41 protein-coding genes (1 of these 41 running past the window's edge) are annotated in these 52,845 nt (G+C 41.0%); 25 read left to right on the top strand and 16 right to left on the bottom strand.

Annotation, left to right across the window (positions count from 1 at the left end):
* Window positions 1-51: 51 nt before the first annotated feature.
* Entirely contained in the window at window positions 52-915 is an 864-nt protein-coding gene (murI, locus tag PR683_RS17125; protein ID WP_272581919.1) for a glutamate racemase, read from the bottom strand.
* The gene (btuB, locus tag PR683_RS17120; RefSeq protein WP_211889173.1) at window positions 860-2,746 is read right to left on the bottom strand and encodes a TonB-dependent vitamin B12 receptor BtuB; all 1,887 of its coding nucleotides are present in this window, start codon (window positions 2,744-2,746) and stop codon (window positions 860-862) included. The genes murI and btuB overlap by 56 nt, the downstream gene beginning before the upstream one ends.
* 244 nt (window positions 2,747-2,990) lie before the next feature.
* Here btuB and PR683_RS20435 point away from each other — a divergent pair, with 244 nt between their 5' ends.
* Window positions 2,991-3,116, top strand: a complete 126-nt coding sequence (locus PR683_RS20435) for a hypothetical protein (RefSeq protein WP_421667221.1) — start codon at window positions 2,991-2,993, stop codon at window positions 3,114-3,116.
* A 111-nt stretch (window positions 3,117-3,227) separates the two neighbouring features.
* Window positions 3,228-4,325 (top strand): tRNA (uridine(54)-C5)-methyltransferase TrmA, encoded by a 1,098-nt coding sequence (trmA, locus tag PR683_RS17115; RefSeq protein WP_004907106.1) that lies wholly within the window; start codon window positions 3,228-3,230, stop codon window positions 4,323-4,325.
* A gap of 79 nt (window positions 4,326-4,404) precedes the next feature.
* On the opposite strand, the gene PR683_RS17110 is transcribed toward trmA, so the two are convergent.
* Entirely contained in the window at window positions 4,405-4,794 is a 390-nt protein-coding gene (locus PR683_RS17110; protein ID WP_004907104.1) for a YijD family membrane protein, read from the bottom strand.
* Between the two features lie 12 nt (window positions 4,795-4,806).
* The gene (fabR, locus tag PR683_RS17105) at window positions 4,807-5,463 is read right to left on the bottom strand and encodes an HTH-type transcriptional repressor FabR (protein WP_109912974.1); all 657 of its coding nucleotides are present in this window, start codon (window positions 5,461-5,463) and stop codon (window positions 4,807-4,809) included.
* A gap of 462 nt (window positions 5,464-5,925) precedes the next feature.
* Here fabR and sthA point away from each other — a divergent pair, with 462 nt between their 5' ends.
* The gene (gene sthA, locus PR683_RS17100) at window positions 5,926-7,323 is read left to right on the top strand and encodes a Si-specific NAD(P)(+) transhydrogenase (RefSeq protein ID WP_004907101.1); all 1,398 of its coding nucleotides are present in this window, start codon (window positions 5,926-5,928) and stop codon (window positions 7,321-7,323) included.
* A gap of 74 nt (window positions 7,324-7,397) precedes the next feature.
* Here the strand turns inward: sthA and oxyR are convergent, their stop codons facing one another.
* Window positions 7,398-8,303, bottom strand: a complete 906-nt coding sequence (gene oxyR, locus PR683_RS17095; protein WP_004907100.1) for a DNA-binding transcriptional regulator OxyR — start codon at window positions 8,301-8,303, stop codon at window positions 7,398-7,400.
* A gap of 987 nt (window positions 8,304-9,290) precedes the next feature.
* Here oxyR and PR683_RS17090 point away from each other — a divergent pair.
* Window positions 9,291-9,641 (top strand): hypothetical protein, encoded by a 351-nt coding sequence (locus PR683_RS17090; protein WP_272520866.1) that lies wholly within the window; start codon window positions 9,291-9,293, stop codon window positions 9,639-9,641.
* A gap of 63 nt (window positions 9,642-9,704) precedes the next feature.
* On the opposite strand, the gene argH is transcribed toward PR683_RS17090, so the two are convergent.
* From argH to argC, 4 genes are all read right to left on the bottom strand, one after another.
* Window positions 9,705-11,081, bottom strand: a complete 1,377-nt coding sequence (gene argH, locus PR683_RS17085) for an argininosuccinate lyase (protein ID WP_109912973.1) — start codon at window positions 11,079-11,081, stop codon at window positions 9,705-9,707.
* Window positions 11,082-11,159: 78 nt separating this feature from the next.
* Window positions 11,160-12,380: an argininosuccinate synthase gene (locus PR683_RS17080; RefSeq protein WP_004907093.1), complete on the bottom strand. Its 1,221-nt coding sequence runs from the start codon at window positions 12,378-12,380 to the stop codon at window positions 11,160-11,162.
* A gap of 44 nt (window positions 12,381-12,424) precedes the next feature.
* Window positions 12,425-13,201 (bottom strand): acetylglutamate kinase, encoded by a 777-nt coding sequence (gene argB, locus PR683_RS17075; protein WP_004907091.1) that lies wholly within the window; start codon window positions 13,199-13,201, stop codon window positions 12,425-12,427.
* A 14-nt stretch (window positions 13,202-13,215) separates the two neighbouring features.
* A complete protein-coding gene (argC, locus tag PR683_RS17070; RefSeq protein ID WP_004907086.1) occupies window positions 13,216-14,220 on the bottom strand; it encodes an N-acetyl-gamma-glutamyl-phosphate reductase in 1,005 nt (334 codons plus the stop codon).
* Between the two features lie 102 nt (window positions 14,221-14,322).
* Between argC and argE the strand changes: the two genes are divergently transcribed.
* From argE to gadC, 5 genes are all read left to right on the top strand, one after another.
* Window positions 14,323-15,477: an acetylornithine deacetylase gene (argE, locus tag PR683_RS17065; protein WP_004907083.1), complete on the top strand. Its 1,155-nt coding sequence runs from the start codon at window positions 14,323-14,325 to the stop codon at window positions 15,475-15,477.
* Between the two features lie 228 nt (window positions 15,478-15,705).
* Complete coding sequence (gene metF / locus PR683_RS17060; RefSeq protein WP_004907080.1) at window positions 15,706-16,590, top strand: methylenetetrahydrofolate reductase; 885 nt, start codon at window positions 15,706-15,708, stop codon at window positions 16,588-16,590.
* A 118-nt stretch (window positions 16,591-16,708) separates the two neighbouring features.
* On the top strand, window positions 16,709-18,121 hold the full coding sequence (locus PR683_RS17055; RefSeq protein ID WP_272581918.1) for a hypothetical protein: 1,413 nt from the start codon (window positions 16,709-16,711) through the stop codon (window positions 18,119-18,121).
* An 851-nt stretch (window positions 18,122-18,972) separates the two neighbouring features.
* Window positions 18,973-20,373, top strand: a complete 1,401-nt coding sequence (locus tag PR683_RS17050; RefSeq protein WP_004907076.1) for a glutamate decarboxylase — start codon at window positions 18,973-18,975, stop codon at window positions 20,371-20,373.
* 112 nt (window positions 20,374-20,485) lie between these two features.
* Window positions 20,486-22,036 (top strand): glutamate:gamma-aminobutyrate antiporter, encoded by a 1,551-nt coding sequence (gadC, locus tag PR683_RS17045; RefSeq protein ID WP_123382727.1) that lies wholly within the window; start codon window positions 20,486-20,488, stop codon window positions 22,034-22,036.
* 72 nt (window positions 22,037-22,108) lie between these two features.
* On the opposite strand, the gene ppc is transcribed toward gadC, so the two are convergent.
* From ppc to metB, 3 genes are all read right to left on the bottom strand, one after another.
* On the bottom strand, window positions 22,109-24,748 hold the full coding sequence (ppc, locus tag PR683_RS17040) for a phosphoenolpyruvate carboxylase (RefSeq protein WP_109912971.1): 2,640 nt from the start codon (window positions 24,746-24,748) through the stop codon (window positions 22,109-22,111).
* A gap of 403 nt (window positions 24,749-25,151) precedes the next feature.
* The gene (locus PR683_RS17035) at window positions 25,152-27,593 is read right to left on the bottom strand and encodes a bifunctional aspartate kinase/homoserine dehydrogenase II (RefSeq protein ID WP_004907068.1); all 2,442 of its coding nucleotides are present in this window, start codon (window positions 27,591-27,593) and stop codon (window positions 25,152-25,154) included.
* Window positions 27,594-27,604: 11 nt separating this feature from the next.
* Complete coding sequence (gene metB / locus PR683_RS17030) at window positions 27,605-28,765, bottom strand: cystathionine gamma-synthase (RefSeq protein WP_109912969.1); 1,161 nt, start codon at window positions 28,763-28,765, stop codon at window positions 27,605-27,607.
* Window positions 28,766-29,080: 315 nt separating this feature from the next.
* Here metB and metJ point away from each other — a divergent pair, with 315 nt between their 5' ends.
* Window positions 29,081-29,398, top strand: coding sequence for a met regulon transcriptional regulator MetJ (gene metJ / locus PR683_RS17025; RefSeq protein WP_004265315.1), 318 nt, complete (start codon window positions 29,081-29,083; stop codon window positions 29,396-29,398).
* Window positions 29,399-29,661: 263 nt separating this feature from the next.
* Here the strand turns inward: metJ and rpmE are convergent, their stop codons facing one another.
* Window positions 29,662-29,877, bottom strand: coding sequence for a 50S ribosomal protein L31 (gene rpmE, locus PR683_RS17020; RefSeq protein WP_004265313.1), 216 nt, complete (start codon window positions 29,875-29,877; stop codon window positions 29,662-29,664).
* Between the two features lie 218 nt (window positions 29,878-30,095).
* Here rpmE and priA point away from each other — a divergent pair, with 218 nt between their 5' ends.
* The 7 genes from priA to rraA all read left to right on the top strand — a co-directional run bounded on the left by priA (window position 30,096) and on the right by rraA (window position 38,343).
* Window positions 30,096-32,294: a primosomal protein N' gene (priA, locus tag PR683_RS17015; RefSeq protein WP_123382725.1), complete on the top strand. Its 2,199-nt coding sequence runs from the start codon at window positions 30,096-30,098 to the stop codon at window positions 32,292-32,294.
* Between the two features lie 342 nt (window positions 32,295-32,636).
* The gene (gene cytR / locus PR683_RS17010; RefSeq protein WP_004907050.1) at window positions 32,637-33,665 is read left to right on the top strand and encodes a DNA-binding transcriptional regulator CytR; all 1,029 of its coding nucleotides are present in this window, start codon (window positions 32,637-32,639) and stop codon (window positions 33,663-33,665) included.
* A 73-nt stretch (window positions 33,666-33,738) separates the two neighbouring features.
* Window positions 33,739-34,545: a cell division protein FtsN gene (ftsN, locus tag PR683_RS17005; protein WP_109912967.1), complete on the top strand. Its 807-nt coding sequence runs from the start codon at window positions 33,739-33,741 to the stop codon at window positions 34,543-34,545.
* A gap of 166 nt (window positions 34,546-34,711) precedes the next feature.
* Window positions 34,712-35,242: an ATP-dependent protease subunit HslV gene (hslV, locus tag PR683_RS17000; protein ID WP_004265304.1), complete on the top strand. Its 531-nt coding sequence runs from the start codon at window positions 34,712-34,714 to the stop codon at window positions 35,240-35,242.
* An 11-nt stretch (window positions 35,243-35,253) separates the two neighbouring features.
* Entirely contained in the window at window positions 35,254-36,588 is a 1,335-nt protein-coding gene (hslU, locus tag PR683_RS16995; protein WP_004265302.1) for an HslU--HslV peptidase ATPase subunit, read from the top strand.
* Between the two features lie 187 nt (window positions 36,589-36,775).
* A complete protein-coding gene (locus PR683_RS16990; protein ID WP_004907041.1) occupies window positions 36,776-37,699 on the top strand; it encodes a 1,4-dihydroxy-2-naphthoate polyprenyltransferase in 924 nt (307 codons plus the stop codon).
* A gap of 119 nt (window positions 37,700-37,818) precedes the next feature.
* Complete coding sequence (rraA, locus tag PR683_RS16985) at window positions 37,819-38,343, top strand: ribonuclease E activity regulator RraA (RefSeq protein WP_109912966.1); 525 nt, start codon at window positions 37,819-37,821, stop codon at window positions 38,341-38,343.
* 333 nt (window positions 38,344-38,676) lie between these two features.
* Here rraA and zapB read toward each other — a convergent pair whose 3' ends face one another.
* Window positions 38,677-38,916 (bottom strand): cell division protein ZapB, encoded by a 240-nt coding sequence (zapB, locus tag PR683_RS16980; protein ID WP_004265299.1) that lies wholly within the window; start codon window positions 38,914-38,916, stop codon window positions 38,677-38,679.
* A 305-nt stretch (window positions 38,917-39,221) separates the two neighbouring features.
* Between zapB and PR683_RS16975 the strand changes: the two genes are divergently transcribed.
* The 3 genes from PR683_RS16975 (at window position 39,222) to PR683_RS16965 (ending at window position 45,623) form a co-directional block, all read left to right on the top strand.
* A complete protein-coding gene (locus PR683_RS16975; protein ID WP_004265297.1) occupies window positions 39,222-40,082 on the top strand; it encodes an MIP/aquaporin family protein in 861 nt (286 codons plus the stop codon).
* Between the two features lie 3 nt (window positions 40,083-40,085).
* On the top strand, window positions 40,086-41,612 hold the full coding sequence (glpK, locus tag PR683_RS16970) for a glycerol kinase GlpK (protein WP_115168153.1): 1,527 nt from the start codon (window positions 40,086-40,088) through the stop codon (window positions 41,610-41,612).
* 198 nt (window positions 41,613-41,810) lie between these two features.
* Complete coding sequence (locus tag PR683_RS16965; RefSeq protein ID WP_272581917.1) at window positions 41,811-45,623, top strand: hypothetical protein; 3,813 nt, start codon at window positions 41,811-41,813, stop codon at window positions 45,621-45,623.
* Between the two features lie 42 nt (window positions 45,624-45,665).
* Here the strand turns inward: PR683_RS16965 and emrD are convergent, their stop codons facing one another.
* Window positions 45,666-46,850 (bottom strand): multidrug efflux MFS transporter EmrD, encoded by a 1,185-nt coding sequence (emrD, locus tag PR683_RS16960; RefSeq protein WP_004907030.1) that lies wholly within the window; start codon window positions 46,848-46,850, stop codon window positions 45,666-45,668.
* A 478-nt stretch (window positions 46,851-47,328) separates the two neighbouring features.
* On the opposite strand from emrD, the gene fpr reads away from it, so the two are divergent.
* On the top strand, window positions 47,329-48,075 hold the full coding sequence (gene fpr, locus PR683_RS16955; protein ID WP_164529270.1) for a ferredoxin--NADP(+) reductase: 747 nt from the start codon (window positions 47,329-47,331) through the stop codon (window positions 48,073-48,075).
* Window positions 48,076-48,148: 73 nt separating this feature from the next.
* Here fpr and PR683_RS16950 read toward each other — a convergent pair whose 3' ends face one another.
* Complete coding sequence (locus tag PR683_RS16950; RefSeq protein WP_004907027.1) at window positions 48,149-48,568, bottom strand: DUF805 domain-containing protein; 420 nt, start codon at window positions 48,566-48,568, stop codon at window positions 48,149-48,151.
* A gap of 35 nt (window positions 48,569-48,603) precedes the next feature.
* On the opposite strand from PR683_RS16950, the gene PR683_RS16945 reads away from it, so the two are divergent.
* The 4 genes from PR683_RS16945 to PR683_RS16930 form a co-directional block, all read left to right on the top strand.
* Window positions 48,604-49,233 (top strand): DUF1454 family protein, encoded by a 630-nt coding sequence (locus tag PR683_RS16945; protein ID WP_181937089.1) that lies wholly within the window; start codon window positions 48,604-48,606, stop codon window positions 49,231-49,233.
* A gap of 178 nt (window positions 49,234-49,411) precedes the next feature.
* Window positions 49,412-50,182: a triose-phosphate isomerase gene (gene tpiA / locus PR683_RS16940; RefSeq protein WP_004907024.1), complete on the top strand. Its 771-nt coding sequence runs from the start codon at window positions 49,412-49,414 to the stop codon at window positions 50,180-50,182.
* A gap of 434 nt (window positions 50,183-50,616) precedes the next feature.
* Complete coding sequence (locus tag PR683_RS16935) at window positions 50,617-51,561, top strand: OmpG family monomeric porin (protein ID WP_004907022.1); 945 nt, start codon at window positions 50,617-50,619, stop codon at window positions 51,559-51,561.
* A gap of 424 nt (window positions 51,562-51,985) precedes the next feature.
* Window positions 51,986-52,845: the 5' portion of a glycoside hydrolase family 3 protein gene (locus PR683_RS16930; RefSeq protein WP_272581916.1), read on the top strand. Its footprint extends 1,021 nt past the window's final position; the window shows 860 of its 1,881 coding nt (coding positions 1-860); it begins with the start codon at window positions 51,986-51,988; its stop codon lies beyond the right edge, outside the window.

Here is a 52,845-nt window from a genome sequence, read left to right as displayed (position 1 = left end):
CCCTTTTTTTCATATTTTTTTTCGTTCGCTCAGCTTTCCATCAAATTTAACTTAAATAGCTAGTTTTTGCAGCGTTTTGAACCCTTCGGCTTCGAGAACTGGTTGTAACCCTTTTACGTTGTCATCCATTAATAAACAATATGAGAAGTTTTCCTCATCTGAATTGATGATTTCAGCTTGATTATTAATGAGCCAAATAGTTCTTCTGGCGATTGCAGAACCTGAATCAATGAATCGAGTTCCATCTGGTAGCACTTTTTCGAGTTCTTCTATTAATAAAGGAAAATGCGTGCAACCCAAAATAACGGTATCAGGCGGCTCTGGCATTCGAATCCATGGCCTAACAGTTTGAGCGACTTCATCGAGTGGTAAGGTTTCCCCATGTAACTTTCTTTCTGCGAGTTGAACTAATTCCGCAGAACCGAGGGAAATCACTTTACAGTCTGTAGCAAACCGTTCGATCAGCTCTTTGGTGTATTCACGGTTTACAGTGCCTTTCGTCGCCAATAAACCCACCACGCCATTACGCGTTAACTTAGTTGCGGGTTTAATGGCTGGAACAACCCCAACAACTGGGAACGTAAAATGTGCTCTCAAATTAGGGAGGCTGACCGTACTTGCGGTATTACACGCAATAATCACAATAGTTAAAGGATGCTTTGCAGCAATTGCATTTACGATTTGATAGACCCTATCAATAATAAACTCTTCACTTTTTTCACCATAAGGGAAGGCTTCATTGTCGAATGCATAGATATAGTGGGCATTCGGGATCATTTTTTTGACTTCACGATAGACAGATAACCCGCCCACTCCAGAGTCAAACACTAGAATGGTCGGGTGAACAGATAGGGTGTTATCAGAAGTTGTAGCTTCCAGTGAGGAAATATTCTCTTCCAGCGGTGCGATAACCATACGCGGTCTCATAGTCTTTATCGAACATATTAGCTATTTTACCACGAATTGTGAGATGTGAAGTGATTGGATACGCAGCTGTGAGATCCCAAAGGCTAACACCGCCTTGTTTTACACGTCTAGAAGGAAATTGGCTATAGTCATTATCATAGCGAGAGCCTATATATTGGTAGGTTAGCCCCATATCTACTTTATCAATAGCCCAATCTAGCTGGTATTTAACTTGCTGCTTAGCCCGTCGCTCAAGAACCTTATCCGTCTTTTTGTTACGAGGGTCAACATATTGATAGGTAACTTGGTGATGAAGGATACCTGTTTCGAACTCACCAACCCATTCAACACCTTTAATTTCAGCTTCGCCAATGTTCTCATAAGTGCTAGTCGGATAACCTGATTTATATGCAATCAGGTTATCAATATCATTATGGTATGCATTGACCTGCCAAAAAAGTGGTCCCGTTGTTCCTTCAACACCAATCTCCCACTGCTTACTTTCCTCGGGTTTCAAGTTCGGATTACCTAGCGTTGTTCCATATGCCGATGAAGAATACGCATATAATTGAGTTAGATTAGGTGCTTTATAAGCAGTTGCATATGAACCAACAAGTTTGTAACCTTCATGAAACTCCCAACTAAGGCCTGATTGCCATGTTGTATGCCAATTAAATTCAGAGTGATGGTCAGAACGTATAGCGGCCTCTGCAGTTACTGAATCAATAATTGCATATTGCCCTGTGAGGTATATCCCAGTGTTATTTAACGTTTGTTTTTCATTGATCATCGCGTAGCTGCTAGGCTCAATACTTTGGCGTTGATAATCAATCCCCGCACTAATATTACCTTTATCTAATAGGTAACTATTACCCCATTGAATATTGTACTGCTTAGACTCATCAAGATTTGCAGATTCACTATATTGCCCTTTTCTAGGATCAAAATTGTAATCTTTTGAATAACCATAGCTTCCCATCAATGATGATGAATATTTTCCTTGATGATATTTCAAACCTGTTTCATAAGTACGGCTATAAAGCTTACGCGTATCAACACTAACTCCCGCATATTCTGATACGTCATAACTCGTTCGATTGTCATAACCGTACGCCCTTGCATACGCTAAGATTTCTGAAGAAAATTGATGTTCAACACCTAACCACAATGACTTGCTCAAAAAGCCATCTTTATCATATTGTCTTGGGCTAACTTCTTTTGGTGCTAAATCAAACCCTTTGGTATGCGTATAAGCTCCGGCTGCGGTTACCGTCGTATTTTCACCAATTTTTTGCTGAGTCGAACCGTTATAGTTTTGGTAACTGTGTGAGCCAATACCTGCATTTAAAGTTATGCCATCGTTATCACGGCGAGTGATAATATTCACCACACCACCTACCGCATCTGAACCATAAACCGCAGAGCGGGCGCCGCGAATATATTCGATACGTTGTACCAGTGAGATAGGAATTTGGCTCATATCAGAAGAGCCAGAAATACCCGCTTGATTCAAACGAACACCATCAATCAGCACTAAAACGTGACGTGATTCTGTGCCTCGTATAAATAGAGAGCTTTGTTGACCCATTCCCCCGTTTTGCGCAATATCCACTCCCGGCAGGCGCCTTAATACATCTATCACGGTATTGGATTGCCAATGATCGATATCTTCACGAGTGACCACCGTCACTGGCGCTAATATAGAAGAGATGGGTTGTTCAAAGCGGTTAGCGGAGACAACCACTTGATCAGTTTTATTATTTGCACTTGCCAAAGAAGAAGTAGCGCACAATACAGCCAGCGCAGCGGCCGATAACGGCAGCGACTTTTTATTATTCATTATGATTACACTCGGAAAATCAATTCAATTAATGTTCCGCGAGGTTGAATATAGATTCGCGCAGATATTCAACAAAGCGATTGGTAGCGTGGCAGGTATCGGACTTATAAAGTAACAAGTTGGGTTTCTATATATGAAATAAAAACGATATATAAAATGAAAATTCGACCTGTTATATCCCCTAAATAATTCAAGTGACATGTAGGCGGCAAGCGAAGATATCCCTAGGAGCATACTGAAGTATGTGACTAGGGTAGCTGAGCGATGCCAACACCCATGTAGCTTGAAGAATGACGGGGATACCTTAATTACCGTTGCGCGTCAGTCTTGGACTTACACCAAGTTCCCTAAACCACAGCCATTATCGTAAGTTGAATAGTTATGAGTGTCTATGGATGGATAATGAAAACTGGACATCTTCGCCGCATTCCCTACAATTTCGCTCCTGATACGAATTTATTACTGTTTTATGGAGCCAAACATGCCAAACACCTTGCACACTGAAGACTACGAACAACAGCTCGTAGAAAAAACGGATCGCTTAAAGGCGATGATGGCTCCTTTTAACGCACCTGAACCTGAAATTTTTTCATCACCAAAGTCGCATTACCGGATGCGCGCTGAATTTCGCGTCTGGCACGATAATGACGATTTATTTCATATTATGTTTGATAAGGAAACTAAAGAAAGGATCCGTGTTGACCAGTTTCCTGTCGCAAGTCAGTTAATTAATGACATGATGGCAGCGTTATTGCCGTTAATTAAGCAAAATGAATTACTTCGTCATAAATTATTTCAAATTGATTATTTATCAACGCTAAGTAATAAGCTGATTGTTTCGCTGCTTTACCATAAAAAACTCAGTGAAGAGTGGGTTGCTGAGGCAAAAGCCTTAAAAGCCGTTTTAGTTGAACAAGGCTTTGATGTGCAATTAATCGGCCGAGCGTCAAAAACAAAAATCATGTTAGACAATGATTATGTTGATGAAATATTACCGGTAATGGGTAAAAATATGGTGTATCGCCAAGTCGAAAATAGCTTTACGCAGCCTAATGCACAGGTCAATATCAAAATGTTGGAATGGGCAATTGGGGCAACACAGAATTCGACGGGGGATTTATTAGAACTTTACTGCGGAAATGGAAACTTTTCATTGGCATTAGCGCAAAACTTCGAACGCGTATTAGCCACTGAAATTGCAAAACCTTCCGTGGCTGCGGCTCAATATAATATCGAAGCCAATAATATTGAAAATGTACAAATTATTCGTATGTCTGCAGAGGATTTTACCCAAGCCATGCAAGGTGCTCGTGAATTTAGGCGCCTAGAGGGTATTTCTTTAGCAGACTACCAGTGCAATACCATTTTCGTTGACCCGCCTCGCAGTGGTTTAGATGCAGAAACAGTGAAGCTAGTTCAGGGTTATGACCATATCCTATATATTTCATGTAACCCAGAAACGCTATGCGATAACTTAGTTGAGCTGACTAAAACGCATAAAATAGAGAAATTAGCCTTATTCGACCAATTTCCGTATACCCATCATATGGAAAGTGGGGTATTACTGAGCCGCTATTAGTTGGCTGAAAACTCGGTTATTAAAAGCAAAAACGCCGCATTTTACTGCGGCGCCTTATTAATAGAAAAGTCGTCTAAACTTAGTTTTCGACTTCTTGCTCAAGTGCCAGCTCCGCTTTTTCTTTCTTACGTGCTTTCCAGCTTGAGTACATCCACAATGCGATAATGACAATAAAGGTTGCTGGGATAAAGTTAGAGCCTATTTCAGGGTTTTGAACGCGTAAAATCGCGGCATAACCAAATAGGCCAATAAAAAAACTACCAGCAACAAATTTTGGCAACCCCATCGGCATGGCTTGATGTAAATAGCGCTGGTGTAAACAATACGCAGCCAATATTAGGGTTAAAATTGGAAAAAATGAAAAGTCGACCAACGAGTTAAACAGCGTTGAAAACGTCCCATGGGTTGCAAGGCCAATCACAAAGGCTAGCAATAATGTGCTTCTTTCATAACTTTTTTGATCCGTCATTGATTCTCCTTATTATTTAGTAAGGTCTGGGTCAGTTTGATTTTGTTTTTCCTGTTCCCGGCGGTACCAGTAATAGGCGCCTTTCGCGATCATTCTTAACTGTAATACCAGCCGTTCTTCGAGATTCCTGCGTTTTTCTTCATCAATGTCTAGCGCTTCCGCTCCTGCGCTAAAGACAATCGTTACCATGGCCTCGGCTTGCATTTCAGTAAAATGGCGAGGCATACGGCTTTCAAGTTCAAGGTAATCGGCCAATTCCGCAATAAAATGTTGAATTTCCCGAGCGACCGCTGCACGAAACTCCGCAGATGTTCCCGAACGCTCCCGCAATAATAACCTAAAGGCATTAGGGTTATTACCAATAAACTCCATAAAAGTTGAGACTGATGTACGGATCACACTCCCGCCTTTTGCAATACGCTGTCTTGCTTGGCGCATTAGCTGGCGTAACATCAAGCCACTTTCGTCAACCATCGTCAGCCCAAGTTCATCAACGTCCTTGAAATGACGGTAAAATGAAGTCGGTGCAATCCCAGCTTCACGTGCAACTTCCCGTAAACTGAGGCTAGTAAAGCTCCGTTCAGCGCTTAATTGGCTAAATGCGGCTTCGACGAGTGAACGCCGAGTTTTTTCTTTTTGTTTTGCTCTAATGCCAATTGTGTTGCTCACGGTGATCCTAATTTCTTATCATGGAAGGTCAATGTAATAAGTATTACTCTTCGCCTAGCATACCTGAAAATAATTAAACTGTTTTGGAGAAAAAGCGACTATCGCTGCAATTTACTCATTTTCAGAATTTAACTTAGCCTTTTTTCAATTAGTTTTTTAACGCTGATATACTACCAACCTTTCACTAAACAATACTTCAGCAAACCCCTACTTTATGAACCCATGAATTATATTTAGGTATTTTTCTGAGGCTCTTGAACTAAAATATTTTCTCCTAAGAATTTCAAATTGAGATAAGGCGACAAAACAAGCGAACTCCTGAAAGTATATATAAGTATGTGACTAGAGTAAGCGAATGTCGCCAACGTTGTATCGATTTGAAAGACAGCGAGGAAATTAGGTGAAATAACCAACTAATGATAACATCTTGTTGTCATTTTGTTTTAGAGCAGGTCTTACCTCATGCAACTTACCCATTTTGATGCAATAGTCATTGGTTCCGGTCCTGGTGGTGAAGGCGCCGCCATGGGGCTAGTGAAACAAGGAAAAAACGTTGCTGTTATAGAACGTTATAATAATGTCGGCGGAGGCTGTACCCACTGGGGAACCATTCCCTCAAAAGCCCTCCGTCATGCTGTTAGTCGTATTATCGAATTCAACCAAAACCCGCTTTATAGTGATAACTCCCGTAGCTTAAGCTCCTCTTTCTCCGAAATTCTACGACATGCTGAAACGGTAATTAGCCAACAAACACGCATGCGCCAAGGATTTTACGAACGTAATGGTTGCCAAATGTTTTCGGGTGAAGCCACCTTTATCGATGAACAACATATCAGTGTCCGCTACGCGGATGGAAGTTGTGATGTTTTAAGTGCAGATAAAATCGTCATTGCCACTGGCTCTCGTCCATACTGCCCTTCTGACGTTGATTTCAACCATTCTCGAATCTACAACAGTGATACTATTCTCAACCTAACCCATGAACCTCGCCATGTGATTATTTATGGTGCAGGTGTTATCGGCTGTGAATATGCATCTATTTTTCGTGGGTTAGGGGTTAAAGTTGACTTAATCAACACCCGTGATCATCTCTTGGCCTTTCTTGACCAAGAAATGTCAGATGCCTTATCGTATCATTTTTGGAATAGTGGTGTTGTTATTCGCCATAATGAAGAATATGAAAAAATCGAAGGGGTTGAAGACGGCGTTATTGTTCACCTGAAGTCAGGTAAAAAAGTCAAGGCGGACTGTTTACTGTATGCGAACGGAAGAACCGGTAACACTGATAGCTTAGGCCTGGCTAATGTCGGGATCGAAGCAGATGGCCGCGGTTTAGTTAAAGTCAATAAAGCGTATCGCACCACTAATGAACATATTTATGCTGTTGGTGATGTCATTGGCTACCCAAGTTTGGCCTCTGCAGCTTATGACCAAGGCCGAATTGCAGCCCGAGCCATTGGGGGTAGTTTAGGTAATGCACATTTAGTGGAAGATATTCCAACAGGGATTTATACCATTCCTGAAATTAGTTCAGTTGGTAAAACAGAACAAGAACTGACCGCAATGAAAGTGCCTTATGAAGTTGGCCGGGCACAGTTTAAACATTTAGCACGTGCACAAATCGCAGGTATGAATGTCGGTAGTTTGAAAATATTATTCCATAGAGAAACATTACAGATATTAGGCATTCACTGTTTCGGTGAGAGAGCGGCTGAAATTATCCATATCGGCCAAGCTATCATGGAACAAAAAGGTGAAGGTAATACTATCGAATATTTCGTCAATACGACGTTCAATTACCCGACGATGGCGGAAGCTTTCCGTGTTGCAGCTTTAAATGGTTTAAATCGACTCTTTTAATTATTGAGTGATTAATGGTTGCCAATAATCTGGCAACCATCATCAACTAAAAAAATAATATTGGTAGCTTAACCCTAAACTCTATTTTTATAATAGTTATCCATTGAGTTATAGATGGTCTCTGCTAATTGTTCATAGCGCCCACGTAACGGTGAACCCGGGCGATAAACTAATACGATAGTTCGTTTCGGTTCAGGTTCAATGCAATTTAAATAACATACCCCATCACGACAAACTTCATTTGGCACCGATAAATCAGGTAAAAGTGTAATTCCACTCCCTGCTGCCACCATATTTCTTAACGTTTCTAAGCTCGTTGCCCTGAAGTGTGTATCTTCTTTAGCACCCGCTTGGAAGCAAAAGCCCATTGCTTGGTCACGTAAACAGTGGCCATCTTCTAACATTAATAGTTTTTCACCTGACAATTCACTCATTTCAATCGTATCACGATCATGCCATGGGTGACTCTCATAGATAGCCAATTTCATGGGTTCTTCAAATAACGGTACAACAATGAAAGGGTCTGTTTCTTTTACTTCCGCAAGAATGGCACAATCTAATTTACCACTGTCTAACTGAGCTAATAATTGCTGAGTTTGCGCTTCATGCAAATAGATTTCTAATTTAGGGTGAGCTTGGTGCAATTGCGGAATAATATGAGGTAATAGATACGGCGCAACCGTTGGAATTAAACCAATATGTAATGGCCCTGACATGCTTTCCCCTTGGAGGGCTGCCATTTCTTGTAATACTTTAATTTCACGCAAAATAGTACGGGCTTGCTCAACCAATAACAAACCTTGTTGAGTAAAAAGAACTTTACGGCTAGTTCTTTCTAGCAACATCACGCCAAGTTCTTCTTCTAATTTACGAATTTGGCCACTAAGAGTAGGTTGGCTAACATGACAAGAATCCGCGGCACGTCTAAAGTGTTTATGTTCGGCGAGTGCGACGAGGTACTCTAAATCTCGAATATTCATATTTCTTTTCCTTTCGTGAATTCTCTGTCAAACCAAAGATAGATAATACCAATCACTATATCGATATTGTTTTGTTTTATCTATTGATAAATTGAAAAATAGGGGGAAAACCTCATTTTTTGAAGGATACACGCAATATAATGAAACAAAGTGTAATATTTAGAAATAAAATGTATCTCATTCCTGACTCTTCAACAGAGAGAATAGTTAATTAATGATTAAATTCATTTACCATTAGCATTTCAATATAACATTCCTAATAAAAGCATTAACCGTGTTTTTTTAGAATAAAATTTCAATAAATTACATCCTAACGTTGCCAAGTAAAATCTCAACATTCTCCTCAAAAAATATAGACTATTTGTATCATTAATTCACATAATAGATAAAATTAACTTCATTTTAACATTTAGTGAATATCACTAAAATAACCAAATTATTAGAATTTAATATGTATTTAGTCACACTTCATCAGTTTTGAATTAATTAAAACATACAAATATTTATTATATTCATCTCAAACAAAAGAAACATTTTGTTATCTTTCCTTTCACTCTCTATTAAAGTTTGTAAGTTTTTATATAAAAGTAAATGTAAATTGCAGCTTAATTTTGTTAAATTTTATTTTAATCACTATTACAGATTGATAACAACAGAAAATCACTAGAGAATCCAACTATAAAAAACTAACAGAAAACACAAATAATAAAACAAAACACTGAAAATTTCTTAATACACAGCCTTATTAACCATCAAAATACAAATGGATAACTTTAAATTACAATGAGAGTAATTTTGTTTTCTTTATATTTTTAAACATTTCCTTTTTTAATTTTACACCTAAATAGTGTTTTTAAATTTATAATTCCCACATCAAAAACACCAAGGAATATCAGTTCATTATTATTATTCTTATTTAATCGCACACAAATCTAATTTAAACATACAGCAAGTTGATTAATCAAAAATCAATGACGGGATACTATTATGAAAAATTTATTAACAAAAACTCAAAAATTTGGCCTTCGTTCACTCTGTGTATTGTTACTCGCTACAACCGCATCTATTCATGCTTATGCAAGTAATGACCAACAAAATGGGGTTATTCATTTCTCTGGGGCAGTCGTATTTCCGTCTTGCTTTAATGAAGTGACCGACAATCATGTCACACTGAATTGCTTAAATAACCAATCTGATATGGTTGCCAGCAAAATAAACTTGAATGATGTTGCAAATACTCAAGGTTGGAAGGTAATCAATGAAGGTAGAGGAGAGTATTTATATAACTGGGTGAATGAAGAAAAACAACTCGGAATGCTAACCATTAAATATATTTAAAAACAAACGCGTTATGGGAATCGGGGTAGTCATACTACCCCCCATTTTTTCTTCTACAACTAATCACAGTTCTAATCGTTTTTTTGCTTCCACAATAGCATTTGCCACTTGCTTCTGAGATACCCCACCTTTTGCTAACCGCTTATCTAAACAAGATTGTAGCGATAAAATTTCATAGACATCCAACTGAATAGTGTCACTGAATTTTTGCAAATCACTGAGAGCCATTTCTTCCAAAGCTTTACCTTGCCCAATTGCTGCAACAACCGCTTCACCCACGATATGATGCGCTTCGCGGAATGGAACACCTTTAGCAACGAGGTAATCAGCAAGCTCAGTTGCATTGGCATAACCTTGCTTCGCCGCATCTTCACAACGACTACGGCGAATTTGAATACCATCAAGCACCAACGCAGCCATATGCATGCAATCTAACCAAGTATCTAATGCGTCGAATAACCCTTCTTTGTCTTCTTGCATATCTTTGTTATACGCAAGAGGCAATCCTTTAAGGGTCATCATCATACCTGTTAGCGCCCCTTGGACACGCCCACATTTTCCGCGGATTAATTCCAATGCATCTGGGTTTTTCTTTTGTGGCATTAATGATGAACCTGATGTCACTTTGTCTGATAACTCGACAAAACCAGCTTCACCACTATTAAAGAAAATTAAATCTTCAGCAAAGCGGGATAAATGAACCATACCAATACTTGCGTTGGATAATAGTTCAAGCACGTGGTCTCTATCTGAAACGGTATCCAAGCTATTACGCGTTGCCGAAGCAAAACCTAACCATGATGCCAGCTGCTCACGGTCGATATCATAAGCCGTGCCTGCTAATGCCCCGCATCCTAATGGGCTGACATCTAAGCGTTTTAGTGTATCTTTTAAACGGCTTTCATCACGAGCTAACATTTCACTGTAAGCTAAGCACCAATGTGCAAAAGTGACAGGCTGGGCACGTTGTAAATGCGTATAACCTGGCATCACGGCATCTTGATTATTTTCCGCAGTCAGCACCAATGCTTTTTGTAGCTCTGTTACCGCTTCAAGTAGCAATGCAACTTGGTCTTTACACCACAGTTTTAAATCTGTTGCGACTTGGTCGTTACGGCTACGGCCTGTATGCAATTTTTTACCTAAATCACCGACTTTATCAATCAGTTGCCCCTCAACCCAGCTATGAATATCTTCTGCGTCACTTTGCAGGATAATTTCAGGGTTATCTTGTACTTCTTTAAGTAAGGCATTTAGTGCTTGTTCTAAAGTTTGTTGTTCGCTATCAGACAATACACCAACTGTTACCAGTGATTTTGACCATGCGACTGAGCCGATAATATCTTGTTGCGCCAAGCGATAATCGAAACGCAGTGAATCATTAAACTGTTTAAACCGTTGATCTGCTTGCTGACTAAAACGTCCACCCCAAAGTGCCATAACTAATCCCTACCTGATTGATAAAATAAGTTTTTAACCCCGACAGCGGTCTTGGCTGCCGGGGGACTACTATTTGATTTATTTCGCTTTGTTTTGTTCTTTCAGCGCACGGATACGTGAAGATAGCGAGTAAAGACGAATAAACCCACCTGCATGACTGTGGTCATAAACTTCATCTTCACCGAATGTGGCAAACTCTTCTGAATACAAGCTCTTATCTGCTTTTTTCTGAATCGCAGTCACTTGCCCTTTATATAATTTCAGAACAACTTCACCTGTCACATCTTGTGCTAATGACTCCGCAGCAGCTTGTAATGAATGACGTAATGGTGCAAACCAGCGCCCGTCATAAACCACATATGACATTTCTAAACCGAGTTGCTCACGCCATTTGTAGCTGTCACGGTCAAGAACCAGTTGTTCAATACCACGTAGAGCAGCCATCATAATGGTGCCTCCCGGGGTTTCATAACAACCACGAGATTTCATACCGACTAAACGGTTTTCAACGATGTCGATACGACCCACTCCGTGTTTTGCACCTAAAGTATTTAATGTTTCTAAACAACCAAGTGGGGACAATGCTTGCCCATTCACCGAAACGACTTCGCCATGTTTAACACCAACGGTAACCAGTTCAGCTTCATCCGGTGCATCTTGCGGGTCGACAGTCCATACCCAACAATCTTGGTTTGCCGCATTCCATGTGCTTTCTAATACGCCACCTTCAGTAGAAATGTGCCATGCGTTTTCATCACGACTATAGATTTTTTCTAAGCTGGCTGTTGTTGGAATATTACGTTCTTTCAGGTAATCGAGCAGTGCTTCACGGGAACGTAAGTCCCACTCACGCCATGGTGCAACGACTTGTAACTGTGGTGCTAATGCCGTATAGGTGCTTTCGAAACGCACTTGGTCATTACCTTTACCTGTTGCGCCATGGGCAACAGCATCTGCCCCTACTTTTAAGGCAATTTCGACTTGCGCTTTAGCTATAATTGGGCGAGCCATTGACGTACCTAATAAATAGCTACCTTCATATAATGCACCTGTTTTTAATACAGGGTAAATATACTCTTTGATGAACTCTTCGCGTAAATCCACTACGTAGCATTCAGATGCACCTGATTGCAGGGCTTTTTTCTCAACGCCCACTAAATCTTCACGGTCTTGCCCCACATCCGCAACGAAGGCCACGACTTCGCAATCATCATAGTTTTCTTTTAGCCATGGAATAATTGCTGATGTATCCAGACCACCTGAATATGCTAATACAATCTTTTTAATGCCCTTTTTCATAACATACCTATCCGCTCAATTAATATTGTTATTCCATGGCTCATTTATGATGCCAAGATCCGTGTTCCGATTGCTGTTCCATTAAACAGTTCGGGAAGTTGTTCTGCATGACGCCAGCTTGCGATATCCACAGAACGTTGCAAGGCTGCCGCAGCGTCTAATGCTGCATTGACCTTCACAATCATTCCGTCAGTAATAATTCCCTGTTCAATTAACTTTTGCGCTTTTTGCGTCGTCATTTCATCAATTTTTTGGCCTTTACCATCCAAAATACCGCTCACATCGGACAATAAGACCAGATCTGCGTTTAATGCTTGGGCGATAGCGGTTGCGGCTTGGTCCGCATTCACGTTCATCAACTCACCTTTTGGTGTGATACCAATAGAGCTGATAATGGGTAAATAACCCGCCCCCAACAATAATTTCAATAATTTTGCATCACCAGGTTTAGCATTACCGACATGGCCTAATTCTTCGTTTAGTTGCGTCACCGTGGCACTTTGGCCATCACCGAGAGAAAGACCTACTGCCGAAAGTTGATACTTCGTTGCCCATGCCAATAATGTTTTATTCGCAGTGCCTGCTAATGCCCCCGTAATAATATCGATTTGGTCTGCTGGCGTGACTCGCAACCCTTGCTTTTTAACCACGGGTAATTGCAGTTTTTGCATCAATTCATCAACTAAACAACCACCACCATGCACAATCACCAATTCGCGTTGATGAGCTTGCCGATAGGTTTGGATAGCTGTAAATAATTTTTCAAGCGCTTCGATGCTATCAAGTAACACTCCGCCCAATTTAATCACTAAGGGTTGCATGGGGTTAATCCTTCTTAAAGTAAAGACTGAGTTTCAGCAAAACCAAAACGAATATTCATGCACTGAACGGCTTGTGCTGCTGCACCTTTAAGTAGGTTATCTTCTGTACCCACTAAAATCAGGTGTTCACCTTTCAATACATAGCCAATATCACAAAACGGCGTACCGACTACCGATTTCAATGCAGGAACACCTTTTTCATATAACCGCACTAATGGTTTATTTTGATAGGCATCTTTAAACGTTTGTGTGATTTTTTCTGCCGTCACACCTGTTTTTACTTTGCAAGTAATCGTTGCCAGAATGCCTCGAGAGAAATTACCCAAATGCGGTGTAAAAATAACCTCTCTCCCTAAATGAGTCGCGATTTCTGGCTGGTGACGATGCGTAAAGAGGCCATAAGGTTGCAAACTCACCTCACAAAAGCTGTTGGTCATTGAGGCTTTACGGCCTGCACCGGAAACACCGCTAGTGGCATTAATGACTGGCCACATAGCTTCATCCAGTAAATCTGCTTCAATCAATGGCTTAAGTGCTAATTGGGAAACCGTTGGGTAACACCCTGGTACTGCAATCAATTGTGCTTGATGAATTTTATCAGCCTGCCATTCTGCTAAACCGTAAACTGCTTGCATTAGCCATTCAGTATTTGTATGTTCAAAGCCATAGTATTGCGTATAAAACGCAGGATCTTGAACACGATAAGCACCGGATAAGTCGAACACTACGCAGCCCGCTTCAAGAAACTGAGGTGCAATGTCATGGCTCACTTCATGTGCCGTGGCAAGGAAAACAACATCAATACCTTTCGCTGCTTCCGCGACATCGGTTAATGGCAGAACGGGAAGGTCGATGATGCCTTTATACTGAGGGTGTAAATCAGAAAAACGTTTATTTGCATCCGCACTTTGCTTCGATACCATCAATCCTTGAAGATTAACTTCCGGATGGCGTTGCAAATAAGCGGCTAATTCTGCTCCAGTATAGCCACTGGCCCCGATAATGAGTGTGTTCAACATATGCTTTCTACCTTGTACTCGTGACCCAAACAGTTTAATGTGTATTTTTATTCAAATAAAGTGCATGAATATTGATACTATTATGGATAAAGGCTGTCAACAGTGAATATTAAATTACCTGCATTTATTGAGATTTATCGTCAATTAATTGCCATTCCGTCGATTAGTGCGACTGATTCTCATTTGGATCAGAGCAATAAAGCTCTGGTGGAACTTCTCGGTGGATGGCTGGAGACGTTAGGTTTTTCGGTCAACATTCAACCTGTACCGGAAACGCGTGATAAATATAATTTGCTTGCATCCATTGGCGAAGGAAATGGTGGGTTGATGCTATGCGGTCATACCGATACCGTGCCCTTTGATGATGGGCGTTGGAGCAAAAACCCGTTTGAGCTGACAGAGCATGATGGCAAGTTATATGGGCTCGGAACCGCAGATATGAAAGGCTTTTTTGCTTTTATTATTGATGCGTTACGTGATATGGATTTAAAACAACTCAAACGCCCACTGCATATATTAGCCACAGCAGATGAAGAAACATCGATGGCTGGTGCGCGTTATTTTGCAGCCAGTACAACATTAAGACCAGATTTTGCAATTATTGGCGAGCCAACATCGTTACAACCGATTCGCGCGCACAAAGGGCATTTATCAAATGCTATCCGCATTACTGGGCAATCGGGGCACTCTAGTGACCCAGAACGTGGCGTCAATGCAATTGAATTGATGCATGAGTCTATTTCCCACCTAATGGACTTACGAAATACGTTAAAAGAACGATTTAACAACCCTGCATTTGTCATTCCCTACCCAACGATGAACTTTGGTCATATTCATGGTGGTGATGCCGCCAACCGAATTTGTGGTTGTTGTGAATTACATATGGATATTCGCCCGCTACCTGGGCTAACTCTGCAAGACTTAGATGAACTACTTAATGAAGCTCTTGAGCCAGTTAGTGCCCGTTGGCCAGGTCGCTTAACGGTTGAATCCATGCATCCGCCGATCCCTGGCTATGAATGCCCAACAGACCACAAAATGGTCGCAGTGATTGAGCAATTGTTAGGGCAAAAAGCGGATACTGTGAATTACTGTACTGAAGCACCGTTTATCCAAGAACTGTGTCCAACGTTGGTTCTTGGCCCTGGTTCTATTGAACAAGCACATCAACCTGATGAATTTATCGATATGCGCTTTATTGAGCCTACTCGCCAATTAATTAGCCAAATGATTGAGCACTTCTGTTTCACTGAGTAAATCTGACTAATCATAGATTCAAGCGCGACACTGAAAAGAGTCGCGTTTTTTTATCATGAATTATTTTCCTGTTGCCTTTGAAAAAACCTCAGCGTCATAATTTAATTTAAGTATTGACTATTGATACCGATCTGGTAATTTCTTTTAGACGTCTAAACGTATAGACGCACAAATGGATATAATAACGTACAAAAAATAGTTAGTCTGCAAATTGCGAGGTTACAGGGTATGAGCTTTTTTCACGCAAATCAGCGCGAAGCGCTAAATCAAAATTTAGCTGAGTTAGATGGCCAAATTAATGTTTCATTTGAATTTTTCCCACCTCGCAGTGAAGAGATGGAGCAGACACTATGGAAATCCATCGATCGGCTCAAAAACCTGAAACCTAAATTTGTCTCCGTGACTTATGGTGCGAATTCCGGTGAACGTGATAGAACGCACAGCATCATCAAAGATATTAAAGATAAAACCGGTTTAATTGCCGCCCCTCACCTAACTTGTATTGATGCAAGCCCTGATGAACTGAAAGCCATTGCTCGTGACTATTGGAATAATGGTATTCGTCATATTGTTGCTCTGCGTGGTGATTTACCTGACAACAGCCGTAAACCAGATATGTATGCCGTTGATTTGGTTGAGTTGCTAAAAGGTGAGGCGGATTTTGATATTTCTGTCGCTGCCTACCCTGAAGTCCACCCAGAAGCCAAAAGTGCTCAAGCCGATTTAATTAGTTTAAAAAAGAAAATTGATGCGGGTGCTAACCGTGCAATTACTCAATTTTTCTTTGATGTTGAAAGCTATTTACGTTTTCGTGACCGCTGTGTCGCAACTGGCATTGATGTGGAAATTGTACCGGGGATCTTACCGGTCTCTAACTTTCGCCAACTTGAGCGCTTTGCTAAACTGACTAACGTACGCATTCCTGCGTGGATGAGCAAAATGTATGAAGGATTAGACGATGACCCAGAAAGCCGTAATCTTGTTGGTGCATCCATTGCCATGGACATGGTTAAAATTCTTAGCCGTGAAGGCGTAAAAGATTTCCACTTTTACACATTGAACCGTTCTGAGCTCACCTATGCTATCTGCCATACTTTAGGCGTTAGGCCTTAGCCCCTCAATGTCGTGATATATTTTTAAAAGTACATCACGACATTGCTTTATGAAAGTTTCCTAATTCCACTTAGTTAAACTCATTGAAACCGAAAAATTCCAACAATGAGTATTAAATATGAAAGTTGAGTCCAATATCTCTTCGGTGAATACTTCACCATCCACCTCGATTAAAACAGCCGCATTCCCTACTGGATCATTTGAACAACGGGATGTCGTGATTATTAATCCCTATATGAATGGAGGTGGGGATAAAGCACTGGGTAATAAAATCGCAAACATTGCATTAAATGATGGCTGCAGAGTATCCATAATTTCAATGAATGCTGACGATATTGCAAAAATGGACTGTCGTAATTTGTCGTTAAATGACCCCACTTTTAATTCAATTGACCAATTGAGAAATCCATTACTTATTATTACTCCGATTAGCACACTGGAATCTCAACAAATTGAGTTTTGCATCACGCGGCTATGTCAATATCTTGATTTTAACAAACAAAAAGTAATGATCCTTGATGAAATGGATGTCCTTCCTCAAGACAGTAAACTACGAGAATGTATAAAGCACCTATATCATAATGGGTTTAAAAATATCCACGCTTATAACTTAGGGTTAAATAATGGGATAGGTTATTTAGCAACAGAACAGAAACAGATAGATAATATTAAACACCGTTTCAGATATGAGTTATCCAACTTAATGGATAGTTATAATTTATCGTTAGCAAAAGATACCCACCACTATTTAGCCTATCTCAGTGCTGAACCTGTGTACCGGCAAGCCAAGCTCCCCATGCACAGTGCACAATTGTTCATAACTAATAAACTTATAGAGACACAGCATGATAATAAAGATACAAATTTTATTATTGTGATACGCCAGCTAGCCAATTGCTATCGTGATAATTTCAATATAGAAGAATTTGTTAGGCATACAAAACACTACTTTGACGGTAAAGAAACTGTTTCCTCAGCCATACAAGAAATACTGACAAAAAAAGAAGCAGGGAAATTTGGTTCGCCAATGTTATTTTCAAAAGCACAATTATATCTTGCAGATACAGAACAAGGGAAATTAGAAAAACTTTTTGAGCTTAAAGGTACTGGAAACCGACAAATTAATATTGTTGTAACTGAATCCCTCCCCAAAAATATTTTTGAGGATTTCATGTGCTTGGCTGATTCCGGCATGATGAGCGGTGATCAGTCACTTAGTGAGTATTTATCCTTAAAAAACGCCGTGCCTTACTACGACATGCAACCATGGAAAGAGGGAGTTGCTGATGGCTTAATCAAGTATGCAGAACAACATGGAACCAAAGATACTATGGTTTCTAAAATCAGTGGTTACAAACTTAATGGCGGCACTAGGGCTTCCTATTTAAATGCAACCCAGTATATTCCACCGACTCCAGAACAATTAGCTCAAGAAGAGGCAACTAATAAGAAAATTGCTAGCTTAAAAGCCAATGGTGAAATTCGTGAGTTCATCACGCCAAAAAAAGAATGGAAAAGATGGGATCAGTAGAAAGCAAGTCACTAATCGAGCAGAAGGCGGGATCACTCCGCCATCCTTTCACACCAATGTATGTACGGCTCCGTATATGGCGGTTCCTATCTATATTGAAATAAATCCAATACATGAATCTGTTTCGTTCATTGTGCCTACAAGCCGCTCAGAAAGCATATGTGATTTGTCGCTCGTGATATGCTATTGGTTAGCTAGCACTACTTTAGTTAGCTTAAAAATAAAGATCATCAATTATCCGGAACTGGCTATTTATATTTATTGTTTACAAAAGAGCTTCTATTTTTTACAAAAATACATTGACGTGATATCGAAACTGATTAGTTTTCCGACCCACATATCCATAATAAAACCAGTGTTATTATCTTCTATATTCAAGTTTATCTTACCGCAATAAATATATTTAACGGTTAATGGTATAAATTAATTTTTAATATAATGAAAATTATAGCTTAAATATCAACCACAGAATTTAACATTACTGAAATATTAAATCCCCACAAATAATCATGTATTTCTCCTACAATTATCGCCCCATGCAAAATCAAATAAAAATAGCTAAAAAGCTAAATTCATAGAAATAAAAACCATAAAAATGTAATAATTCAGTTAAATTATGCAGTTTTTAGTATCATCTTATAAACACAAATCACCCTTTGATAAAATTATCTATCAAAAAAACAATCGCAAACCATCATTCACTCCACTATTACTTTCTAATTATGACATTTTTCATTAAATTATCTTTTTTATTTGAACGCTTTTGAATTTTTCAAAAGTCAGCGTATATTTAATATTGAGCTCAAAATTAATACTATTTAATTACCACATGGTTATTGAGGAATTAAGAAATGAGTAATAATGCATTAAATTCAAAACACAATGGAATGGATGATGTCTACGCATCATTAGAATTATCCAAATCATTACCAAAAACCAAATTTCCATTGAAAGAACAAGCACCACGTAATGTATTTAGTGCAGTACGCGATGAATTAATGTTAGATGGGAATTCACGCCAAAACTTAGCGACATTCTGCCAGACATGGGTAGATGATGAAATTCGTGATTTGATGGATTTGTCTATCGACAAAAACATGATAGACAAAGATGAATATCCACAAACGGCTGAAATTGAAAACCGCTGTGTACATATGTTAGCAGATTTATGGAATTCACCAGATGCAGAAAATACCCTTGGTTGTTCAACTATCGGGTCCTCAGAAGCTGCAATGCTTGGTGGGCTCGCGTTAAAATGGCAATGGCGCAAAAAACAAGCCGCTAAAGGGAAACCGACTGATAAACCCAACTTAATTTGTGGCCCAGTTCAAATCTGTTGGCACAAATTTGCCCGTTATTTCGATGTTGAACTCAGAGAGATTCCACTTGAAGGCGACCGCCTTATCATGACACCGGAAGAAGTGCTCAAACGCGTCGATGAAAATACCATTGGTGTGGTTCCAACGCTTGGGGTGACATTTACCTGCCAATATGAGCCTGTCAAAGCCGTACATGATGCGCTCGATAAACTGCAAAAAGAGACTGGATTGGATATCCCTATCCATGTGGATGGTGCGAGTGGCGGGTTCTTAGCCCCATTCTGTGCGCCAGACTTAGAATGGGATTTCCGCTTACCACGCGTAAAATCCATTAATGCATCCGGCCATAAATTTGGTTTAGCCCCATTAGGCGCTGGCTGGGTAATTTGGCGTGAAGCCAAAGATCTCCCAGAAGAATTGATTTTTAATGTGAATTATTTAGGTGGCAACATGCCAACATTCGCACTCAATTTCTCTCGTCCTGGTGGCCAAATCATTGCTCAATATTATAATTTCTTGAGACTAGGTCGCGAAGGCTATGCAAAAATCCACAACGCTTGCTACGCAACCGCACAATATCTCAGCCGTGAAATTGAAAAATTAGGGCCATTTGAAATGATTTTTGATGGTGATAGCCAAACGGGTATCCCGGCATTAGCCTGGAAACTAAAAGAAGGCACAACCACCAGCAAATATTCCCTCTATGACATCGCAGACAAACTGCGTAGTCGCGGCTGGCAAGTTCCCGCCTATTCCATGCCAGCAAACCGTGAAGACCTTGTTATTCAACGTATTCTAGTACGTCATGGTGTTAGTTTAGATTTAGCGGCATTACTGATTGATGACTTCAAACGTACTTTAGAATATTTCGATAAGCACCCCGTCAATCAACCGCTAACGGAAGAAGAAGGCGGCGGCTTTAATCATAGTTAATTCTTTTATTCATGATTGCGTTGTTAACGAGCCAAAGAGCTTTAGGTTCTTTGGCTCCTACTGAGATCCGCCCAGCAAAGGCTGATTGTTTATCGATTTGAGGAGAACTCGTATGACAACAACGACAGCTCCAGCCGCAAAACAGCTCACATTACTCGGCTTTTTTGCCATTACCGCATCGATGGTGATGGCCGTTTATGAATATCCAACATTTGCGACATCTGGCTTTAGCCTCGTATTTTTCCTGCTATTGGGAGGATTATTGTGGTTTATTCCTGTCGCCTTGTGTGCCGCAGAAATGGCAACCGTAGAAGGTTGGGAGGAAGGTGGTGTATTTGCATGGGTTTCTAACACATTAGGCGAACGCTGGGGATTTGCCGCCATTTCATTTGGTTATTTACAAATAGCAATTGGCTTTATTCCTATGCTGTATTTCGTCTTAGGGGCACTGTCTTATATTTTAAATTGGCCAGAACTTAATACAGACCCAATCACTAAAACGATAGGGGCGCTTGTTATTCTCTGGGTATTGGCTTTCACTCAATTTGGTGGAACCAAATACACGGCAACCATTGCAAAAATCGGTTTCTTCGCAGGTATTTTGCTCCCAGCTCTAATTTTAGTCTTTTTAGCGATCAGCTATTTAGTTAGCGGCTCACCATTAGCAATTGAAATTAGTACTGAAACTTTTATTCCTGATTTCACCAAAATTGGCACACTAGTGGTATTTGTTGCCTTTATTTTGAGTTATATGGGTGTTGAGGCATCCGCAACCCACGTCAATGAGATGAAAAACCCCGGCCGAGATTACCCCGCAGCGATGTTTTTACTGATGATAGCGGCAATTTGTTTAAGCTCAATTGGTGGGTTATCGGTGGCAGCTGTGATCCCAAACAGTGAAATTAATTTATCTGCTGGCGTAGTACAGACATTCAATGTGCTTGTCACACACTTTAATTCCTCCCTTGAATGGGCCGTAAGAATTATTGCTGCATTATTATTACTTGGTGTGCTGGCTGAGATTGCTTCTTGGATTGTGGGGCCATCCCGCGGTATGTATGTCGCGGCACAGAAAGGCATTCTGCCGCAAAGCTTTGCCAAGGTGAATAAAAATGGCGTGCCGGTAACACTGGTGATTTCTCAATTACTGATCACAACAGTGGCAATTATTGTCCTCACCAATACTGGGGGCGGTGGCAATATGTCATTCCTTATTGCGCTCGCCTTAACCGTAGTTATCTATTTATGTAGCTATTTCATGCTATTTCTCGGTTACATGCATTTAGTGTGCAAGCAACCAGAGAAAAAACGTGCATTTAATATTCCCGGAGGAAAAGGCGTTAAAGTTCTCGTCGCATTAGTTGGCTTCATTATTTCTATCTTAGCCTTTATTGTTTCATTCTTCCCACCGAGCTCTTTACCTGAGGGGGCGAGTGATAATACCTATGTGACATTACTTACGGTTAGCTTTGTGATTATTTTCTTACTTCCCTTTGTGATTTATGCTTTCCATAACAAACAAGGTAAAAAAACGAATGTCGCGATGGTGCATATCAAAACGCACAATGCGCCAGCTAACCATTTCTTTATTCACCCTCGAGCTCGCTCTACATATCACTTGATTCATCATGATAAACCAGATGATGGCTCATCCAATTCGTAATACCCTGTAAAAATAATGAGGGCTACCATTTGGTAGCCCTCATATTATTCAAGTATTTTAAAAATCAACAAACTAACCCGTATTACGCATACCTGCAGCAACCCCTGCAATCGTTACCATCAAGGCTTGCTCGACACGTGGGTCTGGGTGCTCTTGTTGGCGAGAACGATGTAAAAGCTCTGCTTGTAAGACGTTTAATGGGTCGGTATAGACATTACGTAACGCGATAGATTCTGCTATCCAAGGTAAATCCGCCATTAGCGCTTCGTCTTTCGAAACCGCCAATACGCTTTTAATATCCTCAGACAACTGGTCACGTAGTTTTTGCCCTAATGGCCATAAGCGCTCTTCCACTAAGCGGTGGTCATAATATTCTGCCAGCCATAAGTCTGCTTTTGCATAAACCATTTCTAACATCGCAATACGTGTATTAAAGAATGGCCACTGCTGCCACATTTCATCAAGAACAGCTTGTTTGCCTTCTTTCTCAATGACATGTTTCAGTGCTGCACCAGCGCCTAGCCATGCGGGAAGCATTAAACGGTTCTGCGTCCATGCAAAGATCCATGGAATAGCACGCAACGTTTCCACGCCACCCGTTGGTCTACGTTTTGCAGGACGTGACCCAAGCGGTAATTTACCTAACTCTAGTTCAGGCGTCGCAGCGCGGAAATAAGGGACAAAATCCGGTTGTTCACGCACATAATCACGGTACATCGCGCAAGACACATCAGATAGTGAATCCATCACGGACTTCCACTCATCTTTTGGCTCTGGTGGTGGTAAAAGATTCGCTTCTAATATTGCACTCGCGTATAAGGCAAGGCTGCTAATCGTGACTTGTGGCAAGCCGAATTTAAAACGGATCATTTCGCCTTGTTCTGTTACCCGCAGCCCACCTTTTAAACTACCTGGTGGTTGAGAAAGTAATGCTGAATGTGCAGGTGCACCGCCGCGGCCAATTGTACCGCCACGCCCATGGAATAATGTCAGTGTGACACCTTCTTTCTCACACAACTTAATGAGTGCATCTTGTGCACGATATTGCGCCCATGACGCCGCCATTACCCCTGCATCTTTAGCCGAATCGGAGTAACCAATCATCACCATTTGGCGGTCATCAATAAGGTCGCGATACCACTCAATGCTTAAAAGCTTGGTCATCACGCTTTCAGCGTTGTTTAAATCTTCCAGTGTTTCAAATAGTGGCGCTACTGGCAAACGGACTGATGCTCCATTCTCTTTCAGCAACAATTTTACCGCCAACACGTCTGACGGAACTTTCGCCATTGAAATAACATAAGCTGCGATAGAATCATTTTTGGCTTTCGCAATCACACGGCAAGTTTCAAATACTTCCTGTGTTTCTGCGCTCGGTTGCCAGTCTTGAGGGATCAATGGGCGTAACGATTGTAGCTCTGCCAGCAAGAATTGTTGTTTTTCCTCTTCTGACCACTGTGAGTAATCACCCAACCCTAAATACTGAGTTAGCTCTGCAATGGCTTCGGTGTGACGAGTGCTTTCTTGGCGGACATCAATACGTACCAGTTGCAAACCAAAGCTACGAATACGGCGCAGAGTATCCAACAACTGACCATTCGCAATGATTTTCATATTGCAGGCAATTAATGATTGATAACATGCATATAGCGGGTCCCATAACTGGGCGTTGTCTACCAATAAGTCTGCTGGTGGTAAAACTTGCTCGCCTTTAACACGGCGCTCTAAATACTCTAATGTCGAGAATAATTGACTACGTAAATTTTTCGCAATTTGGCGATAAGGCTCATCAACGTCATCTCCCCCTGCTAGCGCACGCAGCTCTGGGGTTGCTTCTGTCATTGAAAGCTCTGAAACCAACACTTGAATATCTTTGAGGAATAAGTCCGCCGCTTTCCAGCGGCTCAGTAATAGCACCTGACGAGTCACATCCGCAGTCACGTTCGGGTTGCCATCACGGTCGCCTCCCATCCATGAGGTAAAGCGGATTGGATTCGCTTCAACGGGTAATACCGCGCCGATTGAATCTTCCAACTGTTCATTAAATTCACGTAAGAAAGCGGGCACCCCTTCCCACAATGAATTTTCAACAACGGCAAATCCCCATTTCGCTTCATCAATGGGCGTTGGGCGAATTTTACGAATTTCATCGGTATGCCATGATTGCGCCACTAATTGGCGTAAGCGGCGCATGATATTATTACGTTCATAATCTGCAATATCATCATGGTCGAGTTGTGATAAGCAGTTGTTTACCTCAACCAGTTTATGGATCAACGTACGGCGGGCAATTTCCGTTGGGTGAGCCGTTAAAACTAGCTCAATTGAAAGCTGTTCAACCGCTTTTTGAATATCGCCATCCGTGAAGTTTTTGCCTTTTAATCGGCTAAACAGATTTTTCAATGCCACTGGATTACTTGCCGCTTCACCGTGAGGCGAAATGCTGTGATATTGCTCAGCAACGTTTGTCAGGTTTAAGAATTGGTTAAATGCCCTTGCAACGGGTAGCAATTCATCATTAGAAAGATTTTGTAATGTCATCAGCAGTTTTTGGCGCTGAACTTCATTACCTGCACGGGAAGATTTGGAAAGCTTACGAATGGACTCAACTTTGTCGAGTATGTCCTCACCTAAGGCTTCCTTGATGGTATCGCCGAGTAGCTTACCCAGCATACTGACATTACTGCGCATTGCGGAATATTGCTGATTCATGAGACTCCTGACCTTGTGCTTCTGGCAGAATGCATTCCCGCACGGTTCACGGTTAACAGACTGCACCCAGTTTCCTGTAACAAAATTTCAGTCGGCTGCGTTAGAGTTGTCGTTTTGTGATGCAGGCCGCTAAATTTACCCTTCAGTGTATATTCATATCAGAAAAAAATGACTTTGGGGGATTTTTCTGAAATTTAATTACAGCCTTATTTTTATTAATTTTTCTTATTTAAGTATTGTTTCAGCGCAATATATCGTCGATTCAGCACTTTTAAGACATGAATAATGTTTAAGAATTAAATCATTAGAATAAAAAACAGAAAATGAAGGGGTAAATTAAAAATATTCATAATGCATCGGTGCCCTCAATACCACCAAGAACACCAATACACCTGAAAAATGATTATAAAAGTTGAGAGAGCCGGTTGAGATCCGACTGAATAGCGCCAGCGGTCACATCGCGCCCGGCTCCTGGCCCACGGATCACCAATGGGTTGTCTCGATACCAACGGCTCTCGATAGCAAACACATTGTCACCCGGTAATAATGAGGCCAGCGGATGTTCCGGTTTCACGGCTTCCACACCGACTTTCGCTTTGCCTTTTACTGCATCAAACCGTGCCACATAGCGTAGCACTAACCCTAGTTCTTGCGCCGCTTCTAAACGTTGCTGCATCTGCTCATTAATAATGGCGCTATTTTCAAAGAACTCATCGAGTGAACCCGTCTGAGCCTGTTTCGGTACTAAAGATTCCACTCTCACATCATCGGGTTCGATGTCATAACCTGCTTCACGGGCTAAAATAATTAATTTTCGCATGACATCTTGCCCTGATAAATCAATGCGTGGATCTGGTTCAGTTAACCCTTGCTGCCAAGCTTGCTCTACTAGCTCGCTAAATGGGATAGAACCGTCAAACTGTAAAAATAGCCATGATAGCGTTCCAGAAAAAATACCACTGATAGCCAGGATCGAATCACCACTTTCTTTTAAGTCCCGTACCGTATAGTTAATCGGTAACCCTGCACCTACTGTTGCGTTGTATAGCCAGTGACGACCTGTTTTCGAAAACGCATCGCGTATTTGACGATATTGTGCCGTTTGCGCTGCCCCTGCAATTTTATTTGCACTGATCACATGAAAACCATAACTCGCAAAATCCACATAGTTATCTGCCAGTGTCTCACTTGCGGTGACATCTAATACCACTAAATCATCATAAGGATGGGAACGCATCCATAAAAATAGGCTATCGTCCTCATGCTCTACGGCTTCGTCATCAAAGAAAGCCAGCGCACGGCTGGGGTCAATCCCTTGGTAATTCAGCAAACTACGGCGGCTGTCTACTACACCAGCTAAGACAAAATCAAAGTCGCTACGTGCCGAAATCTTGTATTGCTCCGCAGCAAAAAGTTCTAACCAACGCGCGCCAATATTCCCTTTACCAAATAACACTAAACCAATGCGTTTTTCTGCACGGAATAAGCTCTGGTGCATCCCTTGAATTAAGTGCTCTGTTTGGTTAGAACGCAAAACAGCGACTAAGCTGATGGCATCCTCTGAATGCCAAATAAATTCAACAGGCTGCCCTTTTAATTCCTCATAAAAACGGTGGCTATGTAATGGCTTTTTACACACACCTGCACCGACTAGCGCAACCAAAGAAAAACCTTCACGTAATGATAATGACCCCGGCAACCCGGCTTCTTCAAGGGTATTTAAGGCACTTTCGACAATTTCAGAGGTATAACATAATTGCAGCAAAGAGCGGTCATGATGAATACCACGCGCCAAAGGACGCAATTGAGCACGCTTAAGTAATAAATCCACATCTTTGCAGATTTGTTTAAAATCACGGCCAGCAGCGATGCGCAATTCAATTAAGCACACATCATCATGGCTAGTCACGATTTTTGCCCCTGCTCCTGACGCAAGTACCCGTTCAATTTTTGTTGAACCCTGCTCCGGTTGATAGCTACACCTTAATTGCAAATCAATATTGCTCACGGAAACGGGTTGTAAAGTGCGTGTATGTAAAACAGGAGCCGCTAAGCGCGCCAATTCACTGGCTTCATCTAGGCGCAATAAGGGCAATAAACAGGCATCTTTCACTTTACGAGGGTCAGCGCTATATACTCCAGCGACATCACTCCAAATCGTTACTTTTCCCACATCTGCCAGTGCACCGACTTGTGTTGCGGAATAGTCACTCCCATTACGCCCAAGCAGTACCGTCTCACCTTGCTGATTACGCGAAATAAAACCTGTCACGACAATACGTCGGTTCGGTAACTGAGTTAACTGTTGTTGCAATAAATAACGCGATTGTGTTTCATCGACCTGCGGTTGTGCCGCACGCTCAGCGCGTAAAAATAAACGCGCATCTAACCAAGCACTCGTCATGCCGGCCTGTGCAAGCACCTCAGCCATAAGGCGCGCAGACCAAATTTCACCGTGCCCTACCACTTCTGCATAAGTCGCATCATTAGTCGGTTTATCCAACAACGCACTTAAACGCTCTAAATCGTGAATAAATAATTGGCTTAATTCTACGGCTTTTTGTTCCGGTAAAAGAGATTCAATTAAATCAAGTTGATAGCGGCGTAACGACTGTTGAGCTTGATGAGCCGAAATACGATCACTTTGGCTTAATTTTAACCAATTGATCAACTGATTAGTTGTACTACCCGCGGCAGAAACCACCATTAAATCACCAGGTTGACTATAGTTCGCCATAATTGCTGCAACGCGTTGATAGCACTTCGCATCGGCTAAACTACTGCCCCCAAACTTATGTAACTGACGGTGACAAGGAGCCACCTCAACCGCTGTTAGTACACTCATCAAAAACTCCGCTAACGTTGTCCCGCAACCTGAAATGCGTGATCTAAGTCTGTGATTAAATCCTGAGGATCTTCAATCCCCACTGAAATTCTTAGCAAGCTATCTGTAATCCCCGCTTGCGCACGAGCTTCTGCTGACATACCTGCATGCGTCATTGTCGCAGTATGGGAAATCAATGTTTCCACCCCACCCAATGACTCCGCCAATGTAAACAGGCTAAGTGAGCGAAGAAAATGGCGAAGTTGTGACTCATCACCTGCAAATTCAAAACTCAACATGGCGCCAAAACCTTTTTGTTGTTTCAGCGCTATTTCGTGCCCAGGATGATCTTCCAATGCAGGATAATACAATTTTTTCACTAAAGGCTGCGATTTAAGATATTTTACGATCTCTTGTGCGTTTTGCTGTTGCTGTAACACACGAGGGGATAGAGTTCGGATGCCTCTTAATAATAAGTAGCTATCAAAAGCGCCCCCAGTGACACCAATATTATTCGCCCACCACGCTAATTCTATTGCCCATTTTTCCTCTTTGGCAATCACTACACCAGCCACAATATCTGAATGACCATTAAGGTATTTTGTACATGAATGCACAACAAAGTCAGCCCCTAATGACAGTGGTTGCTGGAGGATAGGGCTTAAAAATGTATTGTCGACAACCACTAACGCGCCAACATCATGCGCTAATTGCGCAATATGCTGTATATCAAAAATTCTTAATAATGGGTTACTGGGTGTTTCAATTAAGACTAATTTAGGTTTTTTAGCGAGCGCAGCTCGTAATGCAGATTCATCACTTTGATCGACAAATTGCACTTGGTAAGCCCCACGCTGACTTTGGCTATTAAATAACCGATAACTTCCACCATAACAATCATGAGGTGCAACTAATAGATCACCGGGCTGTAAAAAAACAGTACAGAGTAAATGAAGCGCTGACATCCCACTGTTGGTCATTACTGCGCCGCTCCCCCCCTCAAGCTGTGCCAATGTTTTTTGCACAATATCGCGACCTGGATTTCCACGGCGTGAGTAGTCATGTGCGCGAGGCTCATTAAAATCAGTGAAGTTATAGGTGCTAGACAAATAAATGGGAGGCACAACACAACCAAATTGTTGGTCATCATTTAATCCATTATGAATTGCGATGGTTGACGGCTTGTAAGTCATAAACGCTTCTCCTGAACAGTGATAGGCCAAATCATACCCATCGGATGTTTAGACGTCAACATATCTAGACGTCTAAACCTCTTTACGTTTATATCAAGTAATGGAATAATCAGCCTTAATAATTATGTGTAAATTGATAGTCAATCGCATAAGTGGATTTAACTTGTTAATTTTAAACATTATTCTGTATTAAAATAAGTGAATCCTCATCGAACATATATGCAGATATTCTCGATTTAGAGCTTAGAATAAGTTCCTATTAAAAAGAATATGTATATTATTTTTAATTATTACTGAAAATATCCAAGGTAACCCATGGCTGAATGGAATGGTGAGTATGTCAGTCCGTATGCTGAACATGGCAAAAAGAGTGAGCAAGTAAAGAAAATTACAGTATCTATTCCTTTGAAGGTACTAAAAATTTTAACTGATGAGCGTACTCGCCGTCAGATCAACAACTTACGTCATGCCACTAACAGTGAATTACTGTGTGAAGCATTTTTGCATGCATTCACAGGCCAACCACTGCCAAATGATGAAGACTTGCGTAAAGAACGTAATGACGAGATCCCTGAAGCCGCAAAAGAAATCATGCGCGAATTAGGTATCGACCCTGAAACGTGGGAATATTAATCCTAATTAGTCGCCATTACGTGCCTCAAAGTTTTAACTACGTCGCAAACCTTGCGACGTAGTGCCTTTCCTTATGTTTTATTCAAGATAGCTATAACTATAATGGCGATACGCTCAAGTCTAAAGTCAAAGTACGCAGTCATGACATCATGTTTAGTGTCGTTTATCACTTCTAATTTCTTCATTTAGACATAAAAACGCTTATTTTGGGCATTAAAAAAGGGAAACTCAGTTTCCCTTTTTTTCGCATTTCACAAGTTCGATTATTTTTTAGAACCTGGGATGCTGAAACGTTGGTTGAAGCGATCAACACGACCACCAGTCGCAACATCACGCTGTTTACCAGTATAGAACGGGTGGCAGTTACCACAAACGTCCAGGTTCAGCGAGTGACCAGCAGTTGAATTAATTTTCATTACATTACCGCAAGAACAAGTTGCAGTAACTTCTTCGTATTTAGGGTGAATACCTTTTTTCATGGGAGAACCTCTATTAAGGCCGTGTCGCCATTCCAGCCCTAACGCCGGACACCACACGTCGTGTTGATTGAATTTAATATATTGGTAAAAATAAATACCAAAGGCGGCGGATCATACAGAAATTCTGTTTATCACGCAATGAAAACTGAGTAAATTTTGTGGTACTCTAGTCAACAATCGCTCGCATTATCGCATAAAAAATAGACGGAAACCCAGATATGATCGTCGTTCAGGTGGCTTTACCTGTCCCATTAAACCGCACATTTGATTATCGCCTTCCTGACAACATGCCACTGCCAGTGATTGGCAGCCGTGTTATGGTGCCGTTTGGCAAGCGTCAAGCCTTAGGTATTGTGGTAAAACACAGCGATAAAAGCGAGTTTGCTGAAGATAAATTAAAAGCTATCGAACTGGTTCTCGACCATCAAACGCTCTTCCCTGATGATATTTGGCAACTATTATTGTGGTCTTCCCAATACTATCACTACCCAATTGGCGAAGTACTATTCCACGCATTACCCACTCTATTGCGCCAAGGTAAACCTGCAGAATTTACCCCTATTTGGCAATGGCAAGTGACAGATGAAGGCTTAGCCGTTGACCTTAATGAGCTAAAACGCTCCCCAAAACAACAGCAGGCCCTCGCACTTTTACGTCGTAGACCCGTTTATCGCCATCAAGTGAATGAGCTTGAAATCAGTGAAAGCGCTCTACAAGCACTGAAAAAAAAAGATTACATTGAGTTACATCCCGTTCAACCGACGAGCGAAAAATGGCAATCAAACTTTACAGTTTGCGGTGAACGGTTGCGGCTTAATAGTGAGCAAGCCACCGCTGTCGGTGCTATACGCGCTGAAGATAACCAATTTTCGCCATGGCTGCTCGCAGGGATAACGGGGTCCGGTAAAACAGAAGTGTATCTGAGCGTATTGGAAAATGTTCTTGCTCAAGGTAAACAAGCTTTAGTTTTGGTGCCTGAAATTGGCTTGACCCCACAAACTATCAGCCGCTTTCGTGAGCGCTTCAATGCGCCTGTTGATGTTTTACACTCAGGGCTGAACGATAGCGAACGTTTAGCAGTTTGGCTACGCACCAAGCAAGGTCAAAATGCCATTATTATTGGTACACGTTCGGCACTGTTCACGCCTTTCGCCCACCTTGGCATTATTATTATTGATGAAGAGCATGACAGCTCATACAAACAACAGGATGGTTGGCGTTATCATGCACGTGATTTAGCCGTTTTTCGCGCTAAAAAGAACAATATTCCTATTGTGATGGGCACTGCGACGCCATCGTTAGAAACCTTACTAAATGTACAGCAACATAAATATCGGCAATTAAATCTCACTATTCGTGCCGGTAATGCACGCCCTGCGGCTCAACATCTTATTGACTTAAAAGGCCAGCCACTAAAATTTGGCCTTTCTCACTTATTAATTCAACATATTAAAGAACACCTTGCACAAAATAATCAGGTGATTTTATTTTTAAATCGCCGTGGTTATTCCCCAGCATTAATTTGCCATGAATGCGGATGGATTGCTGAGTGCCAGCGCTGTGACCACTATTACACCTTGCATCAAAATTTCCATCAATTACGCTGCCACCATTGTGACAGCCAGCGCCCAGTTCCTCATCAATGCCCACAATGTGGTTCAACGCATTTAGTGCCTGTTGGAATGGGAACTGAGCAACTTGAGGAAGGTATTTGTGAACTGTTCCCTGACACTCCCGTTACGCGTATTGACCGTGATACCACGAGCCGTAAAGGCGAACTGGAACAACATTTAAATCAAGTACATGAAGGAGGAGCTCGAATTCTTATTGGCACACAGATGTTAGCCAAGGGCCACCATTTCCCTGATGTCACCTTAGTCGCCTTATTAGATGTTGACGGAGCTTTGTTCTCGAGTGATTTTCGTGCAGCCGAACGGTTTGCTCAATTATACGTACAAGTTTCTGGCCGAGCAGGGCGAGCCGGTAAACAAGGTGAAGTGTTCTTACAGACCCACCATCCCGAACACCCACTGTTGCTCACACTGCTTGAAGAGGGTTACAACGCATTTACCCAAGAAGCGATGGAAGAGCGCCGAATCGCCATGCTACCGCCTTACACCAACCATATACTGATCCGCTCAGAAGATCACAATAACCAAGATTCGCGTCAATTTCTGCAAAATGTGCGGCAATATATAACTCAACACCCACAAAGTGATGCAAAAATGTGGATTTTAGGCCCCTCGCCGTCGATTCAAGCTAAACGTGGCGGCCGATTCCGCTGGCAATTGCTATTGCAACACCCTTCGCGACTTTATTTACAACAGTTTATGGCGAAACTATTGCCAGAAATTCTTCAACAACCAGAAAGCCGCAAAGTAAAATGGAATATTGATGTGGACCCAACTGATTGTTAACCCATGAACAATGTTAAAGGATTCATTTTATCTAGCCATTTAACTTTATAGGCTATAACCAATATTGTCTTTGCAGCATATTGATAACTTTGAATTATTTACCCTATAATGCTAAACAACTAAATTGAGCGCTTTTTACACACATTGAGTTTCATTTATCTTTTTACCCTTAGAATTATTTTCAAAATTTGCGAAGCAGCTCTAAAAAATGACGCAAGTCACACTTTTTATGCAAACTAGGTAACAGATATTATTGAGAAACCAATTAGAATAGCTACTAATAATGACGTACTTGCGCCATTCAAAAAAAGCAAACGATTAAATCAATCTAAGGAAGGCGTTGTGGAAAGTAAAAAACACAATAACACGGCAACGATGAAAGATGTTGCTAGTGCCGCGGGCGTTTCGACAGCGACGGTGTCAAGAACACTCATGAACCCGGAAAAAGTTTCTTTGCAAACACGCCAAAAAGTCGAACAAGCGGTGATGGATGTTGGTTATTATCCTCATAACCTTGCTAGAAGCTATAAGCGCAATGAATCAAAAACTATTCTTGTGCTTGTTCCCAATATCCGCGATCCGTTCTTTAGTGATGTCGTCTGCGGGATTGAAGAAATCGCTGCTCAAGAAGGCTATTTTGTTTTGATTGGAGACTGTAAACACCAAGAAAAACAAGAAAATGCTTTTATTAATCTCATTATTACTAAACAAATTGATGGTATGGTTTTACTGGGTTCCAATATTCCGTTCGATATCTCAACGGAAGAGCAGAAAAACCTTCCTCCGATAGTGATGGCAAATGAATTTGCGCCTGAGCTAAAACTGCCTACTGTGCATATCGATAACCTCACGGCTGCATTTAATGCGACACATTACCTGCAAAAACAAGGCCATAAACTGATTGCTTGTATTGCAGGCCCTGATCATATGCCTTTAAGTCAATACCGTTTAGAAGGTTATAAAAAAGCCATGTTGCGCACAGGCGAAAAATTGCGTGAAAATTATATTATTCGTGGCGATTTTACCCATGAAGGTGGCGCTGAAGCCGTGAAAACATTAATGTCACTTCCCGAACCACCTACTGCTATCTTTTGTCACAGTGATATCATGGCGATTGGTGCGATGTGGCAAGCGAAAAAAATGGGCTTGAAGCTCCCTGATGACCTTTCTTTTGTTGGTTTCGATAACTTAGAGCAATCAAAATACACCTTGCCAGCCCTAACAACTATTAATCAACCTCGTGCTGAAATTGGTCATCATGCGATGCAATTACTGCTTGAGCAAATCCATGGACACAATGTAAACCCGGGTTCACGTCTCCTAGATTCTGATTTAATCATCAGAGAGAGCACAAAAGCGCCTAAAAGCTAGTCAAAGTTGCTCGGGTTAAGTAACATGTTAAGCCAAATGATGACGAACAATTGATAACTAGTGAATTAATAGCGTGGCACAAAAAGATTATGTAGCTCGGGGGCGCTCATCCGCCCGTAAAAAAAGCAAAGGTAAATCAAAGAAAGCACAAGGACTACCAATGACAACATTGGTTGTTGCTGTGGCAATTGTCGTGCTATTTGTTGGCGGCCTGTTTTATATCACTCAAAATAAAAAGGACACACCGCCCCCCCAAGTTGTCACACCAACAACACCGGGAAGTACGCTTCCACCAAAGCCTGAAGAACGTTGGCGCTATATTAAAGAGCTCGAACGTCGTGGTGTGGATATGCCAAATATTCAACAACCGAGTACTGGCAATAATATTGTGCGCCCATCAGATTTAACACCTGAACAGCGCCAGCTATTAGAACAAATTGATTCTGACAGACGCCAGCCTGTCACTAACTTGCAAGAAATCCCTGCAAACGGTAAACCAGTACCGCGCTCCCAAGTGCTCATCAATGAGCCAACTCAACCTGTCGAGCCAGTACAACGTAAACCAGCGGTCAATATCCCTCCAAAACTTGAGGCTCAACCAACCGCGCCCGCAGCTCAGCCACAAACGGCACCAAGCACTAAACCGACAAACAGCTTGCAAAATATGGTTGTTCAATGTGGTTCATTCCGTACAGCAGAACAAGCCGAGTCTGTGCAAGCTACTTTGGCATTCTCAGGTATTGAAAGCCGTGTAAGCGCAGGTGGAGGTTGGCACCGTATCGTTTTAGGGCCTTATTCCAAGTCAACTGCCGAAAAAATGCGTGACCGAGCAGCAAGTGCAGGTGTTTCCGGTTGTATTCTTCGTGCTTCTGGGGGTTGAAAAATTCCTCCTTCCCCCCCATGTACTGTTTTAATGTACTCATGAGCGGTACTTTGTGGCTTCAACCTAGTTCAAGTGATAGTTAATTAGACAACTATCACTTGAATTTATTCTTTTGAAAATCACATACAACCGCATTTTTTTGTAATAAACCAGGGGCTAACTCATGACAACAATCGTAAGTGTTCGCCGTAATGGCCAGGTCGTAATTGGTGGTGATGGACAGGCGACGATGGGTAATACCGTCATGAAAGGCAATGTCCGCAAAGTTCGCCGTTTATACAACGACAAAGTCATTGCCGGATTTGCCGGTGGCACCGCAGACGCATTCACATTATTTGAACTGTTTGAGCGCAAACTCGAACTTCATCAAGGCCATTTAACTAAAGCAGCCGTTGAACTTGCTAAAGATTGGCGCACTGACCGCATGCTTCGCAAGTTAGAAGCCTTGTTAGCTGTCGCCGATGAACACACTTCACTGATCATTACGGGTAATGGTGATGTGGTTCAACCGGAAAATGACTTAATTGCTATTGGCTCCGGTGGCCCATATGCGCAATCAGCCGCACGTGCTTTGTTAGAAAATACAGACTTAAGCGCCAAAGAGATCGCTGAAAAAGCACTCGCTATTGCAGGTGATATCTGTATTTACACCAACCATAATGTCAACTTTGAAGAAATTTCTTCAAAATCATAAGGATTGCTAGTATGTCCGAAATGACTCCACGCGAAATTGTCAGCGAACTCGACAATCATATTATTGGCCAGAATAAAGCCAAACGTTCTGTTGCGATTGCTCTGCGTAACCGCTGGCGCCGTATGCAGTTAAATGAAGTGTTACGTCACGAAGTCACCCCAAAAAATATTTTGATGATTGGGCCAACAGGGGTGGGTAAAACTGAAATTGCTCGCCGCCTTGCGAAATTAGCCAACGCGCCATTTATCAAAGTCGAAGCGACTAAATTTACTGAAGTCGGCTATGTCGGTAAAGAAGTTGACTCGATTATTCGCGATTTAACTGACTCCGCCGTTAAAATGGTGCGTTTACAGTCTATTGAAAAGAATCGCTATCGTGCCGAAGAAATGGCTGAAGAGCGTATTTTGGACGTTCTTATTCCACCAGCAAAAAATAACTGGGGGCAGTCTGAACCAACGGATGAGCATTCCCCTGCTCGCCAAGCATTCCGTAAAAAATTACGTGAAGGCCAATTAGACGATAAAGAAATTGAAATTGAAGTCGCTGCATCCCCTATGGGTGTTGAAATTATGGCGCCTCCTGGCATGGAAGAGATGACGAACCAGTTACAATCCATGTTCCAAAACTTAGCAGGCCAAAAGCAGAAGCCACGTAAGATGAAAATCAAAGAGGCATTCAAACTGCTAGTTGAAGAAGAAGCGGCTAAATTAGTCAACCCTGAAGAGCTAAAAGAACAAGCGATTGAAGCAGTTGAACAAAATGGTATTGTCTTCATCGATGAGTTCGACAAAATTTGTAAACGTGGTGGCCAAAGCTCGGGGCCAGATGTCTCTCGAGAAGGGGTTCAACGCGATTTACTGCCATTAATCGAAGGCTGCACCATTTCGACTAAGCACGGCATGGTCAAAACTGACCACATTCTGTTTATCGCTTCAGGTGCGTTCCAAGTTTCGAGCCCATCAGACTTGATCCCTGAACTCCAAGGTCGCTTGCCAATTCGTGTTGAATTACAAGCGCTGACAACTGAAGATTTTGTGCGTATTTTGACGGAACCAAATGCCTCATTAACTGAACAGTATAAAGCGCTGATGGCAACAGAAGGCGTGAATATTGAATTCACGACTGACGGTATTCGTAAAATTGCGGAGTCCGCATGGCAAGTCAATGAGTCAACCGAAAACATTGGTGCTCGTCGCTTGCACACCGTGCTTGAGCGTTTAATGGAAGATATTTCTTTCGATGCCAGTGACCGTAACGGGCAAACTATCCAAATCGATGCAGACTATGTCAGACAGCACTTAGATGAGCTGGTGGCGGATGAAGACCTGAGTAGATTTATTTTATAATCTTATTAATTATCTGGTTTTCATGTATCCTTAATATACATCGACTAAAGTGCAGCTTTTATCGCTGCACTTTTTTCTATTAAATATTCTGCCCATTACATTGAAAATACTCAGGTATCTCTCTATATGATGGGCAATTAAATTATTAAGAACACATCTCTAAAGAGTTTGAATTATAGGTAACTGCATGCAGTCGACATCCACAACAATAAGTCGTAAACAAGCTTGGATTGAAAGTCTCCGCCCTAAAACCCTACCTTTAGGGGTGATTGCGATTGTGACAGGCTCTGCACTCGCTTATTTAACTAATAATTTTAAATGGCCCGTCGCTTTATTAGCACTCATCACGGCGGGTTTATTACAGATTTTATCTAACCTTGCGAATGACTATGGTGACGCAGTCAAAGGCTCTGATACAGCAGAACGTATTGGTCCATTACGTGGTATGCAAAAAGGTGTTATCACGCAAGCGGACATGAAAAAGGCGCTCAAGCTAAATATTACAGCGGCCTGCCTTTCTGGCTTACTATTAATTATTGTCGCATGTGAAAAGCCAGAGGATGCCATTGGTTTCGTCGCATTAGGCCTTATTGCTATCGTTGCTGCAATTACCTATACCGTTGGCAAAAAACCCTATGGGTACCTAGGGTTAGGGGATATTTCTGTCTTAATTTTCTTTGGCTGGCTAAGTGTTATTGGGACTTATTATTTACAAGCTAATAGTTTTAATATCATCACTGTCCTGCCCGCAACTGCCTGTGGGTTGCTCTCTGTCGCAGTACTGAATATCAATAATATGCGTGATATCGAAAATGATATTAAAGCAGGTAAAAACACCTTAGCGGTACGTTTAGGTCCCCAAGGAGCTCGAATTTATCACACCATTATTATTGTTGCGGCAATTTTATGTTTGGCATTTTTTAACCTAATTTACTTGCACGGGTGGAGTGGTTGGTTATTTTTATTAGCCGTACCGATGCTAATGAACCATTTACGCCGCGTTCTGAGTGACCCTACCCCAGAAGGCATGCGTCCTTTACTCGAAAATATGGTGAAAGCTGCACTCGTGACCAACGTTTTATTCTCCATTGGCGTTGTAATGAGCAAATAACAGTCACTATTTGTCGTTTTTTTGACTTTTTCCGCCTATTTTTAGGCGGCTAACTTTGCCAAGTACTGTTGAAAAGGGATATACTGGCTACCTCTTGCAGCAAAAAAGACCTAACTCCTATGAAATATGATACTTCCGAACTCTGCGATATTTACCAAGAAAGCGTTAATGTGGTAGAACCCCTTTTCTCCAACTTTGGTGGACGTACTTCATTTGGCGGTCAAATCATTACAGTTAAGTGCTTTGAAGATAATGGCCTACTGTATGATTTGCTGGAAGAAGACGGCACTGGGCGCATTCTACTGGTTGACGGTGGCGGGTCTGTCCGTAAGGCACTCATTGATGCTGAAATTGCAAGACTCGCCGTTGATAACCACTGGGAAGGCATTGTGGTTTATGGTGCCGTCCGTCAGGTGGATGCACTAATGGAGCTTGACCTCGGTATTCAAGCTATTGCGGCGATGCCTGCAGGTTGCCCAGATGAAGGCATCGGTGAAAGTGATATCCGCGTTAATTTCGGCGGCGTCACTTTCTTCTCAGGTGATTACCTTTATGCCGATAACACTGGCATTATTCTTTCTGAAGAGCCATTAATCCCGTCTGAGACCGACGATTTTATCGAAGATGACAATATCGACGCGTAATCCGTTAAAAATTCTATAAATAAGGGCTGCAAATTATTGCAGCCCTTATTTTTATACTCTAGAACATGGGGTGTGATGAAGATTTCTCTAAATAATTCGTGTTGTAGGTAGGCGGCAAAGTCGATAAGACCCTAGGAGCATACATAAGTATGTGACTAGGGCGAAGAGACAAAGCCAACACCCCTGCAATGTGAGGCATAACAAAGATTTCTCTAAATAATTCGTGTTGTAGGTAGGCGGCAAAGTCGATAAGACCCTAGGAGCATACACAAGTATGTGACTAGGGCGAAGAGACGAAGCCAACACCCCTACAACGCGAAGTATGACGAGAAATTACACTTCTTCCATCTTACCTAGCAGAGTCCGTAAACGCTCTTGCCAAGCTTGCTGCTCTTGTTTTAATTGTTCATTTTCACGCACCAGTGAATCCGTACCTGACTTTGCTGTTTCCAACTCTTGGCTTAGTGCACCATTTTTATCTTTTAATTCATCGATTTCCATTTGTAACAGTGTGATTGTATCAATCGCTTGTTGGACTTTGGATTCTAGTTTTTCAAATACTTCAAATGACATAATTCTGGTCTCCCTTATCAGCTTTTACACGATTGTAAGTAGCATGATCCTCTGTGTCCAGTTCCTTCCTTCTGAATCGTAATAACCTTCATAAAAAAACACTGGTCAGATCACATTACAAAGGTCGAATTCATCACTATTTTTGATTGTTTTGTTTCGCTTTAGTGATGCAACACACATTTTTCAATTTCGATATTTCTCGTTTATGTTCTTTAACGATAAATTCACAGTTAATGATTTTCGATTAGAAAATCTTAACTTAAAAAAACATTACAATATTTTTCATTTTCGTAGGATAGAAACATATGAGCCAAATGACGACTACATCACTCACAGGTCAGTGCATCTCAGAGTTTTTAGGGACTGCGCTACTGGTATTTTTTGGTCTAGGCTGTGTTGCTGCCGTTAGAATAGCTGGCGCACAACTAGGTTTATGGGAAATAAGTATTATCTGGGGCTTCGGCGTTGCTTTAGCCGTTTACCTAACAGCGGGTACTTCCGGTGCTCACTTAAACCCAGCCGTTACTCTCGCATTATGGCTATTTGCGTGTTTTGATAAACGCAAAGTCGTCCCTTATATCATCGCACAGATGCTAGGAGGCTTCTTTGCTGCCGCCTTAGTTTACTCAATGTATTCCCCTGTATTTTTCGATTACGACCAAGTCCACCATATCATTAGAGGCTCACAAGAAAGCTTATTCACTGCTGGTGTTTTCTCAACCTACCCTGCACCACAAATTAGTGTTCCTCATGCATTCTTTATTGAGGTCATTATTGCTGCCATTCTTGTTTGCTTAATACTCGCCCTAACCGATGATGGCAATGGTGTCCCTCGTGGCCCACTTGCTCCATTATTAATTGGTATTTTGATTGCCGTCATCGGCGGGTCATTTGGCGCACTCACAGGATTTGCACTCAACCCAGCTCGTGACTTCGGTCCAAAGGTTGTCGCTTATCTCGCTGGTTGGGGTGATATCGCTCTCACCGGTGGCCGCGATATTCCCTATTTTCTCGTCCCATTGACAGCACCTATTGTTGGTGGTCTGCTAGGCGCATTCGCCTATCGCAAACTAATTGGTCGCCACTTACCTTGCATGGTATGTGAAGAAGAGACCAAAACAGAAAAATTATCCGTTAAAAACACCAAATCCTCGGAACAGGCTTAAATTATGACAACTGAAACCACTATTGCGAAAAAGTATATTGTTGCACTCGACCAAGGCACAACCAGCTCACGTGCTGTTGTACTCGACCATGATGCAAATATTGTCAGTATTTCACAACGTGAATTCACCCAAATTTATCCTAAACCAGGCTGGGTAGAACACGACCCAATGGAAATATGGGCATCACAAAGCTCAACACTTGTGGAAGTTCTCGCTAAAGCAGATATTCGTACCGATGAAGTCGCTGGGATTGGGATCACTAACCAACGTGAAACTACCATCGTATGGGAAAAAGCCACTGGTAAGCCCGTTTATAATGCGATTGTGTGGCAATGTCGCCGCACTGCTGATTTTTGTACGCATTTAAAACAAAATGACCGTGATCTAGAGGAATACATTCGCCAAAATACCGGCCTGGTTGTTGACCCCTATTTCTCCGGTACCAAAGTAAAATGGATTTTAGATCATGTTGAAGGTGCACGTGAACGTGCCGAGAAAGGAGAATTACTATTTGGGACTGTCGATACTTGGCTCGTTTGGAAAATGACACAAGGGCGTGTTCATGTCACCGACTACACCAATGCTTCCCGAACCATGTTGTTCAATATCCGCAACCTTGAATGGGATGATAAAATCCTCAAAGCGCTGAATATTCCACGTGCAATGCTCCCAGAAGTGCGCCCTTCTTCGGAAGTCTACGGGCAAACCAATATTGGGGGGAAAGGCGGAACACGTATTCCAATTTCAGGGATGGCAGGAGACCAACAAGCCGCACTTTATGGCCAACTGTGTGTTAAATCAGGGATGGCAAAAAATACCTATGGCACCGGCTGTTTCTTACTTCTGAACACGGGCGAAACTGCAGTACGTTCAAATCATGGTCTACTGACAACTATCGCGTGCGGCCCAAAAGGCGAAGTCAATTATGCCCTTGAAGGTGCAGTATTCGTCGGCGGTGCGTCTATTCAGTGGCTACGTGATGAATTGAAACTTATCGATGAAGCGACGGACTCTGAATATTTCGCCACTAAAGTAAAAGACAGTAATGGCGTGTATGTTGTTCCTGCCTTTACAGGTTTAGGTGCTCCATATTGGGACCCGTATGCACGCGGAGCAATCTTTGGCTTAACCCGTGGCGCAAACCGCAACCATATTATCCGCGCAACATTAGAATCTATCGCTTATCAAACCCGTGATGTACTTGATGCCATGCAAGCAGACTCTGGTGAACGCTTAAAAGCACTGCGCGTTGATGGGGGCGCTGTCGCTAATAATTTCTTAATGCAATTCCAATCAGATATTTTAGGTACCCCTGTCGAGCGCCCTGAAGTGCGAGAAAGCACCGCACTGGGTGCAGCCTACCTTGCTGGTTTAGCGGTTGGTTTTTGGAGTAACCTTGATGAGTTACAAAGTAAAGCCACCATTGAGCGCGTATTCAAACCGGGTATTGAAACAACAGAACGTAATTTCAAATACGAAGGGTGGAAAAAAGCGGTTGCCCGTGCTCAAGAATGGGAAGATCGCGGTTAATTTTTAATTCAAAACAAATCGCTCAAAGGCAGCACTGAAGTGCTGCCTTTCTTTTTCATAAAACTAATTAACTAATAAATATAAAATCAATAATCAGATTAATAATAAATTAGAAGAACAATAAATATTTATTTAAAGTTATCTAGTAAGAGGAAAATTACCTATTGATATTTTAAGAAATAAATAAAGGACACGGTTATGGAAAACCGATACGAAGAACAAAATAAACCCATTTCATCCATTAAAAACCAATATGATAGCAATATTAAACAACAACCATTAAAAATTGGCTTATACGCAAATAAAGGTAGGGTCGTAGTTATTGATAATAACTCACCATTATTAAAAAACTTAAGCCTTGACCCTACGTTTTCAAAAGAGGGCAAAGCCGCTCATGAGCTATTTAGCTGGCTTATAAATAAGCCACGAATTATAGGAGAAACTAAAAAAAGCTACATTGCTAGCACGTTACCAGAGTCTCAATTTTCTGGTTTCAAGTTCCATTCCAAGCAAGGCATATTTGTAGAAAGCTTTAATTCACCCCATGAATGGATCGACGGAGAAGTTAGAGCACAGGCCCAGCTCGCTGATTTATTGCTGCCAAGTGGGGAATGGCATCGCCATTATAGTATCGTAGTCTTGCCCGAAAGTGCCAATGATAAACAAATCGAACTCATTCGCCATTGGTTGGAGCTCACAGGAGGTAGTTTATTGATAGTAAAAGATAAACAAAAAAAAATATCAGCTTCTACTCAACAATTAATTAATGAACTTCGCCCAGTAGAGCACATTGAGCTAGCCAGCAATACCTTAGAAAATCACAACTTCCAACAAATTATTACCCTACCACCCCACACAATAAGCTCATTGAAGCTAACAGATGAATTACGAAAAAACAGTCAATATTTTTCAGTATCCATAAAAAACACCAATAATAACAATATATTATCCTTACATGACATCCCAATTACAGAAACATCATCTTGGCAAAAGATTGCCCATTCAATCGAAACCGATGTTAATAGAATGATGGTAGAACACCAGCTTCCTGCGGTTAAAATCAGCTATGAAAAGAATACCTTAAAACTTGTTGGGGAGAATATCATTTTTCGCCAATTTCAATTGAAACAAACAAAACAAGTAACCTCCCGATATAATGAGCAAAAGCAGATTCCTCAAATCCTACCTATTTTAGTAACAGAAAACCCGGATGAGCTGCCAAATCAGCTGGTCGTAGGCGCTATAACAGGAAAACTACCCAATATCCCTCATATTAAGGGTTACAAAATCCTTGAGCAGCCCAAATTTGGTCGATTAACGTTAAATAATATTACCAATGAGTGGCAATATATTGCCAATAACGCAAAATTTAAAACCCAGTCAGATCAGTTTGATTTTATCGCCATACTGCCTAATGGGCAGGAATCTCAGCCTATTTCAATTCAGCTACAGACCGAAAATGCACCACAACATCGTATTCCAGGGAAACGTATATTTTCCGTTCAAAACCCAGTTTATCATGAACCTCAACGGCGTTATCACCCCACACCAAGCGATATGCAAATCCATAATATTCAACTAGCGCAAACTCACCTGCAGAATATGACAGATAAGCATATGAGCTTAACGGCTAATCGCTGGGCATTATTGAATTTAGAAATAACAAGTATAAACGCAGCGAAATCCCCCGATATTGAGGCGATTATCAGTAATAAAGAAAGAAAAATATTAGGCCGAATAAGACTTACAGGGCCAGACCATTTACCCAAAATATTGACAGCACTTCCCCGCCAGCCCAATGTCTCCGCACAAGATTGGCATCAGCAACGCTTTACCGCCCCGCTAAAAGGTGAGTGGATACAACCGGATATCAACATCATTATCACTGTTAATGGCAAACCTATTATCACAGAGGAAACTAACCAGTATGGTGTATTTTCACCCAATGTCACCCTTGATAACCACTTAATTGTTCATGTTGATAGCCACAGTTTATACCAACAAGGGCATGGTGTTTATTCATCATCACCACTAAGTTGGGGAAAAGAAGCTGCAACAATCTTACCGATCGGGCAGTTCACACTGTATAGCTCTCCTGCCACAGTAAGTCACCCTAGCTTAACGCCATATATGACTGGCACCAATAATAACGCCATTCCGTTTATTCATCCTCATTATGATAACCCTAAAGAAATTGGCAATCACACTAACGCACAAGTTCATTGGGCTTACAATAATAGCCAACAATATAAAATTGCTAACAATGCTAATTCTGACTATCAATATACTGCGATTGAAATTTTTTCCTCAAGCTTCAATAACTTGCTATTAGGGCAAGCGTCCCGCAATCATGGAGGTGGGGTTCATGAACCTAACGTGATGTTCCATGAGGCTTTTGGTCATGGCCTTGGCTTGCCGCATACCAATTCGCAAGATCATAATAATCAGCCAGCATACCCTTACCACCCCTATGACCACGGTAAAAAACCAGCTTATAACCAATCTAGACAATATTACGTTACTTATCACTCTCCCCATACTTTTCGAAAACAAGCTATCCCAACGATGCTCTCTTATTTTGTTCCTTTTAGCAGTGATGCCTATGATGCGTTTTTACCGCACGCAGATGCCTACAACCAAAAAATTCACCAATTTTTAAATGACAGAGTACGCTGGCAGACCAATAAAACGAAAGGGCTGGATATTGAAGATGGAGGATTTGCTGGGGATGGTTTTTATCAGCGCTGGGATCAAATCAGAAAACAATGGGTCATACTAACTCAACAGAATTACTCAAAATATTATCACCGGATACAAATTGAGCAATTTCCTCATCAACGCGATGTACCAATTTATTGGATACAACCCCAGTCGGCTAAAATGGCGGATAATACCCTTCACCCTTATAGTACGATCACCGTTAACCGTACGGTGGGGAGCTTACCTGCGAATTACCACAATCTAAAAACCGGGACTGGCCGCCAATTTTACATTTATCATAATTATGCTTTAACAGTAACTTATGCCACGCCAAATGGTTTATTAACCGAAGTCTTACAAATTCCACACGAAACGAGTTTTAATATTGCAGATAAAGGTGAATTGGTACAATTCACCATACATGAATTGAACCACAAAAAAGAGCTTGGACAGCTGACTTCCCGCTATAGTAACCCGAATTCTTTAGCTAATCGCCTATTAGCAAAAAGGGATGGATACACATTACCACCCCATCTACTTCTCGATAATTATTGGCAAGGTGCCCCTATCTTCTGGGCTGCAACAGAGGAAGGTGTCGTTGATTTCTCTACGGGTAAAATTAATATCGACAAAATTACATCAAAAAGCGCACTCTGCGCCAAATGGGTAGAAAATGGTCGCCTACACCAACAATACTTTTCATTATCAGATCCCTTTGGGCAAGACAGGCAAGTTGATACATCAATGAACTTTATTGCTCTTAATCACCTTAATACCTACAAAACTGGCTATTTATCGGCAAATACGATCCACCACCAAATGATAGAAACACCATTAATCGCAGATATAAATATTGAGCAGCAGATTGATATTAGTGATTTAAACTTATCTAATGGCCAACACTCTTTTTGGGTGACACTGGTGACAAGTAATGAGCAAAAACAAATCCAAGAAAAAGTACCTGTAGAGAGCTGGTATTTTTCAGTACAACAAAATCAATTAACCATAAAAGGAACGATAGACAGCACTCCTGGGTTAAAACTGGATGGAATACTTATTCATATTGACCAGCACTTGCAAGACCATGTTGCACCGAAGTTGATTTGGCTTCAACAAAACAATCAAAACCCAACCGGACAATTAGCAGAAAATATTGAGTTTCTAGATTACAACCGACCAGTAGTATTTAATTCAGGAAGTGTTTTGCCAGAACTCATATCATCAATACCAGAAGAAGAACCTAGTTCCTTTTATTCACCGACAATGTCAATTCCACAGCACAAGCAAGCTGATATACTGCTAAGTGCGTAATCTGAAAGTCAGGCTGTGTTTTACAGCCTGACTTTCTCACAATTAAACCATACGCTCTGAATGATTCATACGTTTTGCTAAAGGCAACCAACACAATAATATGAGCGTTGACATTAAAAACATCAGTAACCCAAGGCTAAACTGCCCGTTCTGCGGTAATAATGCCGAAACCCAAGTGGCAACACCTGAACCTATATTTTGCAAGCCACCCACTAATGCTCCTGCCGCCCCTGCTAAATAAGGGAAGGGCTCCATCGCACCTGTCGTTGCTAAGGGAAATAACATCCCCGCACCAAAGAAAAATACCGCTGCAGGTACTAACAGTGTCCAGGTATTCATAATCCCAAACCAACCTGGAATCCACATCATAAAGCCTGCCAATAGACAAATAAGAACGGAGTGCCACATCAAATTATAAAAGGTTTTTCCTTCTCGCCCCGCATACCAAGCACCAAAGAAAGCAGCAGGAATAGGCAATATAAATAAAATACTCACAGTAATACTATTGAGCCCTAAAACACCGCCCATTAATACACCACTACTGGCTTCAAATACGGCTATCCCAGCTAACGCGCCGACTAACATGGATAAATAAGATAGAAATGAACCGCTTGATAATAATTCCCGATATGACGCAATCATTTTATGTTTTTCAGGTGAAACAGGACGCGTTTCGGGTAACCAACGATACATGCTTAATAATACAGAAGCACCTAGGATAAACAGGAAAATATAACAAGCATGCCACCCCCAGAAATGCGCCAATATTCCACCGAACATTGGGGCTAATAATGGGCTCACTAATATACCCATATTTAATAAACTATTTGCATAACGTAAGGCAGTGCCTTTATACAGATCACGAGGCATGGTTCTTGCCATCACACCTGCAACACCCGTTCCGAGGCCCTGCAACCCACTCGCTATAGTGAGTATATTTAATGTTGGCGCAAAAATCGCCACAATCGTTGAAAATAAGAAAATCGTTAAACCCGTTAAAATAACAGGTCTGCGACCAATTCGGTCAGATAACGGCCCATAAACTAACTGTGAAAAACCATAAGAAAATAAATAAGCCGCCATTACTTGTTGAACGGCACCTGAAGGCTCATTAAAATAAGTGGCAATTTCAGCAATGACAGGAACATAAATAGTTTGTGTCATTTGACCGACCGCTGCCAATGCAATTAGCATTAATAGCAAATTAAAGTGTTCCAGCTTTCTCATTTTTCTCTCAGATACATCCAATAATTCAAATACACCCTATTTTCAGACACAAAATAACGCTGCATTATCTCAATGTAATAACGCAAAATTATTTAGGTGCTTAATTATCAATATAAAATACCGCTCCACGCTTTGATGTCATTTTAAATAAGCTTTTGTGTCATTTAAAATAAATGGCAAATAGTGCGTTTCGCTTGAGTGTGACTAAGATAACAAAAGCCGTCATCTTTTCGTAGTAGTGCGACATTTTATGTTTTTCATTAATGGCAGTAATATTCGCCAGTATTGTCAACATAACTGTACATTAAAATTCAAAAAACACTCATTTCAAGAATAAATCACTGGAACACGTTATCGATAAGCATAAATAGTGAACTGTTTTAGTATTAAATCCTAGTGAACCGTGCTTTGAGTTATTCGAATTATATATTTGTCATTTTTAGCCGGTGGATATTTGAATTATAAAGAGGTGGAATGTATGGCTAATTGGGTAACAGGAACAGTGACTGAAGCCAAATTTTGGACCGACTCATTATTCAGCCTTGTTATCAAGGCCCCGATTAAACCCTTTACAGCAGGGCAATACGCAAAACTTGGACTAGAAATCGAGGGAGAACGTGTTCAACGAGCTTACTCTTATGTGAATGCGCCAAGCGATGACCGGCTCGAATTCTATTTTGTCATTGTACCAGGGGGCAAACTTAGCCCAAAACTCGCTAAACTAAAACCTAATGATACGTTACAAATTACGGATGAAGCGACGGGGTTCTTTGTTTTAGATGAAATCCCACCATGTAAAAACCTGTGGATGCTTTCAACAGGGACTGCTATTGGGCCTTTTTTGTCTATCCTACAGGAAGGTAAAGATCTGGAGCGCTTCGAGAAAATCGTTTTACTCCACGCTGTCCGTTATGAGAAAGATTTAAGCTATTTACCCTTAATGAAAACATTAGAACAACAATACCAAGGGAAATTGAAAATAGTTACCGTTGTCAGCCGTGAACATTGTGCAAATTCACTACATGGCCGTGTTCCTGCGTTAATTGAATGCCACACTCTCGAAGATGCGGTTGGCCTAACGCTTTCACCTGAGACCTGCCATGTTATGTTATGCGGAAACCCCGAAATGGTGAGGGACACTCGCGATACATTAAAAAATAGTCATCAAATGGTTAAACATTTGCGCCGTAAACCCGGCCATATATCTAGTGAGCAATATTGGTAATGCAATGCACTACCCTGAAGCATTTTCAGGGTAGTATTCACTCTATGTGGTATTCGCGCATATGGTATCGACGCTATAGATAATCTACCGTTTCTGTTTCTTCACCATAGCGGTTAACACCCTCCATTCCCAGAAAAGCGCCGCAATCTATCACCATAATCATCGTAATAAATAAGGGTAAGAAACGCCCTATACCCCATTGCCACACAGGTTCAAATTGACTGACATCGATTGAAAAGAGAGCAAATGCCAATAAAATTAGCGCAAACCACCCTCCCGATTTACCACGATCATGTAAACGCTTCACAAAGATAGCGGCCAAAGGGTAAAGTAGTAAAATAAATAACGATATAGCAAGCGTTTCAGAGAATAGCAGTACATTTTGTAACAGGGCAACTGCCGTCATTAAAATAAAAATGACCGCAATACCTACCCAAAATGGCCGGCGACCGATACGGCCTTTGAAGGAAAAAGCCCATTGTTGTAATGTCATTACCTATTATCCTGATACAATGTGGAAAACTAAAAATGAGTGGTTCAAAAATGACCCAAATTTTATTTCGTTCTGTATACGCCATCATAACCATTTTTGTACTTAGTGCGCCACAACTGGCTATCGCTCAAAAAGTACCCACTTTGCCTGATACCGATTTCAAAGTCGCCTACTTAGCCCCAGATGCCCCTTCTTTTGAACTCACCATTCCAAAATTACGCAATCAATTCAATCAGGCTAATAAAGATTTATATCTCCATGAATATAAAGTTATTGCTAGCCAAGATATCTCCGCGCCCTATATTCGCGCAGCGTCTCGTATTAACCAACAGATATACTCCTCAGCAGTGTTAGAGCGCGGTAGTGAAAAAATTAAAAGTTTACAAATTACATTACTGCCATCAGATGACCCACAAGAAACCCAAAAAAATCGGCAGTTAATGGAAAACTATACTATTGCAATGATCCATATATTTGCCCCGGAAGTTTCATTGGACAACGCCCCTGCACTTACAGAAGCTTTAAATAAATTTATTGCCAATAATAATGCGACTCACGCTGAAGAAGCGCGATTAGGGGCTTTAAGATATATTTTAGTAAAAAGTGACAATAATGTGCTTACTTTTGCTGTTGAACCGATTAAGCTAGAACAACAAACACCCTAAACTGACTATGATCACGCTCTAAGAACAAGCATGATGAAAAGCAAAGCTATTATTATCTATTGTTCTTATAATGCGGAAGGTGAATGGCGACAACATTGTCACGTTGCGCGTGTAACATAAGCGTGTGATGAATAACTTATTGATTAATCATTAAAACTCTCTGGTTGGAGGAAATAACATGCGACATCCATTGGTAATGGGTAACTGGAAACTGAACGGCAGCACACAGATGGTCAATGACCTCGTCGCTGGCTTGCGTAATGAACTAAGCAGCGTTGATGGCTGTGATGTAGCTATTGCACCACCTGCAATTTACTTAACTCAAGCTAAACACGCGTTAGCAGGTAGCCGTATTGCGTTAGGTGCACAAAACGTTGACGTTAACCTATCAGGTGCATTTACAGGTGAAACCTCTGCTGAAATGTTAAAAGATGTTGGCGCCAAATACATCATTATCGGCCATTCAGAGCGTCGTACTTATCACAACGAAAGTGATGAATTTGTCGCTAAGAAATTTGCTGTATTAAAAGAGCAAGGCCTGATCCCAGTACTGTGTATTGGTGAAACTGAAGCTGAAAACGAAGCAGGCAAAACCGAAGAAGTATGCGCTCGTCAAATTGATGCCGTATTGAATTCTTTAGGTGCAGAAGCTTTCCAAGGTGCCGTTATCGCCTATGAGCCAATCTGGGCAATCGGTACTGGTAAGTCTGCAACACCAGCGCAAGCACAAGCAATCCATAAATTTATTCGTACTCATATTGCGAAGAAAGACGCTGCTATTGCCGAACAAGTTATCATCCAGTACGGCGGTTCTGTTAATGCTAGCAACGCGGCTGAGCTATTCACCCAACCAGATATCGATGGTGCCTTAGTGGGTGGGGCTTCTCTGAAAGCTGACGCTTTTGCTGTTATTGTTAAAGCAGCCGCTGAAGCGAAAAAAAACAAGTAAGGTTATTTTAATACCTTGAGATTAACCGCCAAATATTGGCGGTTTTTTGTTTTATTTTTTTTAATTAATGCCTCTATTAATAATAATAGTCAATGTCTAAAATTTTATCCTCCCATGATTCCAGACCATATAAATAATTATAATTTAATTTTTAATAAAACAATAAGCAATTAATTAAATTTAAAATCAATTAACAAACAAATGATTAAAAATCTCAAAGAAAAGTATTAATAAAAATATAAGTTTATTCCCAAATAAATAAAAAAAACCATAATAACAGTAGGATATAGATTATTAGCACTTTGCTTTATATATACTATCCATCATTTATTAAATAATAACGGTAGACAACCTATAAAAGTTAATACACATTTATCTCGCTAATCGCTCAACTAGATAATTAACATTAATAACTTTTACCCTGAAGGATAAATATGAAATATATAGTTAGTTTAATCTATAGCATCATAATTATATTCCCTACAATTTGTTTCTCTGAATTAAATAATGACTCTTGGCGAGTTAATACCAATATCTATTTGGAAATAGAAGAATACCAAGGTCAACGTGATTCATTTAAAAATAAAGTCTACGATAAAATCAGCACAGTTGGGCAATTAAAGTTATACAACCCTAAATCTGACTGGCGCTTCACCCTAGATCATCGTGAATCCTTAAGGAATCATGGCCGTAATTTCACAACTTCACGGGATTCTTACATTCGAAACCGTACACAAATTGATGCTATCAAAAAAATTCTCAACACTCCAAAATCAGACTTAGAACTTGGTTTTCGTTACAGAAAAGAGTCAAACGATGTCGAACCCAACGCCAAAGCGCGCTCATCGAATCGCTTATATGGCTTAACCCCAGCCGGTGAGTACCGCTTCAACGATGATTGGTCTTTTAATTTTTGGCTTTCTTATTTTTATTACAGTAATTATTTCAATGACAGTAGCCATGAAGCAGAAACCGAATATGGCGTGACCTATAAATACTCAGATGCACTAAAAGCAAAACTCACTGTTTATATTGATAACCAATGGGATAAAAATTTCAGTACCCGCTTTTTACAATCACAAGTTCGCGCTTACTTACCCATTACCATTAAGCCTAACTGGAAAATTACACCATATGTACGTTATTTCTTACAAGAAAATACCTATGACAAAAATAATTATTTAACACAGGAAATTAAAAATGGCTTCCGCATTGGCTCCCGCGTGGAATACAAAGCTACACCATCCCTGACTTTATGGAGTGAACTCGCCTACGAGCCTTCAACATGGAGATCACCAAAAAAGAATGGGATCACGTCAGGGTATGATAATAAACAAACGCTATACCTCGGTAAAATTGGCGTAAAATACCAATGGTAACCTTTAATTTGCCATCAACTTATTTCTCATAAAAAAACAAGCCATATGAAATATCATATGGCTTATATATTTTAAATTACAAAATCATTTAAATATAAGAATAAAATATTTCGAAAAGTAAATAATTAGTGAAAACATTAACTTTTCACGCTCCACTGTCGATTTAAATATCATTTAATTATAATTTATACTTACGTCACATAACAAAATAATATCAAACTGAAATTATTCTAGATTAGAATCAATTATTCTCAAAAATTTACTATTTAATATCAATTAGATAAATAAAAACCATCTCAACATTTATTTGCACTCTATTCCTCTTACTCTAAAAGAGAGAATACTACCAACTGTGAGCACTCTCACATCATAAATATATTCAGCCACTTATTATTTTTCGAAAAATAACCTAGAGAAAATAAAAATGAAGAAATTCACTTTACTTAGTGCTTGTATTTTCAGTGCATTTTCAATGGCTAACCCAATAACACAAGCCCAATTGAATGAATTATGGCAAGACAAACAAAAGTCTGCTCAAGAAATAGTGGATAATATGTCCGAGGCTGAGAAAATTGGTCAGCTCTTCATGTTAGATTTCAGATATTGGAATAAAGACAGCCATGGAGAACCCGCCCCTTTTCTCGTTATGAATGATGAAGTTTCTAAGGTTATCAATCAGTACCATCTCGGTTCAGTGATCCTATTTAGAGAAAATCTGATTGATACACCACAAACTGTGGAGTTAATTAATAAACTTCAATCTTCCCGCAGTAACCTTCCATTATTTATTGGCACCGACCAAGAAGGGGGCTATGTCACCCGCTTACGCGTAGGTACCGAAATGCCTGGTAATATGGCACTAGGCGCAACACGTAACCCAGCCCTTGCAGAGCTAACAGGGATGATCCACGGATATGAGCTATCCAGTCTTGGTTTTAATATCAATTTTGGCCCAGTTGTTGATGTTAATAACAATCAAAATAACCCAGTGATAGGGGTACGTTCATACTCAGATGATAAAAATTTAGTTGGAACTCTGGCCACCAGCTATATTCAAGGTATTCATAAATATAATTTATTGACGTCACTTAAGCATTTCCCCGGTCACGGAAATGTTTCTGCTGACTCTCATGTTGATTTACCCGTTGTTAATTCTGACGCAAAAACATGGCGAGATACTGAACTCGTCCCATTCAAATACGCGTTATCTCATGGTGCTGATGCCGTCATGACCGCACATATTATTGTACCAGCACTGGATGACCATAAAATCACCACACTTGC

The organism is Providencia sp. PROV269 (genome assembly GCF_028477785.1).
Lineage (GTDB): Bacteria > Pseudomonadota > Gammaproteobacteria > Enterobacterales > Enterobacteriaceae > Providencia > Providencia rettgeri.
This window is presented reverse-complemented; position numbering and strand designations above follow the sequence as displayed.

Excerpts from the sequence above, each read along its gene's own strand:
- murI (WP_272581919.1), bottom strand. The coding sequence starts at position 915 with ATGGTTATCGCACCGCTGGAAGAGAATATTTCCTCACTGGAAGCTACA.
- btuB (WP_211889173.1), bottom strand. The coding sequence starts at position 2,746 with ATGAATAATAAAAAGTCGCTGCCGTTATCGGCCGCTGCGCTGGCTGTA.
- trmA (WP_004907106.1), top strand. The coding sequence starts at position 3,228 with ATGCCAAACACCTTGCACACTGAAGACTACGAACAACAGCTCGTAGAA.
- PR683_RS17110 (WP_004907104.1), bottom strand. The coding sequence starts at position 4,794 with ATGACGGATCAAAAAAGTTATGAAAGAAGCACATTATTGCTAGCCTTT.
- sthA (WP_004907101.1), top strand. The coding sequence starts at position 5,926 with ATGCAACTTACCCATTTTGATGCAATAGTCATTGGTTCCGGTCCTGGT.
- oxyR (WP_004907100.1), bottom strand. The coding sequence starts at position 8,303 with ATGAATATTCGAGATTTAGAGTACCTCGTCGCACTCGCCGAACATAAA.
- PR683_RS17090 (WP_272520866.1), top strand. The coding sequence starts at position 9,291 with ATGAAAAATTTATTAACAAAAACTCAAAAATTTGGCCTTCGTTCACTC.
- argH (WP_109912973.1), bottom strand. The coding sequence starts at position 11,081 with ATGGCACTTTGGGGTGGACGTTTTAGTCAGCAAGCAGATCAACGGTTT.
- PR683_RS17080 (WP_004907093.1), bottom strand. The coding sequence starts at position 12,380 with ATGAAAAAGGGCATTAAAAAGATTGTATTAGCATATTCAGGTGGTCTG.
- argB (WP_004907091.1), bottom strand. The coding sequence starts at position 13,201 with ATGCAACCCTTAGTGATTAAATTGGGCGGAGTGTTACTTGATAGCATC.
- argC (WP_004907086.1), bottom strand. The coding sequence starts at position 14,220 with ATGTTGAACACACTCATTATCGGGGCCAGTGGCTATACTGGAGCAGAA.
- metF (WP_004907080.1), top strand. The coding sequence starts at position 15,706 with ATGAGCTTTTTTCACGCAAATCAGCGCGAAGCGCTAAATCAAAATTTA.
- PR683_RS17055 (WP_272581918.1), top strand. The coding sequence starts at position 16,709 with ATGAAAGTTGAGTCCAATATCTCTTCGGTGAATACTTCACCATCCACC.
- PR683_RS17050 (WP_004907076.1), top strand. The coding sequence starts at position 18,973 with ATGAGTAATAATGCATTAAATTCAAAACACAATGGAATGGATGATGTC.
- gadC (WP_123382727.1), top strand. The coding sequence starts at position 20,486 with ATGACAACAACGACAGCTCCAGCCGCAAAACAGCTCACATTACTCGGC.
- ppc (WP_109912971.1), bottom strand. The coding sequence starts at position 24,748 with ATGAATCAGCAATATTCCGCAATGCGCAGTAATGTCAGTATGCTGGGT.
- PR683_RS17035 (WP_004907068.1), bottom strand. The coding sequence starts at position 27,593 with ATGAGTGTACTAACAGCGGTTGAGGTGGCTCCTTGTCACCGTCAGTTA.
- metB (WP_109912969.1), bottom strand. The coding sequence starts at position 28,765 with ATGACTTACAAGCCGTCAACCATCGCAATTCATAATGGATTAAATGAT.
- metJ (WP_004265315.1), top strand. The coding sequence starts at position 29,081 with ATGGCTGAATGGAATGGTGAGTATGTCAGTCCGTATGCTGAACATGGC.
- rpmE (WP_004265313.1), bottom strand. The coding sequence starts at position 29,877 with ATGAAAAAAGGTATTCACCCTAAATACGAAGAAGTTACTGCAACTTGT.
- priA (WP_123382725.1), top strand. The coding sequence starts at position 30,096 with ATGATCGTCGTTCAGGTGGCTTTACCTGTCCCATTAAACCGCACATTT.
- hslV (WP_004265304.1), top strand. The coding sequence starts at position 34,712 with ATGACAACAATCGTAAGTGTTCGCCGTAATGGCCAGGTCGTAATTGGT.
- hslU (WP_004265302.1), top strand. The coding sequence starts at position 35,254 with ATGTCCGAAATGACTCCACGCGAAATTGTCAGCGAACTCGACAATCAT.
- PR683_RS16990 (WP_004907041.1), top strand. The coding sequence starts at position 36,776 with ATGCAGTCGACATCCACAACAATAAGTCGTAAACAAGCTTGGATTGAA.
- rraA (WP_109912966.1), top strand. The coding sequence starts at position 37,819 with ATGAAATATGATACTTCCGAACTCTGCGATATTTACCAAGAAAGCGTT.
- zapB (WP_004265299.1), bottom strand. The coding sequence starts at position 38,916 with ATGTCATTTGAAGTATTTGAAAAACTAGAATCCAAAGTCCAACAAGCG.
- PR683_RS16975 (WP_004265297.1), top strand. The coding sequence starts at position 39,222 with ATGAGCCAAATGACGACTACATCACTCACAGGTCAGTGCATCTCAGAG.
- glpK (WP_115168153.1), top strand. The coding sequence starts at position 40,086 with ATGACAACTGAAACCACTATTGCGAAAAAGTATATTGTTGCACTCGAC.
- PR683_RS16965 (WP_272581917.1), top strand. The coding sequence starts at position 41,811 with ATGGAAAACCGATACGAAGAACAAAATAAACCCATTTCATCCATTAAA.
- emrD (WP_004907030.1), bottom strand. The coding sequence starts at position 46,850 with ATGAGAAAGCTGGAACACTTTAATTTGCTATTAATGCTAATTGCATTG.
- fpr (WP_164529270.1), top strand. The coding sequence starts at position 47,329 with ATGGCTAATTGGGTAACAGGAACAGTGACTGAAGCCAAATTTTGGACC.
- PR683_RS16950 (WP_004907027.1), bottom strand. The coding sequence starts at position 48,568 with ATGACATTACAACAATGGGCTTTTTCCTTCAAAGGCCGTATCGGTCGC.
- PR683_RS16945 (WP_181937089.1), top strand. The coding sequence starts at position 48,604 with ATGAGTGGTTCAAAAATGACCCAAATTTTATTTCGTTCTGTATACGCC.
- tpiA (WP_004907024.1), top strand. The coding sequence starts at position 49,412 with ATGCGACATCCATTGGTAATGGGTAACTGGAAACTGAACGGCAGCACA.
- PR683_RS16935 (WP_004907022.1), top strand. The coding sequence starts at position 50,617 with ATGAAATATATAGTTAGTTTAATCTATAGCATCATAATTATATTCCCT.